The sequence below is a fragment of the Streptomyces xanthophaeus genome (assembly GCF_000725805.1).
GTDB lineage: Bacteria > Actinomycetota > Actinomycetes > Streptomycetales > Streptomycetaceae > Streptomyces > Streptomyces xanthophaeus.
This window is the reverse complement of the sequence record NZ_JOFT01000010.1, coordinates 1-57,671: the sequence shown is the minus strand read 5'-3', so window position 1 is coordinate 57,671 and position 57,671 is coordinate 1. Positions and strand designations below refer to the sequence as shown.

At 72.2% G+C, this 57,671-nt stretch carries 49 protein-coding genes and 1 tRNA gene (1 of these 50 running past the window's edge); 20 read left to right on the top strand and 30 right to left on the bottom strand.

From position 1 onward, the window contains the following. Positions 1–794, top strand: partial view of a chaplin gene (locus tag IO30_RS47520; protein WP_031138813.1) — the 3' portion only. It extends 364 nt beyond the left edge of the window; only the last 794 of its 1,158 coding nucleotides appear in the window; its start codon lies off the left edge, out of view; the stop codon is at positions 792–794. Positions 795–974: 180 nt separating this feature from the next. Continuing rightward, positions 975–1,319, top strand: a complete 345-nt coding sequence (locus IO30_RS0102615; RefSeq protein WP_031138811.1) for a hypothetical protein — start codon at positions 975–977, stop codon at positions 1,317–1,319. A 69-nt stretch (positions 1,320–1,388) separates the two neighbouring features. Here IO30_RS0102615 and IO30_RS0102610 read toward each other — a convergent pair whose 3' ends face one another. Together IO30_RS0102610 and IO30_RS0102605 are read right to left on the bottom strand one after the other, a co-directional pair. Further along, complete coding sequence (locus IO30_RS0102610; protein WP_031138809.1) at positions 1,389–1,628, bottom strand: chaplin; 240 nt, start codon at positions 1,626–1,628, stop codon at positions 1,389–1,391. A 144-nt stretch (positions 1,629–1,772) separates the two neighbouring features. Then, entirely contained in the window at positions 1,773–2,234 is a 462-nt protein-coding gene (locus IO30_RS0102605) for a hypothetical protein (protein WP_031138807.1), read from the bottom strand. A gap of 269 nt (positions 2,235–2,503) precedes the next feature. On the opposite strand from IO30_RS0102605, the gene IO30_RS0102600 reads away from it, so the two are divergent. Continuing rightward, positions 2,504–2,917, top strand: a complete 414-nt coding sequence (locus IO30_RS0102600; protein ID WP_031138805.1) for a rodlin — start codon at positions 2,504–2,506, stop codon at positions 2,915–2,917. Between the two features lie 123 nt (positions 2,918–3,040). Here the strand turns inward: IO30_RS0102600 and IO30_RS0102595 are convergent, their stop codons facing one another. Then, a complete protein-coding gene (locus IO30_RS0102595; RefSeq protein WP_031138804.1) occupies positions 3,041–3,682 on the bottom strand; it encodes a vitamin K epoxide reductase family protein in 642 nt (213 codons plus the stop codon). A gap of 192 nt (positions 3,683–3,874) precedes the next feature. Between IO30_RS0102595 and IO30_RS0102590 the strand changes: the two genes are divergently transcribed. Then, entirely contained in the window at positions 3,875–4,645 is a 771-nt protein-coding gene (locus IO30_RS0102590; protein WP_031138802.1) for a DUF6227 family protein, read from the top strand. 59 nt (positions 4,646–4,704) lie between these two features. On the opposite strand, the gene pfkB is transcribed toward IO30_RS0102590, so the two are convergent. From pfkB to IO30_RS0102575, 3 genes are all read right to left on the bottom strand, one after another. Further along, positions 4,705–5,688, bottom strand: coding sequence for a 1-phosphofructokinase (gene pfkB, locus IO30_RS0102585; RefSeq protein WP_037892878.1), 984 nt, complete (start codon positions 5,686–5,688; stop codon positions 4,705–4,707). Next, entirely contained in the window at positions 5,685–6,446 is a 762-nt protein-coding gene (locus IO30_RS0102580) for a DeoR/GlpR family DNA-binding transcription regulator (RefSeq protein ID WP_031138798.1), read from the bottom strand. Before IO30_RS0102580 ends, pfkB begins: the two co-directional genes overlap by 4 nt. 150 nt (positions 6,447–6,596) lie before the next feature. Next, the gene (locus IO30_RS0102575) at positions 6,597–8,165 is read right to left on the bottom strand and encodes an MFS transporter (protein WP_051901806.1); all 1,569 of its coding nucleotides are present in this window, start codon (positions 8,163–8,165) and stop codon (positions 6,597–6,599) included. Positions 8,166–8,228: 63 nt separating this feature from the next. Between IO30_RS0102575 and IO30_RS0102570 the strand changes: the two genes are divergently transcribed. Further along, on the top strand, positions 8,229–9,185 hold the full coding sequence (locus IO30_RS0102570) for a helix-turn-helix transcriptional regulator (protein ID WP_031138794.1): 957 nt from the start codon (positions 8,229–8,231) through the stop codon (positions 9,183–9,185). A gap of 62 nt (positions 9,186–9,247) precedes the next feature. On the opposite strand, the gene IO30_RS0102565 is transcribed toward IO30_RS0102570, so the two are convergent. From IO30_RS0102565 to IO30_RS0102550, 4 genes are all read right to left on the bottom strand, one after another. Then, entirely contained in the window at positions 9,248–10,231 is a 984-nt protein-coding gene (locus IO30_RS0102565; RefSeq protein WP_031138793.1) for a sigma-70 family RNA polymerase sigma factor, read from the bottom strand. Positions 10,232–10,695: 464 nt separating this feature from the next. Further along, a complete protein-coding gene (locus tag IO30_RS0102560) occupies positions 10,696–11,478 on the bottom strand; it encodes a dioxygenase family protein (RefSeq protein ID WP_031138791.1) in 783 nt (260 codons plus the stop codon). Between the two features lie 112 nt (positions 11,479–11,590). Next, the gene (locus tag IO30_RS0102555) at positions 11,591–13,123 is read right to left on the bottom strand and encodes an MFS transporter (protein ID WP_031138789.1); all 1,533 of its coding nucleotides are present in this window, start codon (positions 13,121–13,123) and stop codon (positions 11,591–11,593) included. 69 nt (positions 13,124–13,192) lie between these two features. Beyond that, positions 13,193–13,879 (bottom strand): TetR/AcrR family transcriptional regulator, encoded by a 687-nt coding sequence (locus tag IO30_RS0102550; protein WP_031138787.1) that lies wholly within the window; start codon positions 13,877–13,879, stop codon positions 13,193–13,195. Positions 13,880–14,134: 255 nt separating this feature from the next. Here IO30_RS0102550 and IO30_RS0102545 point away from each other — a divergent pair, with 255 nt between their 5' ends. Next, positions 14,135–15,412 carry a M6 family metalloprotease domain-containing protein gene (locus IO30_RS0102545; protein WP_031138785.1) on the top strand — a complete coding sequence of 426 codons (1,278 nt, stop codon included), beginning with the start codon at positions 14,135–14,137 and terminating at the stop codon, positions 15,410–15,412. 62 nt (positions 15,413–15,474) lie between these two features. Here IO30_RS0102545 and IO30_RS0102540 read toward each other — a convergent pair whose 3' ends face one another. Together IO30_RS0102540 and IO30_RS45150 are read right to left on the bottom strand one after the other, a co-directional pair. Next, positions 15,475–16,737: a helix-turn-helix domain-containing protein gene (locus IO30_RS0102540; protein WP_167347232.1), complete on the bottom strand. Its 1,263-nt coding sequence runs from the start codon at positions 16,735–16,737 to the stop codon at positions 15,475–15,477. A gap of 125 nt (positions 16,738–16,862) precedes the next feature. Continuing rightward, the gene (locus tag IO30_RS45150) at positions 16,863–17,015 is read right to left on the bottom strand and encodes a hypothetical protein (protein WP_157853059.1); all 153 of its coding nucleotides are present in this window, start codon (positions 17,013–17,015) and stop codon (positions 16,863–16,865) included. Positions 17,016–17,200: 185 nt separating this feature from the next. Between IO30_RS45150 and IO30_RS41625 the strand changes: the two genes are divergently transcribed. Next, positions 17,201–17,824: a hypothetical protein gene (locus tag IO30_RS41625; protein ID WP_031138781.1), complete on the top strand. Its 624-nt coding sequence runs from the start codon at positions 17,201–17,203 to the stop codon at positions 17,822–17,824. A gap of 106 nt (positions 17,825–17,930) precedes the next feature. Here IO30_RS41625 and IO30_RS0102525 read toward each other — a convergent pair whose 3' ends face one another. The 11 genes from IO30_RS0102525 to IO30_RS0102475 form a co-directional block, all read right to left on the bottom strand. Then, positions 17,931–19,202, bottom strand: a complete 1,272-nt coding sequence (locus IO30_RS0102525; RefSeq protein WP_234321773.1) for an MFS transporter — start codon at positions 19,200–19,202, stop codon at positions 17,931–17,933. Positions 19,203–19,235: 33 nt separating this feature from the next. Next, positions 19,236–20,519 carry a homoserine dehydrogenase gene (locus IO30_RS0102520; RefSeq protein WP_031138777.1) on the bottom strand — a complete coding sequence of 428 codons (1,284 nt, stop codon included), beginning with the start codon at positions 20,517–20,519 and terminating at the stop codon, positions 19,236–19,238. A gap of 106 nt (positions 20,520–20,625) precedes the next feature. Beyond that, positions 20,626–23,037 (bottom strand): amino acid adenylation domain-containing protein, encoded by a 2,412-nt coding sequence (locus IO30_RS0102515; protein WP_107066826.1) that lies wholly within the window; start codon positions 23,035–23,037, stop codon positions 20,626–20,628. After that, on the bottom strand, positions 23,034–23,831 hold the full coding sequence (locus IO30_RS44240; protein WP_031138773.1) for a hypothetical protein: 798 nt from the start codon (positions 23,829–23,831) through the stop codon (positions 23,034–23,036). Before IO30_RS44240 ends, IO30_RS0102515 begins: the two co-directional genes overlap by 4 nt. Beyond that, positions 23,828–24,841: an NAD-dependent epimerase/dehydratase family protein gene (locus tag IO30_RS0102505; protein ID WP_031138771.1), complete on the bottom strand. Its 1,014-nt coding sequence runs from the start codon at positions 24,839–24,841 to the stop codon at positions 23,828–23,830. Before IO30_RS0102505 ends, IO30_RS44240 begins: the two co-directional genes overlap by 4 nt. 4 nt (positions 24,842–24,845) lie before the next feature. Continuing rightward, positions 24,846–26,177: a cytochrome P450 family protein gene (locus IO30_RS0102500; protein WP_078904145.1), complete on the bottom strand. Its 1,332-nt coding sequence runs from the start codon at positions 26,175–26,177 to the stop codon at positions 24,846–24,848. Between the two features lie 20 nt (positions 26,178–26,197). Beyond that, positions 26,198–27,469 carry an MFS transporter gene (locus IO30_RS0102495; RefSeq protein ID WP_031138767.1) on the bottom strand — a complete coding sequence of 424 codons (1,272 nt, stop codon included), beginning with the start codon at positions 27,467–27,469 and terminating at the stop codon, positions 26,198–26,200. Further along, the gene (locus IO30_RS39980) at positions 27,456–31,205 is read right to left on the bottom strand and encodes a type I polyketide synthase (protein ID WP_078904507.1); all 3,750 of its coding nucleotides are present in this window, start codon (positions 31,203–31,205) and stop codon (positions 27,456–27,458) included. Before IO30_RS39980 ends, IO30_RS0102495 begins: the two co-directional genes overlap by 14 nt. A 32-nt stretch (positions 31,206–31,237) precedes the next feature. Continuing rightward, positions 31,238–34,666: a non-ribosomal peptide synthetase gene (locus tag IO30_RS0102485; protein ID WP_031138763.1), complete on the bottom strand. Its 3,429-nt coding sequence runs from the start codon at positions 34,664–34,666 to the stop codon at positions 31,238–31,240. A gap of 65 nt (positions 34,667–34,731) precedes the next feature. After that, the gene (locus tag IO30_RS0102480) at positions 34,732–36,390 is read right to left on the bottom strand and encodes a condensation domain-containing protein (protein WP_031138761.1); all 1,659 of its coding nucleotides are present in this window, start codon (positions 36,388–36,390) and stop codon (positions 34,732–34,734) included. 30 nt (positions 36,391–36,420) lie between these two features. Then, positions 36,421–37,620, bottom strand: coding sequence for a cytochrome P450 (locus IO30_RS0102475; RefSeq protein ID WP_051859483.1), 1,200 nt, complete (start codon positions 37,618–37,620; stop codon positions 36,421–36,423). Positions 37,621–38,252: 632 nt separating this feature from the next. On the opposite strand from IO30_RS0102475, the gene IO30_RS45145 reads away from it, so the two are divergent. From IO30_RS45145 to IO30_RS0102430, 9 genes are all read left to right on the top strand, one after another. Continuing rightward, positions 38,253–38,429, top strand: coding sequence for a hypothetical protein (locus tag IO30_RS45145; RefSeq protein ID WP_157853058.1), 177 nt, complete (start codon positions 38,253–38,255; stop codon positions 38,427–38,429). Positions 38,430–38,645: 216 nt separating this feature from the next. Further along, entirely contained in the window at positions 38,646–39,107 is a 462-nt protein-coding gene (locus IO30_RS0102465) for a hypothetical protein (protein ID WP_031138759.1), read from the top strand. A 39-nt stretch (positions 39,108–39,146) separates the two neighbouring features. Then, a complete protein-coding gene (gene fdxA, locus IO30_RS0102460; RefSeq protein ID WP_031138758.1) occupies positions 39,147–39,470 on the top strand; it encodes a ferredoxin in 324 nt (107 codons plus the stop codon). A 14-nt stretch (positions 39,471–39,484) separates the two neighbouring features. Beyond that, complete coding sequence (locus IO30_RS0102455) at positions 39,485–40,255, top strand: thioesterase II family protein (protein WP_037892873.1); 771 nt, start codon at positions 39,485–39,487, stop codon at positions 40,253–40,255. Positions 40,256–40,265: 10 nt separating this feature from the next. Then, complete coding sequence (locus IO30_RS0102450; protein WP_031138756.1) at positions 40,266–41,426, top strand: epoxide hydrolase family protein; 1,161 nt, start codon at positions 40,266–40,268, stop codon at positions 41,424–41,426. Between the two features lie 232 nt (positions 41,427–41,658). Next, positions 41,659–42,129, top strand: a complete 471-nt coding sequence (locus IO30_RS0102445; RefSeq protein WP_031138755.1) for a hypothetical protein — start codon at positions 41,659–41,661, stop codon at positions 42,127–42,129. A gap of 10 nt (positions 42,130–42,139) precedes the next feature. Further along, entirely contained in the window at positions 42,140–43,579 is a 1,440-nt protein-coding gene (locus tag IO30_RS0102440) for a hypothetical protein (protein WP_031138754.1), read from the top strand. A 38-nt stretch (positions 43,580–43,617) separates the two neighbouring features. Next, the gene (locus IO30_RS0102435) at positions 43,618–44,109 is read left to right on the top strand and encodes a hypothetical protein (RefSeq protein WP_031138753.1); all 492 of its coding nucleotides are present in this window, start codon (positions 43,618–43,620) and stop codon (positions 44,107–44,109) included. A gap of 603 nt (positions 44,110–44,712) precedes the next feature. Next, positions 44,713–44,788: transfer RNA gene (locus IO30_RS0102430), tRNA-Arg, on the top strand. A gap of 47 nt (positions 44,789–44,835) precedes the next feature. On the opposite strand, the gene IO30_RS0102425 is transcribed toward IO30_RS0102430, so the two are convergent. From IO30_RS0102425 to IO30_RS42790, 6 genes are all read right to left on the bottom strand, one after another. Then, a complete protein-coding gene (locus tag IO30_RS0102425) occupies positions 44,836–46,071 on the bottom strand; it encodes a sensor histidine kinase (RefSeq protein WP_037892869.1) in 1,236 nt (411 codons plus the stop codon). Continuing rightward, positions 46,071–46,745 (bottom strand): hypothetical protein, encoded by a 675-nt coding sequence (locus tag IO30_RS0102420; RefSeq protein WP_051859484.1) that lies wholly within the window; start codon positions 46,743–46,745, stop codon positions 46,071–46,073. Before IO30_RS0102420 ends, IO30_RS0102425 begins: the two co-directional genes overlap by 1 nt. A 4-nt stretch (positions 46,746–46,749) precedes the next feature. Next, a complete protein-coding gene (locus IO30_RS0102415; RefSeq protein ID WP_031138749.1) occupies positions 46,750–47,397 on the bottom strand; it encodes a sortase domain-containing protein in 648 nt (215 codons plus the stop codon). A gap of 262 nt (positions 47,398–47,659) precedes the next feature. Continuing rightward, entirely contained in the window at positions 47,660–47,860 is a 201-nt protein-coding gene (locus IO30_RS0102410; protein WP_234321774.1) for a hypothetical protein, read from the bottom strand. Positions 47,861–47,971: 111 nt separating this feature from the next. Beyond that, positions 47,972–49,861, bottom strand: a complete 1,890-nt coding sequence (locus IO30_RS0102405; protein ID WP_373316491.1) for an MFS transporter — start codon at positions 49,859–49,861, stop codon at positions 47,972–47,974. A 111-nt stretch (positions 49,862–49,972) separates the two neighbouring features. Continuing rightward, the gene (locus tag IO30_RS42790; RefSeq protein WP_245234064.1) at positions 49,973–51,721 is read right to left on the bottom strand and encodes a D-alanyl-D-alanine carboxypeptidase family protein; all 1,749 of its coding nucleotides are present in this window, start codon (positions 51,719–51,721) and stop codon (positions 49,973–49,975) included. 1,090 nt (positions 51,722–52,811) lie between these two features. Here IO30_RS42790 and IO30_RS0102395 point away from each other — a divergent pair. From IO30_RS0102395 to IO30_RS0102385, 3 genes are all read left to right on the top strand, one after another. After that, positions 52,812–53,546 carry a GOLPH3/VPS74 family protein gene (locus IO30_RS0102395; protein ID WP_031138741.1) on the top strand — a complete coding sequence of 245 codons (735 nt, stop codon included), beginning with the start codon at positions 52,812–52,814 and terminating at the stop codon, positions 53,544–53,546. Between the two features lie 263 nt (positions 53,547–53,809). Next, positions 53,810–54,694: a helix-turn-helix domain-containing protein gene (locus IO30_RS0102390; RefSeq protein WP_031138739.1), complete on the top strand. Its 885-nt coding sequence runs from the start codon at positions 53,810–53,812 to the stop codon at positions 54,692–54,694. A 202-nt stretch (positions 54,695–54,896) separates the two neighbouring features. Continuing rightward, positions 54,897–55,106, top strand: coding sequence for a DUF397 domain-containing protein (locus IO30_RS0102385; protein ID WP_031138737.1), 210 nt, complete (start codon positions 54,897–54,899; stop codon positions 55,104–55,106). Between the two features lie 156 nt (positions 55,107–55,262). Here the strand turns inward: IO30_RS0102385 and IO30_RS0102380 are convergent, their stop codons facing one another. Next, positions 55,263–56,144 carry a hypothetical protein gene (locus tag IO30_RS0102380; RefSeq protein ID WP_031138735.1) on the bottom strand — a complete coding sequence of 294 codons (882 nt, stop codon included), beginning with the start codon at positions 56,142–56,144 and terminating at the stop codon, positions 55,263–55,265. Positions 56,145–56,240: 96 nt separating this feature from the next. Between IO30_RS0102380 and IO30_RS0102375 the strand changes: the two genes are divergently transcribed. Next, on the top strand, positions 56,241–57,464 hold the full coding sequence (locus IO30_RS0102375) for an aminotransferase-like domain-containing protein (protein ID WP_051901800.1): 1,224 nt from the start codon (positions 56,241–56,243) through the stop codon (positions 57,462–57,464). The last annotated feature ends 207 nt before the right edge of the window (positions 57,465–57,671 follow it).

The following is a 57,671-nucleotide window of genomic DNA, read 5'->3' as shown; positions in this document are numbered from 1 at the left end:
TGCCGCAGCAGCGCCGGGAGGAGCCGCGCCACGAGGACGCCCGCCCGTACCAGCCCCGCCACGCGGCCCCGCGCCACGAGGAACAGCGGCACGAGGAACAGCGCCACGAAGGGCCGCGCCCCGAGGACGGCTACGGCGACTCCGGCGAGGAGCAGGGCGAGGAGGAGTGCGACGACCACCCCACGCCCCCGGCGCACCACGCGCCTCCGGCCCCGCCGCGTCCCCAGCCGGAGCCGGAGGCCGAGCACCCCGCGCCCCTGCCCGCGCCGGAGCCCGCACCCGAGCCGCTCCCGGTCCCGCTGCCCGCGCCGGAGCCCGTCCAGGAGGCCCCGGCCCCGCTGCCCGCGCCGGAGCCCGCTCCGGAACCCGTCCCGCAGCCGCTCCCGGCCCCCGCCCCGGTCGAGGAGGCTCCGGTCACCCTCCCGGCGCCGGCCCCGGTGGAGGAGCCCGGCCCGCGGCCGCCGCACGGCAGCCAGCCCGTGGAGCAGCCCGCCCCGGCACCCCTGCCCGCGCCCGCCCCCGTTCCGGCTCCGGAGGCCGTACGGCCCGCGGACCAGCCCCCGGCCGCCCCCGGCGGGGACGTCCCCGTGCACCTGCCGCCGGCCCCGGCCCCCGTACCGGCCCCGGCGGCCCCCGCACCGGAGCCCGCCCCCGCGGAGGCACCGGCACCGGCGCACGTGAGCGCACCGGTGCTGGCCGAGACCGGCGCGGGTCAGCCCGCGGCCGCAGCGGCCCTCGCCTCGGCCCTGATCCTGGGCGGCGCCATTCTGTACCGGCGTTCCCGGATCTCCTGACCGGCAATACGGGTAATCAGAAGAAATATCGGCCGGAGAATCCTTTGTCGGATTCTCCGGCCGCTGTCATGTACCCGCGCGATCGCGTTTCCGTATCGGCCGGTGGTCGTTACCCAAGGCGAAAGCGGCGCGACGGTCGCCGCTGACGCCTCTGCCCACGAAAAGAAGAGGATTTCGATAATGAAGCTCTCGAAGGTCGCCGCTGTCCTGGCCGGCTCGGTCGCCGCCCTCGGCGCCTCCGCCCCCGCCTTCGCCTCCGACGCACAGGCCGTGCCGATGAGCCTGACCAGCGGGGTGACGTCCGTGACGGAGGCCGTGAACCCCGTCTCCGAGGGCTCTCCGCAGATCATCGGCAACGCGCTGGCCGAGCAGGGTGCCGGAGTCGAGAAGGTCCTGGGCACGGTCCAGAAGGTCAACGAGGTCCGCAACTCCGTACCGAGCACCCTGCTCGGGCTGGCGAACGGCGCCACCCAGTCGCAGCCGGAGCTGCTCGGCGGGGTGCACCTCAACGGCGGCGGCCGCTGAGCGGCTCCGGACACGACTGTGGGCGCCACCGGCGAGGCCGGGGCGCCCACAGTCGTTGGTGCGCTGACGTCAGTCGTTGACGCAGACGTTGCCGAACGCGGGGTTCAGCGCGCCGATGACGTTGACGGAGTTGCCGCAGACGTTCACCGGGATGTGGACCGGGACCTGGCCCAGGTTGCCCGAGAGGACACCGGGGGAACCCACGGCCGCGCCCTCGGCCGACGAGTCGGCGACGGCGGAGCCGGCGGCACCGGCCGCAGCGAGACCAGCGGTGGCCAGGACCAGGGCGGCCTTCTTGGCAGAGTTCATGGGAAGTGCACCTTCTGTTCGATGTTCTGCCCCGATTCGGGGCGCACACCGAGCGAAACGGTCCGCCTTCCCAGACGACACGGTTCCGCACACGATCAGACCTGTTCAGCTCAATAGTCGTAACCACTGTGCGGTTCCCGACCGTTAGGGGAGGCCGCCGGTCCCGGCCGGGAGGCCGGGAAGGTCGGAGAGCCCCGGCAGGTCGGCGAGGTCCGGGATCTCGGGGATGTCGGGGATCTCCGGGACCAGCTCCACCGGCGCCGCCGGATCCGGCAGCGCGGGCGGTTCGAGCGGCGGGAGCGCGGGCAGCTCGACGCCCGGGATCTGGGGGAGGACCACTCCCGGGATCTCCGGCAGCTTGATCTCGGGGAGCGTGATCTCCGGGATCTTGATGTCGGGCAGGGTGACGCCGGCGGGCAGCAGGGCCTTGATGGCGTCGAGGATGCCCTTCACGAGGTCGTCGACGGGGCCGGCGGCAGCCCGCGGAGCCACCGCGCGGTCCCCGTCGTCGAGGGCGCTCGCCGGGGCGGCCGCGCCGAAGAATATGGCGGCGGCGAGGGCCGAGGGGACGAGGATGCGGGCGCGGGACGGCTTCGTGCGGTGCATGGGTGTTCCTTCTCGTGTCGCACGGAAGCGGAACTAAACGATCCGCTTTCTCACCCACCGTGCGAACACCTCTCACGGAGCGCAACCGGAGCGCGTGCGCTGCGGGCTGCGTACGGGCTTCGCGCAGGCGTCCGGAGGCCTCTCACCCGGGCCGGGGAAAAGCGCCGCGCGCACGGGCCGTTTGAGTGAAGGAGCGGAACCAACCCCCTGGCAGGGCAGTTGACCAGGGCGCTCCATCAGCGGGCACTCGTGCGACACGAAGGATCAAGATGTTCAAGAAGTTCATGACCGCCGCCGCCGTCTCCGCCATTGCGGTCGGCGCGGGCGCTGCTGCTGCTGCCCCGGCCATGGCCATCGGCAACGACAACGGGATCAACACCGTCAACGGCAACGGCGCCCAGCAGATCTACGGCAACCAGAAGACCCACGGCGACCAGAGCCCCCAGCTCGGCCTCGTCCAGGGCACCCTGAACAAGCCCTGCATCGGCCTGCCGGCCAAGGTCAACGTCCAGTCCGTGGCGGCACTCATCGCCAACATCGGCGTCCAGGACATCAACGTCCTGTCGAACCCGCAGAACCAGCAGTGCGCCGAGAACTCCACCCAGGCCAAGGGTGACGAGCCGCTCTCGCACATCCTCAGCAACATCCCGGTCCTCTCGGGCAACGCCTCCGTCGGCAGCTGATCTCCGCTCCCGAGTCCTGACGAACGGCTCGGGCCCCTGAAAAGGCCCGTGGAGCGAAGTGACGAGGGCCCCGGCAGCCTCCAGCTGCCGGGGCCCTCGCGCGTGCCCGTGCGCCCGCGGCTCTCAGGAGGTCCAGAAGTCCCACCACCGGGTCAGGATCAGCATCCCGATCACCCCGGTGTGCAGCACGGGCGGGACCCAGGCGAACTCGGCGAAGAACTCCCGCAGCGGACCCGGTGCGGGCAGGACGCCCGCACGGACGTTGTGCGCGGTGACCGCCCAGAACATCAGCAGGGTCGCGACCCAGGCGAGGCAGCACCACAGGCACAGCGCGTTGATCTCGTAGAGCGACTGGACCATCAGCCAGGTGCAGAATCCGACGCCGAAGAGCGTGCCCCCCTGAAGGCCCAGCCAGAACCAGCCACGGTAGCGCGCGCCCGCCAGCACGCCCGCGCCGACGCACACCACGACGGCGTACGCGGCCAGACCCAGCATGGGGTTGGGGAAGCCGAAGGCCGCCGCCTGCTCGCTCTGCATCACGCTGCCGCAGGAGACGACGGGGTTCAGACTGCAGGCGGGCTTGAAGTCCGGGTCCTCCAGCAGGAGGAACTTGTCGAGGGTGATCACCCAGGAGGCCAGCAGCCCGGCGGCCCCGGTGAGGACCAGCAGCCAGGCCAACCCCCGTGAAGCGGGGCGCTGTTCGCCCTCATGTCTGCTGCCGGGCCGCCCCTGTTGGCGGGGGACGCCCACTGTATTCGTTGCCATGCCGCCCATACTCCCGCGCTCCCCCACAGAGGGGGCCGAACCGTGCGCATCCCTGCCCAAGTTGACCTGAAGGGGTGGCGGGAACCCCCGTTGCTTCCCGGACGTTTTACCGAACCCCGGACGTGATGTCAGAACCAGGGGCTACGTTGTGCTCCCGCGAAGTAACAAGCTGCGACGGCCTGGAGACCCACCTTGAGCGATCCGTACGAGACAACCGAGGCCCACCTCGATCGACTCCTGGGCCGCGCCCTCAACTCCTTCGACCTGCCGGACCGGTTGGTCGAGCGCCTCGCCACGGCGCTCGCCCACAGCTCTTCGCTCCACACCACCCACCACAGCCCGGCGACGGGACTGTGGCGCGAGACCCACCAGCACACCTACCTGCTGTCCGACGGCGGTTCGGTGTCGCTGTGGGAGCTGTCCTACCGCCAGGAGGGGGACCGGACCGTGCGGCACGAGGTCTTCGTGAGCAAGGCCGAGACCTGCCTGGCCGTGGCCCGGCTGTTCGGCGAGGTCCCGGCCGAATCCGTCCTGGACCCGGCGCCGCTCCCCGGCGACGAGGAGCTCGACGACGACGCGGCGGCGCTCAGCGCGCTGTTCATGCCCCCGGCCCCGGCGCAGCGGCGCCGGGAGTACGCGGTGGAGCAGTCCGCCGATCACGCCCGCCGGGTGCTGCGCCGCGCGGAGAACGAGGACCGGCCGGGCGAGCGGACCGCGGAGCTGCTCCGGTCGGCGTACGCGCACCAGATCACCCAGGCCTTCGGCGGGCGGCAGTCCCTGACGGACGGGCGCAACGCGGGCTTCAGCCTGTACGAGCACGCCTTCGTCCTGCTGGACGGGGCGGAGGTCAGCCTGTGGGAGGTCGAGCACACGGCCACGCCGGACGGGCGGCACATGTGCGAGGTCTACGAGAGCGAGGCCGCCGCACGGGAGGCCATGGAACTGCGCGCGCGGGTGCGCTGATCCCCCGGGCTCACGAACGGTCCAACGGTGCGCCCTCGTAGGAGATATGGGCGGGGGCGTTATCGATTGCTCGCCGACGACCTGGCAGTCGTTGCGGCGCCGCCTGAGGGACGGAGCACGAGGTCCAGGGGTAGGTCTTCGGTGACGCGGACCTCGTCGGGGCGCAGTTGGGCGGGGGTCGGCATGGAGCTGCCGGGGAGCTGGACCGCGGCGGCTCCGTGGGCCAGGGCCGAGGCGAGGGCCTGGGGGCCGGAGCCTCCCGCGATCAGGAAGCCGGCCAGGGCCGCGTCGCCCGCGCCGACGTCGCTGCGGACCGCTCGCGCGGGCGCGGTGCCGTAGAAGGTGCCCTCGGCGCAGACCAGCAGCTGGCCGTCCGCGCCGAGGGAGGCCAGTACGGCGCCCGCGCCCAGCGAGCAGAGTTCTTCCGCGGCCTTCACCGCGTCGGCCAGGGTGTCCAGGGGGCGGCCCACGGCTTCGGCGAGCTCCGTCGCGTTGGGCTTGACCACCTCCGGCCCCTCGGTCAGCGCGGCCAGCAGTGCGGGGCCGGAGGTGTCCAGGGCCACGCGGGCTCCGGCTTCGTGGGCGCGGGCGACCAGGTCGGCGTACCAGCGCGGGTCGAGGCCGGGGGGCAGGCTGCCGCAGCAGGCGATCCAGTCGGGGTGGCCGGCGCAGGTGCGGACCGTGTCGAGCAGGAGGGCCGACTCCTGCGGCGAGATCTCGGGGCCGGGTGCGTTGATCTTGGTGAGGGTGCCGTCCGGTTCCACGAGCGCGACGTTCGAGCGGGTCCGGCCGGAGATCGAGACCGCCGTGACGTCCACGCCCTGGGCGCCGAGGAGTTCGGCGAGCAGGGTGCCCGCCGCGCCGCCCAGCGGCAGGAGCGCCGTCGTACGGACGCCCGCGGCGGCCACCGCGCGGGAGACGTTGACGCCCTTGCCCCCGGGGTCGAGCCGGTCGGCCCCTGCGCGCACGACCTGGCCGCGGTCCAGCGAGGGGACCTCGTAGGTCCGGTCGAGGGAGGGGTTGGGGGTGACGGTGAGGATCATACGAGCACGACTTCCGTACCGGCGGCCTCGATCGCCGCCTTGTGAGCGGGGGCGAGCCCCGTGTCGGTGATGAGCAGGTCGACCTCCGTGAAGGAGGCGAAGCAGGCGAAGTGTTCCTGTCCGTCCTTCGCGGAGTCGGCGAGCAGGACGACCCGGCGGGCCGCTGCGATCGCGGCCCGTTTGACGGCCGCTTCCGCGAGGTCGGGGGTGGTCAGGCCGCGCCCGGCGGCGAAGCCGTTCGTCGCGAGGAAGAGGACGTCGGCGCGGATCTCGGCGTAGGCCCGCAGGGCCCAGGCGTCGACGGCGGCGCGGGTGCGGTGGCGGACGCGGCCGCCGACCAGGTGGAGGTCGATGCCGGTGTGGCCGGCCAGCCGGGCGGCGACGGGCAGCGCGTGGGTGACCACGGTGAGGGCGGTGTCGAGGGGGATCGCCGCCGCGAGGCGGGCCACGGTGCTGCCCGCGTCGAGGACGACGCTGCCGCCGTCGGGGAGTTCGGCCAGGGCGGCGGCCGCGATGCGGCCCTTCTCGTCGGCGGCGGTGGCCTCGCGCTCGGTGAGGTCGGGCTCGAAGTCCAGACGGCCGGCCGGTATGGCCCCGCCGTGCACCCGGCGGACCAGCCCGGCCCGGTCGAGCGCGGTGAGGTCGCGGCGCACGGTCTCGGCCGTGACCTGGAAGCGGCCGGCGAGGGAGAGCACATCGACCCGGCCCGCCTCGCGGGCCAGGCGCAGGATCTCCTGCTGGCGCTCCGGTGCGTACATGGGGTCAGGTCCGCTCACTCGGTCAGGGGATCGGGATGCCCGAATCTGTGGGTTGTTCCCTACGGTACGCCGCTTCCATCCTAAAACAAAACAAACGGGCATGTCCGCCAACAAAAGCGGACATGCCCGTGAAGAGGTGACGATCCGGAGCTAGCCGGCCGGGACCTTCTCGGGGGCGAGGCCGGGGGCCTCCGTGCCGCCTTCCCGCTGCTCGGCGGGGATCTGGCGGCGCGGCAGCATGAACATCACCGCGAAGATCACGACGAGTACGGCCACGCACCACCACAGCGCGCCGCGGAAGGCCTCTACATAGGGCGCCCCGAAGTCCATGTCGTTCTCGATCAGCCCGAAGAAGACCACGGAGGTGAGGCCGAGACCCAGGGCGTTGCCCATCTGGCCGGTGGTGTTGATCAGGCCGGAGGCGGAGCCGGCGTGCTCGCGCGGCACCTCGGAGAGCACGGTGTCGGTGAGCGGGGCCACGATCAGGCCCATGCCGATCCCCATGACCACCAGGGGGAGGGCCATCTGCCAGGAGGCGATCCCCATGCCGTAGTGCTGCGACTCCCAGATGTAGATGAGCAGACCGGCGGCCATGGTCAGGGCGCCCGCCTGGAGCACCTTGCGGCCGAAGCGCGGGACGAGCTTCTGGACCGAGATGCCCGCGGCGGCCGAGACGGCGATGGAGAACGGGATGCCGGTGGTGCCCGCGCGCAGGGGGCTCCAGCCGAGGCCCATCTGCATGTACAGCGTCCAGACCAGGAAGAAGATGCCGGTCGCGATGCCGAAGGTCAGCTGGACGGCGATGCCGCCCGCGAAGCTCTTGACCTTGAAGAGGGAGAGCTCCACGAGCGGGGAGCCGTCCTTCTTGATCTTGTACTTCTCGTACACGATGAAGGCGGCGAAGACGAACGGCGCCGCGCCCATGCACAGGAAGCCCCACAGCGGCCAGTCGTTCTCGCGGCCCTGGGTGAGCGGGAAGATCAGCATGACCAGGGCGAGGGTGGCGAGGACGACGCCGACCAGGTCCAGGCGCAGGGCCTGCGGGGCCTTGGACTCGGTGATGAACTTGCGGCCCAGGATCACGCCCGCGATGCCGACCGGCAGGTTGATCAGGAAGATCGGGCGCCATTCCAGGCCGAAGAGGTTCCACTCGGTGAGCAGGGCGCCGAGCATCGGGCCGGAGACCGCACCGAGGCCCACGATCGCGCCGAACATGCCGAACACCTTGCCGCGCTCGTGCGGCGGGAAGGTCACGTGGATGATCGCCAGCACCTGCGGGACCATCATGGCCGCCATGGCGCCCTGGAGGAGGCGGGCGGCGACGAGCATGCCCGGGTTGGCGGCGATGCCGCAGAGCAGGGAGGCCGCGGTGAATCCGGCGATGCCGACCAGGAAGAGGCGCTTGCGGCCGTAGATGTCACCGAGACGGCCGCCGGTGATCAGACCGGCGGCGAACGCGAGGGCGTAGCCGGCGGTGATCCACTGGATCGCGCTCGTCGATGCGCCGAGGTTCTCGCGCATGCTGGGTATCGCTATGTTGACGATCGTGACGTCGACCAGGTCCATGAAGGCCGCGGTCATCACGATGGCGAGCGCCAGCCAGCGGCGGCGGTCGGCGGTCGAGCTGCTGCTCGTTACGTCGTCGAGTGGGGCGTTCCGCTCTTCTCGTACGGGCCCGTTCTCTCTTTCGGGCGATGTCTTGGACGTCTCGGTGCTCATGGAGAGAAACCTAGACGTCATCTAGGTCGGTCCGTGTCCTATTTCGCTGGCAACCTTGAACTCATGACCGACACCCCGGCACGGCTCCTCTCCCTGCTGTCGCTCCTCCAGACGCCCCGCGAATGGCCGGGGAGCGAGCTGGCGGGACGGCTGGGGGTCAGCGCCCGCACCATCCGGCGCGACATCGACCGGCTCCGGGAGTACGGGTACCCGGTGGAGGCGACGCTGGGCGCGGAGGGCGGGTACCGGCTGGTGGCGGGGGCCGCGATGCCGCCGCTGCTGCTCGACGACGAGGAGGCGGTGGCGATCGCCGTGGGCCTGCGGGCCGGTGCCGGGCATGCGATCGAGGGGGTCGAGGAGGCTTCCGTGCGGGCACTGGCGAAGCTGGAGCAAGTGCTGCCCGCGCGGCTGCGACGCCGGGTGAGCGCGCTCCAGTCGGCCACGGTGGCGCTGAGCCGAGGGGACGGGGCGAGCGTGGATCCGCGGACGCTGACGACGATGGCCGCGGCGGTGGCGGGGCCGGAGCGGCTGCGGTTCGCCTACCGGGCGCGGGACGGGGCCGGCACGAAGCGGCTGGTGGAACCGTACCGGCTGGTCAGCACGGGGAGCCGGTGGTACCTGATGGCCTACGACCTGGAGCGGGAGGACTGGCGCACCTTCCGGGTGGACCGGGTGAGCGAGCCCTTCGCCACGGGTGCCCGGTTCGCCCCGCGGCCGCTGCCGATGGATGCGCAGGCCTTCGTCCGCAAGGGACTGCGGGGCGGCGACACCTACCCGGTGGACGTCACCTTCGCGGCGGGGGCGGCGGAACTGCCGCAGTGGCTGCGGGAGGAGGGCCACGAGCTGACGGAGGCCGGGGGCGGGGTCCGGGTCCGGTTCGAGAGCGGGGAGCCGCCGCAGTGGCTGGCGGTCCGGCTGGCCCTGACCGGGCCCGCCTTCACCGTCCACTCCCCCGAGGCCCTGTCGCAGGCGGCGGCCGCCCTCGGCGCCCGGCTCTCGGCGGCGCCGGGCACCCCGTGACACGGGGGAGCCCCGGCGCCTGGGGGGGATAGGCACCGGGGCTCGTACAGGGGCGGGGCCGGTCAGGCCACCGCGTCGAAGCCCGTGTCGCGGGCCATGCGCTTGAGCTCCAGCAGGGCGTGCTTCTCGATCTGGCGGATCCGCTCGCGGGTCAGGCCGTGCTGCTTGCCGACCTCCGTGAGGGTCCGCTCGCGGCCGTCGTCGATGCCGTAGCGCATCTTGATGATCGACGCCGTGCGCTGGTCGAGCTTGCCCAGCAGGTCCTCCAGCTCCTCGCTGCGCAGCAGCGACAGGACGGACTGCTCGGGGGAGATCGCGGAGGTGTCCTCCAGGAGGTCACCGAACTGCGTGTCGCCGTCGTCGTCCACCGACATGTTGAGGCTGACCGGGTCGCGCGCCCAGTCCAGGACGTCACCCACGCGCTTCTCGGTCGAATCCAGCTCGGCGGCGATCTCCGCGTGCTCCGGGTCCCGGCCGTTCATGCGGTTGAACTCGCGCTGGACGCGGCGGATCCGGCCGAGCTCCTCCACCAGGTGGACGGGGAGGCGGATGGTGCGGGACTGGTCGGCGATGGAACGGGTGATGGCCTGGCGGATCCACCACGTGGCGTACGTGGAGAACTTGAAGCCCTTCGCGTAGTCGAACTTCTCGACGGCGCGGACCAGGCCGGCATTGCCCTCCTGGATCAGGTCGAGGAGCGGCAGGCCGCTGCGCGGGTAGCGGCGGGCGACGGCCACGACGAGGCGGAGGTTGGAGCGGATGAAGACTTCCTTGGCCCGCTCGCCTTCGGCGGCCAGGGCCTCCAGCTCCTCGCGCGCGGGAGCCGGCGTCTCGCCATCGCGCGCTATGACGCCGTCGAGGATCTGCTGGGCGTAGACGCCCGCCTCGATGATCTGGGAGAGCTCCACTTCCTTGGCGGCGTCGAGCAGCGGGGTGCGCGCGATCTCGTCCAGGTACATGCCGACCAGGTCGCGGTCTGCGATCTCCCCGCCCACAGCGCGGGCGCTGCTCGTGGACTGACGACGGGCGACGGCGCGGGTTGCCATGCGTGCTCCCTTGCGATGAGTTCGGTCGCGGTGCGGCTGCGGGACGGCCACCGTGGCGGGTGGTGCGTCCTCGGACACTCTCCCGAGTGCCCGCTTCCGAAGGAAACAACGACTGGAATCGGGACAGAATTCCCACGTTGGCCCCTCTTTTCCGAGATCTTGCAGTATCCTGCCCCACCGCGAGCCGGGTCAGGATGCCGCAGGAACCCGAAGAGGTGCAGGTCAGGGCTGGGACCGGACGCCGTCCGGCCGCTCAGCCCGGACGCCGGGCCACTCCCCTCGGTGAGACCGCCGTCACATGTGACATCGCGATCTTCACCTGGTGCGACGCCCGCCCTCGGCTGCACTCCCACCCTGAAGACGGCCCCCGCCGGCTTCTGGTTGCCTGGACTGGCGATCGAATGACCGGATACCCGACAAACCGGCCATTGAATCCGAAATCCCGCTCCGCCCGCCCGCCGGAATCAGCCGAACTGCACGGAGCGCTTCGACAGGCCCATCCAGAAGCCGTCCACCGCGTCGCGCCGGTCCCCGAGGTCCCCGCACGCCTCGGCCGCGCCGAGGGTGACGAAGAGCGGGGCGAAGTGCTCCGTGCGCGGGTGGGCCAGACGCCCCGAGGGGGACTTCGTCTCGAAGTCGAGCAGGGAGTCCAGGTCCCCGGCCGCCAGTGCCTCGTGACCCCAGGCGTCGAACTCCGCCGACCAGGCGGGCACGCCCGCGTGCCGCAGCGCGGCCAGGTTGTGGGTGAAGAAGCCGCTGCCGACGATCAGGACCCCCTCGTCGCGCAGGGGCGCCAGCTTGCGGCCGACGTCCATCAGGCGGCGCGGGTCCAGGGTCGGCAGGGATATCTGGAGGACCGGCACGTCGGCCCCGGGGTACATCTCGACCAGCGGGACGTACGCGCCGTGGTCCAGGCCCCGGTCGGGGACGTCCTGGACCGGGGTGCCGGGGGCCTTCAGCAGCGACCGTACCGAGGCGGCGAGCCGCGGGGCGCCGGGCGCCCCGTAGCGCACCCGGTAGTAGTGCTCGGGGAATCCCCAGAAGTCGTGGACGAGCGGGACCGTCTCGGTGGCGCCCAGGGCGAGCGGGGCCTCCTCCCAGTGGGCGGAGACCATCAGGATCGCGGTGGGACGGGGCAGGGAAGCCGACCAGGCGGCCAGTTCGGCCGGCCACAGCGGGTCGTCGGCGAGCGGGGGCGCGCCGTGGCTGAGGTAGAGCGCCGGCATGCGGTCGGGGACGGCGGTCATGGGGCGCTCCTCGGTCGTGGGTGCGGAGCGGCCCTGACACGGACCGGCCCCGCCTCGTTCAAATTTGAACGAGGCGGGGCCGTCAGTCATTCCCGGGTACCGGGGCGGCCCGTCAGTGGGCGATCACCGGAACCTTGAATTCGGCCTCCTCCTCGGAGCCCTCGGCGAGCGGGCTGCCCGCACCCGGCTTGCCCGTGGTGATCAGGGTCAGGGCGATGACCGAGCTGGCGACCAGGATGCCGACCGCCCACCAGATCGCGGAGGCGTAGCCCTCGACCATGGCCTGGGCCTGGACGAGCTGCGCGGCAGCGCCGCCCGCGGCGGCCTCGGCCGCGTGGTCGGCGAGGTACGCGGTGGTCGCCGAGGCGGCGATGGTGTTCAGCAGCGCGGTGCCGATGGCGCCGCCGACCTGCTGGGAGGTGTTGACCATGGCGGAGGCGACTCCGGCGTCGGCCGGTTCCACCCCGTGCGTGGCCAGGGACATGGCCGGCATGAACGCCGTGCCCATGCCGAGGCCGAGCAGCAGCTGCGCGGGCAGGATCAGCGCCGGGTACGAGGACCCGACCTCGAGCTGGGTCAGCAGCAGCATGCCGGTGGCGGCGAGCAGGAAGCCCGGGCCCATCAGCAGGCGCGGCGGGACCCGGGTCATCAGCCGGGCGCCGATCTGGGTGGAGCCGGTGATCATGCCCACGATCATCGGGAGGAAGGCGAAGCCGGTCTTGACGGGCGAGAAGCCCTTCACGACCTGGAGGTAGTAGGTGAGGAAGAGGAACAGGCCGAACATCGAGATGACGGCCAGGCCGAGCGAGAGGTAGACACCGCCGCGGTTGCGCTCCAGCAGGACGCGCAGGGGCAGCAGCGGGGACTTCACCTTGGACTCGACGAAGACGAAGGCCGCCAGCAGCGCCGCCGAGGCGACGAACATGGCCACGGTCACGGAGTCCAGCCAGCCCGCCGACTCGGCGCGGGTGAACCCGTAGACCAGGGCGACGAGACCGAGCGTGGACAGGATCACGCCGGGGATGTCGAGCGGTGCGCGGTTGCGGGCGCCCGAGGGCTCGCGGATGACCAGCCAGGCACCCACGGCCGCGACGATCGCGAACGGGATGTTGACGAAGAAGGTCCAGCGCCAGTTGAGGTACTCGGTCAGGAAGCCGCCGAGGATCAGGCCGACGGCGCCGCCGCCGCCGGCGATCGCGCCGTAGATGCCGAACGCCTTGGCGCGCTCCTTGGCGTCGGTGAACATGACCGCGAGCAGCGACAGGGCCGCCGGTGCGAGCAGGGCGCCGAATGCACCCTGGAGGGCGCGGGCGCCCAGCATCATGGCCTCGCCGCTCGCGGCGCCGCCGAGCGCGGAGGCCAGGGCGAAGCCGATGAGTCCGACGACGAAGGCGTTCTTGCGGCCCCACTTGTCGGCGATGCGGCCGCCGAAGAGGAGCAGTCCGCCGAAGGCCAGCGCGTACGCGGTGATGACCCACTGGCGGTTGCCGTCCGAGATGCCCAGATCGGTCTGGGCGGAGGGGAGGGCGATGTTCACGATGGTGGCGTCGAGGACGACCATCAGCTGCGCCAGGGCTATGAAGACGAGCGCCTTCCAGCGGCTGGGATCGGCAGCCGACAAGGGTGTCGCGGCTGTTTTGGACATGGGGGTACCCACTTCACTGTGCGGAATGACTGAAGAACCGGGAAAAGATGCGTAAGTCGCCTGGCCGGGTCACGTGGTTCTGCACCTCAGCCCGTCGAGGGTGGCGGCCGAACCGGGCAGCACGGAACGGGCCGGGGCCCGCAATCCGTCCAGGAACAGCTGGAGATGGCGGTGGACGAAGCGGTCGGCATCGGGGCACGCGGTGCCCGGGAGGGGCCGGCTGAGCTGGGACAGCGCGAGCAACAGGTCACCGGCGCCGATGTCCGGGCGGATCACTCCCGCTTCCTGCCCGGTCGCCACCACGGACTCGATGACCGCTCCCAAGGAGCGCTGCGCCTCGGCGAGTTCGGGGTGGTCGCGGTCGAAGCCGTCGCCGAGCATCGGGCACAGGGCACCGATGCGCTCGTCCGCCGCGGTGTGCGTGAAGCGGCACAGCGCGGCGAAGGCGTCGGGCTCCTCGGCGAGAGCCGCCTCGGCCGTGGCCGTGACCCGGCCCATGACGAAGAGCACCACGTGATGGACGAGGGCGGTGCGGTCGGGGAAGTGCCGGTAGAGGGTCGCGTTGCCGATTCCGGCCCGGCGGGCGACCTCGTCGAAGGGGGCGCCGGGGCCGAACTCGACGAAGACGTCCCGGGCCGCCACCAGGATGCGCTCGCGGTTGCGGACGGCGTCCGCCCGCGGGCGCGGCACGCGGTCCGGTCCCAGGTCCACGGGATGCGCCGGGGCCGCCGCGGCGGTGCTGGTCGAGCTCTTCATTCCCGGGCCTCCCTGGTGATCCGTACGGGCCCGCTCAAACGGGGAACCGGTCCCCACTTCGCGGGACTCACGTACAAACGGGGATCGGCTCCCCGGTTATTTCACTCCTCCGTGTGAGCTGGGCCACAAGGGCGGCGGGCGCCGGTCATCGTTTGGCCTCTCCCGACGCGCGGGCGCGCCGCCGCCGTCGGAGGGTGGGCGGACAGAGCGCAGACCGGGCCCGGCCGGCTGCCGCGGACTCGAGGGCGAATCTCCATGCCGCAGACCCGCCACCGGATACGCAAGTCCCGCCGCACCAGCGCGTACATCGGCATCACCGCGCTGGCCCTCGGCGTCACGGCGACCGCGAGCACGGGGATAGCGAGCCGTGGCAACTCGGCGGCCGGGCCCGTGGCCACGACCGTCGAATCGGCCCTCGCGCCCTGCCGGATCGCCGGCACGATGGGCGTGCAGATGTCCGAGGGACTGCCGACCCCGCCCGGGTACTCCCGTTCGACCGGCGAGGTCCGGGCACTGAACCTGATGATCGACTTCCCCGACGCCAAGGGCGAGGGCACGGCCCTGGACCGGATGGCGGAGTTCTTCCCCCAGACCTCCGACTGGTTCCGGACCAGCTCCTACGGCCGGCTCAGCTACCGCCCCGAGGCGCCGATAAAGACCTGGCTGCGGATGCCCATGCCCTTCGCGGCGTACGGCATCGAGCGCGGGTCCCCGTACGAGCCCGGCTACCGGCAGCTCGTCGAGCACATCGCGAAGGCCGCCGATCCCGAGGTGGACTTCAGCCGGTACGACCTGATCAACATCCTGGTCACGCCGAACGCCGGACCGTCCGCCCTGGACACCGTCCTGTCGGTGACCTTCTCGGGCAACAGCGAGGCACCCGTCGCCGACGGGGTCCCCCTCGCCAACACGTCCTTCGTCTACAGCCGCCAGGACGACGGGTCGGGCACCTACCGGCAGACCGGCTACCGGGTGCTCCCCCACGAGAACGGGCACGTCTTCGGCCTGCCTGACCTGTACACCTCCGACGGCGGGGGCACCGTCGGGCACTGGGACATCATGAGCGAGGACTGGGGTGCCAACAACGACCTGCTGGGCTGGCACAAGTGGAAGCTGGGCTGGCTGGACAGTACGCAGATCAGCTGCGCGGCGAAGTCGGGCACCAGCGACCACGTCCTGTCACCGCTGGCGGTGGGCGGCGGCACGAAGCTGGCCTTCGTACCGCTGTCGGAGAGCGCCGGCTACGCGGTGGAGGTGCGCACCCAGGCCGGGAACGACGAGTCCGTCTGCAAGCCCGGCGTCCTCATCTACAAGGTGGACTCCGACGTGGACACCGGGCAGGGTCCGGTGACCGTGTCGGACAGTGCGGACGGGAGCGGCGGCTGCACCCGGCGGCCCAATGTCCACGCGGAGCTCTCGGACGCGCCGTTCCGGCCGGGCGAGACCTTCACCGACGAGAAGGCGGGCATCAGCGTCTCGGTGGTGGGCGAGCTGCGCAACGGCAGCTTCCAGGTCCGGATCATCCGCCCCTGACGGCTGCGGGCCCGGGCGCGGGCCGGGGCCGGGCGCGGGCCCGTACCCCGCCCGCCCGGAGGTCAGCCGCGGGTGACGCCGTTCGCCACGGCCAGGGACTCGGCGAGGGCGCGCCACGCCTCGGCGGCGACCTCGACGTTCCCGGACTCGCGCGCCTCCTTGGCGATGCGTTCCATGGCGCCCTGCGCCGCGGCCCGGTCCCCGGCGACGATGGCCATCTGGTTGCGCAGGATCTCCAGCGCGACCTGGTCGCGCCTGCCCATGCCCTCGGGCCGCTCCCCGAGGCGGTCGCTGAGGGCCCGGGCGTCGTCGAAACGGCCTTCGTGGAAGGCGAGCTGGCACTGCAGGAGCAGGACCTCCAGCTGGTGCAGGGGCATCCCGACCAGCGTCGCGGCCGAGGCGGCCTCGTCCAGGCACCGCCGGGCCCCGGCGGTGTCCCGCGGGTCCATCTGCAGGTACATCGACGCGGCGGCGAGCCTCAGCCGCATCCACAGCACCGGGTCCTCGTTGCTGGGCATGCTCCGCAGCGCCTGCTGGAGCAGTTCCGCGGTGCCCGCGCGGTCGCCCTGGCGCACGGCCACACCGGCGGCGGTCCACAGCACCTCCACCTGGAGGCGCGTGGAGATCATGTCGGCGAGGGGGCCTTCGGCGCCCTCGGAGAGGGAACGGGTCAGCTGGTCGGCGCGCCTGCGCGCGTCGGCCAGCTGACCCGTTTCCGCATCGATCGAGATGAGGGTGAGCGTCGCCTCGACGACGTCACGGAACGACAGTTTGTACTCCGTCGCCAGTTCGAGGCCGCGGCCCGCGGCGACGCGGGCGTCGGCCAGTTCGCCGGAGCCGCGCAGCTTGCGGGCGAGCCGTACCTGCGAGCGCGCCTGGATGTCGGGCAGGTCGATCTCGTCGCTGAGCGCGACGAGGTCGCGCAGCGCCCGCAGCTCGTCGTCCGCGCGCCCTTGCACCTGGTAGCAGCGGGCGAGCAGCCACAGCACCTGCCAGCGCAGGACGACGTCGCCCTCGCTGTCACGCCGCAGGGCGTCCTCCAGGATCACGGCCGTCTGCGGTGAGTCACCGACGGTGGCGACGGTGGCGAGCGCCTGGGCCAGCGGGCTGCTGACGGGGGCGAGGAACTCCGACGGGGAGACCCCGAGCCGGTCGCACAGCAGGGACAGCACCCGTTCCGTCGGGGGGCGGGCCCCCGATTCCAGCCTGGAGAGGTAGGCGGCCGAGATGTCGGTGCCCACGAGCTCGGCCTGCGACAGACCTCGGGCGACCCTCAGTTCACGCAGCCGACGACCGAACATCGGCTGTTCCGGGATGCGACGCACACGACCTGGCATACGTACCAGGCTGCCCTTCATTCGACAGACTTGTCAATTCGACGTTAAAACTTGCCATACATTGCATTTGCCTTGTCCAGACCAAGTGCCCCATCAGGCCCGGTCCGGGGGAATCAGGGCCAGCCGATCTCGTTCAGGGTGCCCGCCACGACGGAAACGGAGCCCTTGTCCCCACTGATGGACGGGGCCCAGTCGGCACCCGTCCCGAGGGCGACGGCCAGGAACATTCCCACCAGAACAGGTACGAATTTGACGAACAGCTTCACAGTTCTCTCCCCTTGGATCTTCTCGCGCCACCGCCGTGATCTCGGCCGCTTCCCGCCCCGTGGCATGTCGACACTCAACCACGCAGGCACTTCGATTGACAAGGTCTTGGCAAGTAATTGACAAGCTTCGGCAAGTCTCTCTAGGGTCTGGAGCGCAACCAACCGGAGGACCGGAGGAGCGGGACATGCAGATCAACATCGCCGGTGCGCCGCAGATCCGCCACGCGATCCAGAGCGCACGCTCCGAGGTGCTCCTCGCCCTTCCGGCCAACTGTTCCTTCGACGGCCAGGTCGACGTCGCGGCGGCACAGCGGCTGACCGCCGGCTCCGGGGTGAGCGTGCGGGTGTACGTCCCCTCGACGGCCCGCGGTACGAGCGCACTGCCGGAGCACCGGCTCGCCGCCCTCGCCAAGGAGGGCATGCAGATCCACTCGACGCCGGACACCACCCCGCGCATGGCCATCGTCGACCGCTCCGTCGTCGTCCTCGCCCGCAACCAGGAGGACTACAGCCACGGGGCCCTCATCGGCCGCGAACTGATCGTCACCCAGATGCTGGTCCGTTCCCTGACGGCGCCCGCACCGGCCGCACAGGACCCCGCACCGGCGCCCGACGCGGACTTCCACCCGCTCTCCCGCGAGGTGCTGCGCCAACTGGCACTCGGCACCACCGACGAGACGGCCGCCCGCCAGATCGGCATGGCCCTGCGCACCTACCGGCGGGTGGTGTCCCGGCTGATGGACTCCCTCGACGCGCGCAGCCGCTTCCAGGCCGGCTACCTCGCCGCGCAGCGCGACCTGCTCCTGTGACCCGGCACGTACGCGGCGCCCGCGCCCTCGCCGCCCGTGCCCGCGCCCGTGGCCGTGCCCTCGTGCGCGTCCTGGTCCGTGCCCTCGTGCGCGCCCTCGCCCCGGCTCAGTAGGCCGGGACCGGCTCCGGGGACGGGCCGCGGGCACCGCGGGCCCTGGCCCGGGCCGCGCCGACCTTCCCGTTGGTGGTCGTCGTCAGGCTGATGACCGTAGCGGCCGCCAGGAACACCGCGCCGATCAGGTACGGGGCCCGCAGCCCGGCCGTGACGGCCAGCCAGCCGCCGAGGAGCGCCCCCAGCGGCGCGGCGGCCACGGCCAGCAGGCGGCTCGCCGCCGTGACCCGGTCCGCCAGCGCGGCCGGCACGGCGCACTCGCGCACCGCGGCGGCCGGCACCATCGCCGCACCGATCGCGGCCGCGCGCAGCGCCAGGGCGGCGCCCGCCGCCGCCGGGTGCGCGGAGAGGCCGAGGCCCACCTGGGCCAGGGTGAGCAGGGCCGCCGTCAGGGCCAGTGCGCCGCCGGGGCCGATCCGCTCGGTGATCCAGGCCGACAGCACGCCGCCGAGGAGGCCGCCGGCCGCCTCGACCGCGAGCAGGACGCCGAACCCCACCGGCCCCAGGCCGAGTTCCTCCTGGGCGAAGAGCACGAGGACCGCCGTACCGGCGGCGAGGGCGAGGTTGCCGAGCGCGGGCCGCAGCGCCAGGCCCAGCAGCAGCGGATCGCGCACGAGGTACGCGGCGCCCTCCCGGGCCTCCCGCAGCCCCGGCCCCCTGGGCGTGCGGGCCCGGGGCGGACCCGGCGGCAGCGAGCGGACCAGCAGCGCGCCGCACAGCAGCGCCAGGGCGTCGGCGACCAGCGGCAGCGCCCGCCCCAGGGTGAACAGGGCCGCACCGGCCGGGAGTCCGGCGAGGCCGTGGGTGACGTCGCCGGCCCCGCGCAGCCGCATCTCGGCCCGCCGCGTCAGCTGCGCGTCCCCGCCGAGGAGCTCGGGCAGCCAGGCCGAGAGCGTGGTGCGGGACAGGATCTGCCCGGCGCCGAGCAGGAACGCCAGCCCGGCCAGGAGCGGGATGCCGATCCGCCCCGTCGCGGCGCAGCCGGCCGCCGCGAGCAACAGGGCGGCGCGCGCCGCGTCCGTCACCCACAGGGTGCGGCGGTGGTCCCGGCGGCCGACGAGGGCGTCGCCGAAGAGGCCGAACAGCAGCCAGGGCAGGAAGGCGGCGGCCGTGACGAGGGAGAGCAGGAACGGGTCGCGGGTCAGCCCGACGGCCAGCAGCGGCAGGGCGCTCAGGCAGAGGCCGTCACCGAAGGACGACACGCCCGAGGCGGCCCACACCCGCCGCAGCGGAAGGGGCACGGGCACGGGGGGCTTGCTGGTCACGCTGGACTCCCTTCCGCTTCCCCTCGGGGAGGCTCAGCGTCCTTCGATGCGGATGATGCCGGTCACGCCGTGGACCCGGGCCGATGCGCGCAGGGCGGCCACCGCCGCGGACAGGGCGGCGTCCGTGGACGGGTGCGTGGACATGGCCAGCCGGCAGCCGCCGTCGCGGCGTTCCTGGTGGAAGTGCTCGACGGACACGCCGTGTTCGCCGAGGACTCCGGCCACCTCGGCGAGGACTCCCGGGCCGTCCTCCACGTCGACGGCGAGGTGATAGCGGGTGACGACGTCCGCCATGGGGCTCACGGCCAGCCGGGCGTACGCGGCGGCCCCGGGCCCGGTGACGCCCGCCAGCTTGTTGCGGCAGACCGCGACGAGGTCGCCGAGGACCGAACTGGCGGTGGGCGCACCGCCCGCGCCGGCGCCGTAGAACATCAGCCGGCCCGCGGCGTCGGCCTCGACGAAGACGGCGTTGTACGCGCCGCGCACGGCGGCCAGCGGGTGGTCGAGCGGGATCATCGCCGGGTGGACGCGGACGGAGACGGAGGCGCCGTCGGCGCCGCGGTCGCAGATGGCGAGGAGTTTGACCACGCAGCCCATGGCTTTGGCGGCGGCGATGTCGGCCGCGGTGACGGCGGTGATGCCCTCGCGGTGCACGTCGTCCAGGCACACGCGGGTGTTGAAGGCGATCCCGGCGAGGATCGCGGCCTTGGCCGCGGCGTCGTGGCCCTCGACGTCGGCGGTGGGATCGGCCTCCGCGTAGCCGAGGGCGGTCGCCTCCTTGAGCGCCTGGGGGTAGTCGGCTCCGGCGGAGTCCATCTTGTCGAGGACGAAGTTGGTGGTGCCGTTGACGATGCCGAGGACCCGGTTGACGCGGTCCCCGGCCAGGGACTCGCGCAGCGGCCGCAGCAGCGGGATGGCGCCCGCGACGGCGGCCTCGTAGTACAGGTCGACGCCGTGCGAGGCAGCGGCGGCGTGCAGGTGCTCGCCCTCGGCGGCGATCAGCGCCTTGTTGGCGCTGACCACGGAGGCCCCGTGCCCGAAGGCGGTGGTGATCAGGTCGCGGGCGCGGTCGGTGCCGCCGATGACCTCGACGACCACGTCGACGTCCGGCCGCGTGACCAGGGCGTCCGCGTCGGTGGTGAGCAGGTGCTCGGGGATGCCGGGGCGGGGCAGATCGGCCCGGCGCACGGCGATCCCGGCGAGTTCGACCGGGGCGCCGATGCGTGCCTCGAGGTCGGCCGCGTGGGTCGCCATGTACCGGGCGACGTCGCTGCCCACCACTCCGCACCCCAGCAGCGCTACCTTCAGTGTCCGCATTGTCCGACTCTCCGTTCCCATGGCCATGTGTGTGCGTGTTCCGAGGGGTTCCGGACGGGCGGGGGCGGGTCGCGCCCCGCACCCGTCCGGAGGGTTCGAGCAGGACCTAGCCGGTGATCAGCCCGGCGATCGCCCGCACGCTCGAGTCTTCGAAGACGTCCTTCATGCGCACCCGGACGCCGCTCTGCCGGTGGAGCTCGTTGATCAGCCGGCTGGCGAGCAGGGAGTTGCCCCCGAGGGAGAAGAACTCCTGGTCGACACCGACGGCTTCGACCTGGAGGAGTTCGCTGAACAGCCCCGCGACGAGGATCTCCTCGAAGGTGGCGGGCGCCGGGCCGGCCTGCGCGAGGGGGGCCTGCGGCTTCGGCAGGGCCTTGCGGTCCAGCTTCTCGTTGGGTGTCAGCGGCAGCTGCTCCAGGACGACGAACGCGGTCGGCACCATGTAGTCGGGCAGTGCGGCCACGGCTCGCGCGGTTAGCTCGTCCAGGTCGGGGGTGGCCCCGGCGGCCGGGACCACGTACGCCACCAGGCGCTGGTCGCCGGGTACGTCCTCGCGGACCAGGCAGACCGCCTGGCTGAGCCGGGCGTCGCGCAGCAGCACCGACTCGATCTCCTCCAGCTCGACCCGGAAGCCCCGGATCTTCACCTGGTGGTCGAGGCGGCCGAAGAACTCGATGACGCCGTCCTCGCGCCAGCGGGCCGCGTCGCCGGAGCGGTACATGCGGGCGCCGGGCTCCCCGTACGGATCGTCGACGAAGCGCTCGGCGGTCAGCTCGGGCCGCCCCAGGTAGCCCTCGGCCAGCTGCACGCCCGCGAGGTAGAGCTCGCCGGTGGCGCCGGGCGGCAGCTGGCGGCGCTGCTCGTCGAGGACGTAGAGCCGGGTGTTCCAGACGGGGCGTCCGATCAGGACGGGTCCGGGCTCGGGGTTGCGAGGGCAGAGCATGGAGGTCACGTCCACGGCCGCCTCGGTGGGGCCGTACACGTTGAACAGATCGGCCTCCAGCACGGAGGCGAACCAGGCCTGGAGCTCGGCGGGCAGGGCCTCGCCGCCGCACACGACGCGGCGCAGGCTGACGCAGCGGGCCGCGTCCGGCTCCTGGAGGAAGACCTTCAGGCCCGAGGGGACGAAGTGGGCGACGGTGATGCCCTCGGCCACGATGGTCTCGGCGAGGTACGCCGGGTCGCGGTGCCCGTCCGGGTCGGCGACGACGATCGAGGCCCCGGCCAGCAGCGGCCAGAACACCTCGCGCACGGTCACGTCGAAGCCGGCGGGCGTCTTCTGCAGCAGGCGGTCGTCGGGTCCGAGCGGGATCTGGTGCTGCATGTGGTGCAGGCGGTTGGTGATCGCGCGGTGGGCGACGACGACGCCCTTGGGGCGTCCGGTCGAGCCCGAGGTGTACAGCACGTACGCCGGGGAGTCGGGGGTCAGCGGGGCCCGCCGGTCGGCGTCGGTGGGGGCGGCCGGGTCGGCCTGCGCGAGGCGGGCCTCGGTGCCGGCTCCGTCCAGGACGAGCAGCGGTGCGTCGACCTGGACGGCGCCGGTGAGCGCGCCGGTCGTCACCACGTGCGAGGCGGCCGCGTCGGAGAGGACCTGGGTGATGCGCTCGACCGGGTAGCCGGTGTCGACGGGCAGGTAGGCCGCGCCGGTCTTGACGATGGCCAGCGCGGCGACGACGTAGTCCACGGAACGGGGCAGGACCATGGCCACGATGTCCCCGGCGCCCGCGCCGTCGGCGATCAGCAGCCGGGCGATGCGGTTGGCGCGCGCGTCGAGTTCGGCGTAGGTCAGGCGTTCCTGGTGGCGGCTGACGGCCAGCCGGCCGGGGTGGGCGGCGGCGTTCGCCTGGACGAGCTCCGGGAGGGTCAGCTGCGGCACCTCGTGGCCGGTGTCGTTCCACACGTGCATGATGCGGTGGTACTCAGCCGGGGTGAGGAGGTCGACCTCGCCGATCGTGGTGTCCGGGCCGGCCTCCAGCAGGCGGCGGGCGAAGTGGCCGATGCGGCTGGTGTGTTCGGCGAGCTGTCCGGCGGTGAGGCGGCCGGCGGCGCCCCCGGCGGCGGCGCGCAGCCGCGCGCCCGCCGCGTCGAAGGCGAACACGAGGGCCAGGCGGTCGGGGTCCGTGACGGTGGCCGGGGTATCGGCGAAGGCCACCTCCGCGCTGACCGGCGGCGCGTCGGCCGCCCCGTGCGCGCCGCCGTCCCGCCCGTCCCGCTGGTCCTGCTCGTCCTGCTCGTCCTGCGCCCGGGCCGCGCGTACGCCGGCCAGCAGGGCGGCCACGGTGGTCGTGGGCCCGAGGCGCAGGCGCAGCGTCCGGGCGCCGACGGCCAGCACGAGGTCCTCGGCCGCCGTCATCCGGTACTGGTAGGCCGCGGCGGCCACGAGGGCGAGGTCCGTCCAGTGCGCCGAGGTGGCGGCGAGGAACTCCCCGACGCGGGCTCCCGTCGCGAGCTCCGCGTCCGGTGCGGCGGCGGTGGTGGTGAGGGTGGTCGGTCCCATTGCGATCTCCTGCACGCTCATGCGCCGCGCTCCTCGAGGAAGCGGTGCACGGCTTCGGCCACGTCCTGGTCGTCCAGCAGTCCCTCGGTGCCGAGGGGGAAGGTCTGCTCGCGGCGGGCGAGCGGGGCGCCCGGGCTGGACCCCCGGGAGGTCAGCGCGACGGCCGTGGCCCAGCCCGCCTCGGGGCTCAGCTCCTGGGCCCCGCACAGGTAGGACACGTACGAGCGGAACATCCCCATGAGGTCGTCGGCGGTCTCCTCGTCCAGCCCCAGCCGGTCGAAGGCCAGGCCCGCGGCGCTCTCGTAGAGCTTGACGACCTGGAGGGCCGTCGCGCGGAAGTCGCCGCCCGCCGTCCCGCAGACGGTCAGCGCCTCGGTGACGTAGCCCGCGCGCTCCTCCTCGGACAGCACCGACATCGCCCCGACGGCCTTCGTCAGGTCGCGGTACAGGCTCATCTCCTCGACCGGCTCCGGGTCGAAGAGCAGCAGCGCCGGGCGGCTGCCCTGCTGCCGGGCGATCTCGTCGGCGAGCGCCGCGGCGAAGACGCCGCCCACGCAGTAGCCCATGACGGTGTCCACGTGCCCGCCGGGGCCCCCGGGCAGCTGCCGCCACCGGCCCAGGTAGCCCTCGGCGTCGAGGAGTTCCTTCTCCGCCTCGTCGGGCTGGCCGGTCAGCCATATCTCCCGGCCCGGCGGCAGCAGGGGTGCGAGGCGGCGGAAGCCCGCCTCGGGGCGTGCGGTCGAGTCGAAGTCGACGGCGAGGACCGTGCGGGCGCGGTCGCCCTCGCTGATCCGCCGCCAGGAGCCGGTGCTCATCGGAGGTCCTCCTTCAGCGCCTGCAGAAGTTCCGTTTCCTCGGCCGCGGTGAGTCCGGCCTTGCGCTCGCGGTCCAGCCCCAGGGCGCGTTCGTGGGCGAGGACGTCGGCGGCGACCTCCGCCAGGGGGCGGTGGCGCAGGCCCGCGCCGAGGGCCCGGGAGTGGTCGTGCGCCATGAATCCGTAGTCCTCCGGGGGTACCCACACGGGCAGGGACTTCTCCCCGCGCCACACCTGGACCCCGGCCGCCTCCAGTTGCGCGACGGGCACCGGGACCAGCTCGGTGTCCGGCGGGCCCACGGCCTCCACGACGTCGGCCAGCAGTTCGCCGAGCGGGCGGGTCGCGCCGACGCCGTTGTAGGTGCCGCTGGTGCCCTGCTCACCCGCGTCGACGATCCAGGCGGCCATGTCGCGGACGTCGACGTACTGCACGGGCTGTTCCAGGGTGTCCGGTACGACGACCCGGCCGCCCTGCGAGATCCGCGCGGGCCAGTAGCCGAACCGGTCCGAGACGTCCCCGGGTCCCACGATCAGGCCGGAGCGCACGATGAGGGCGCGGTCGCCCACGGCCTCGCGGACGGCGTTCTCACTGGCCACCTTGATGCCGCCGTACAGGTGGGGGTGCTTGATCCGCTCCTCGGCGTCGGCGCCGCTCGTGGCGGGCTCGTGCAGCGGGGCGTCCTCGTCCTGCCCGGTGGTGACCGCGTCGGCGTAGACGTTGATGGAGGACACGAAGGTCCAGTGGCCGGCCCGGGCGCCGAGGGCGGCGAGCGCGTCGCGCACCCACGGGTAGGACATGGTGGCGACGTCCACGACCGCGTCGAAGCGGGTGCCGGCCAGCGGGGCGAGGCCGTCCGGGGCGTCTCGGTCCACCGTGACGAGGGTGGCGCCCTCGGGGACCTTGCCGGAGGTGCCGCGGGCCGCGCAGAGGACTTCGTGGCCGCGCCGCACCCCTTCGGCGGCGACGGCGTGCGACAGGAAGGCGGTCCCGCCGAGTACGAGCATCTTCATCGGGTCACACGCTCCCGTGGGCCACGGGGCAGCCCGACGCGGCGGGGGCGCCGGCGCCGGTGTCGCGCGGCAGCTTGCGCTCGTACCGCACGGGCAGCGAGGCGAGGCCGCGGCTGACCGAGTTGTCGTACACCCACTCGGTGTCCGCCTCCGGGACGGCCAGGCTCAGGCCCGACAGGCGGCGCAGCAGGGTCGGGAAGACCACGTGCCCCTCCAGGCGGGAGAGCGGGGCTCCCGGGCAGTAGTGGGCGCCGTGGCCGAAGGTGAGGTGGCGGTTCGACTCGCGGGTGATGTCGAGGCGGTCCGGGTCCTGGAAGACCTTCGGGTCGCGGTTGGCGGCGGCGATCAGCAGGTGGACGAAGGCTTCCTTGCCGATCTCGGTGCCCTCGATCTCCATGTCCTGGGCGGCGACGCGCAGGGTGCCCCGGTAGCTCGGGGACTCGAAGCGCAGGAACTCCTCGACGGCCGACACCACCAGCTCGGGGCGGGACTTCAGCAGGTCGAACTGGTCGCGGTGGGTGAGCAGCGCGTGGGTGCCGTTGCCGATGAGGTTGGTGGTGGTCCGCTGCCCGGCGATGATCACCAGGGACATCGTCGAGGCGATCTCGTCGATGGTGAACTTGTCCTCTTCCTCGGCCGCGACCAGCAGCTGGCTCACGAGGTCTTCGCCCAGGTCGGAGCGGCGGTCCGCCAGCAGGTCGAGGATGTACTTCTCGAAGGCCGAACTGACCTGCTTGAGACGGGCGTTGCCTTCCTCGTCGGCGTACGGGGCGCCGCCGAGGACGTGCGACCACTCGTAGAGCATCTCGCGGTCCGCGACGTCCACCCGCAGGTACTCGAAGATCACCATGACGGGGAGGACCCGGGCGAACTCCATCAGGTCGACCTCGCCCGACTCGGGGAAGGCGTCGATGAGGTCGTCGGCGATCTCCTGGATCCGCGGGCGCAGGTTCTCCATGCGGCGGGGCACGAAGGACTTGCTGACCAGCTTGCGCAGCCGCGAGTGCTCGGGGGCGTCGGCGATGAGCATGTTGCGGGACTGCACGGGGCTGTTGTCGTACAGCTGGTCGCGGAACCACTTGGGGGTGTTCTCCAGCGACTTGGAGATGCGGGGGTCGCCGAAGGCCTTCAGCGCCATCTCGTAGTCGGAGACGATGTAGGCCTCGGCGCCCGGCGGGTGGTTGATGGCGCGGACCGGGCAGCTCTGCCGCAGGTTCGCGTACTGCGCGTTGCGGTCCTCCAGCGGGTGCGTGAAGAACTCCGGCGGCAGCGGCGGCTGCTGGGGCTGCTGCTCCGCGGCGGTGGCCGGGGCGGCTTCGACGATGTCCTGGGTCATGGTGATTCCTTTGCTGTCGTTCACGGGGACGCCTCGTCGAGCGAGGCCAACGTCCGGATGCTCCGGCTCAGGGTCGGCAGGGCCGCGAGCGTCGCGATGACGCCCACGACGGCGAACACCCAGGTGGGGCCCCAGGCATCGAAGATCGTGCCGATCGCGAGGACGCCGATCGGCGAGATGATCGTGGAGGTGAAGACGATGGCTCCCAGGACACGGCCCTGGAGCTCGTCGGGAACGGTCTTGGCCGCGTACGTGAGGAACAGTGCGTTGATCAGCGGCCCGCGGATGTACACACAGGCGACGACGATGCCGAGCGGGATGACCCCGGGGACCGTCATCAGCAAGGCGGCCGCCACCGGGCCGATCCAGTAGCCGGCGATGAAGATCGTCGACGGGCGGACCCGCTTGATGACCTGCGCCGCCAGCAGCGCACCCACCAGGGCGCCGGTGCCGGCCACCGACAGCGTCAGCCCGATGAAGGAGTCCGACGCGCCCCGGTCCTTGCCGGTGGCGATGACCGCCAGCGACATCCCGACCGTGTTGAAGGCCAGGTTGGACAGGGTGATGCTGATCATCAGGGGGCGCAGTACGGGGTCCCGCGTCAGGTACAGGAACCCCTCGAACAGGCCCTTCTTCCCGTCGGTGGGGGCCTCCGGCCGCGGGGTGCCCCTGACGAACAGCATCAAGACCGTGGAGAGCACGAAGGAGACGCACGCGCCGAGGAAGGGCAGCGCCCGGGCGAACCCGTAGAGCACGCCGCCGATGGAGGGGCCGGCCGTGATCGCGCCGAACCAGCGGATCTGGTTCTGCGCGGTGGCCTGGGCCAGCTGGTCCGGGCGGACCAGCTGCTTGATCATGGCCATGCCCGCGGGCATCGACAGGCCGTGGCAGCAGGCGGAGACGATGGCGACGACGAACGTGACGAACACGTTCACCGGCCCCGAGAAGATCAGTACGGCGAACAGCCCGAGCAGCGTGGCCCTGACCGCGTTGCAGCCGATGAGCAGCCGCTTGCGGTCCACCCGGTCCGCGAGGATGCCGCCCCAGAACGACATCAGGCCGTTCGCGAGCAGCTGCGCGGAGCCGACGGCGCCGGCGTAGGCCGCCGAGCCCGTCGTGGCCAGGACCAGCAGCGGGTAGGCGATGCCGGCCGCGTTCTCGCCGACCCCGGCGAAGGCCTCGCTGCTCCACAGCGACTGGAAGGACCGGTTGCGCAGGAGCGAGGTCCGCTCGGCCGGAGCCGGTTCCGGTGCGAGGGTCTTGGTCCCGCCCTGCGCGTCATCGTGCGTCATGACGGGCTCCGTCCGCCGTCGCGGCGTCCGCCGTCGCGGCGTCCGCCGTAGCGCCGTCCTCGGGGAGAGCCTCGACGAGGCGCGCCGCGAGCTCTTCCACGTACGGCTCGCGCAGCATCGACCAGTGGTCGCCGCCGACCGGACGGACCGTCAATGCGCCCGTGTACAGGCCGCTGACGCTGCGGCGCAGCAGCTCCGCCTCCCGCCGGTCCACCTCCACCTTGAGCACCACGGCGGGGCAGTCGACCGGGCGCGGCCGGTACCGGGCGAGCACCCGGAACTTGTCCGCCAGGAGCCCGCGCAGGGCGGGGTTGCGCCGGGCCTGCGCGCCGACCTGGCCGAGGCCGAGGGCCGCGCTCGCCATGAGGCGCAGGTGGCCCAGGACGAAGCCGGGGTCGGAGCCGATGGTGCGGCCCGCCCGGCCCGGCACGTACGCGTCGAGGCACACCAGCAGGTCGACGCTCTCGCCGCGGGCGGCGAGCTGGAGGGCCATCTCGTGCGCCACGACGGCGCCGAAGGACCAGCCGCCGACGGTGTAGGGCCCGGCGGGCTGGGCCCGCTGCATCGCCGCCACGTGGTGCGCGGCGACGTCCTCGACCGACATCCGCGAGGAGTTCGCGATCCTTGGTTCGAGGCCGTGGACCGGGCGGGGCGTGTCCAGGTGCGCGGCCAGGGCCCGGTAGCTGAGCGAGGACTCGGCGGCGTCGGCCACCAGGAACAGCGGCCTGCCGGTGCCCTCGCGCAGGACGACGGATCCGCCCGGCCCGGCCGCGGAGCCGGGGCCGGGGCCCGCGGCCGTCGCCGGACCGGCGGCGTACTGCTGCTCGGCCAGCTCCAGCAGGTGCCCGAAGGTGGCCTCGCGCAGGAACTCGGCCGCCGAGACCGCGACTGCGGCCTTCTCCCGCAGCTGGGTCACCAGGTTCAGCACCATCAGCGATTCGCCGCCGAGGGCGAAGAAGTCGTCGGCCGGGGACGCGGAGGGCACTCCGAGGGCCCGGCACCACAGCTGCTCCACCTGGGTGCGCAGCGGTGCCTGCCCGCCGTCCGCGGACCCGCCGCGCGCCGCCTTCTGCACCGGCCGGGGCGTTTCGGCCTGCGGGTCCCGGGCGGCGAAGGGGTGCCCGGGCAGGGAGCAGCGCAGCGGCCGCTCCCCCGGCTCCGCGAACGCCTCCTCGACGACGTCGAGGCCGCGCTCCCACAGCGTCCCCAGGGCCCGCAGCAGCCCGCGGTCCCCGTCCTCGGGCCTGCCGAGCATCGGCACGCTCGCGTACGCCGGGTCCCATTCCCCGCGGAAGCGCAGGGCGCCGAGCATCGTGCTGCCCGGGCCGAGCTCGATGAAGGTGTCGCAGTCCGAGCCGAGCAGGGTCTTCATGCCGTCGTCCAGCTGCACGGGCCGGCGTACCTGCGCCGCCCAGTACTCGGGGCCGCACACGGCCGCCGGGTCGGCCCAGTCACCGGTGACGTTGGATACGAGGCGCAGTGCGGGCAGTTGGGTGTGCGTGGCGCCGATCAGTTGCGTGAGCCGGTCCGCCACGGGGGCCTGGATGTCGCAGTGCGCGGCCCGGTCCACGTTGAGCGGGCGCAGGTCGAGGCCCCCCAGGGCGTCGCCCTCCAGCAGCTCCGCCATCTCCCGGGCGGGACCCGAGAGCACCACGCCGCCGCGGCTGACCATGGACACGGCCACCCTGCCGTCCAGCGGGACCCGGCGGGCCACCTCGTCCAGCGGTGCGTTGACGGCGAGCATCCGGCCCGGCTCGGTGGCGCGCAGGCCCTGCGCCCGCTCGTAGACCAGGGCTGCCGCGTCCGTCGGGGACCACACCCCGGCGAGGGCGGCGGCCGCGTACTCGCCGACGCTGTTGCCGAACAGGGCGGCGGGCTTGAGCCCCCACTCGTGGAGCTGGCGGCCCAGCGCGTAGCCGAGGGCGAAGAGGCCGACCTGCTGGTGGGCCCAGTCCTCGTACCAGCCGGCCGGCACCTCGCTGCCGGTGACCACGGGCGAGAGGTCCACCGCGTAGGTGTCGCGGACGAACGCCCCGATCTCGTCGAAGTGCGCGCGGAACTCGGGCAGCAGCCGGTGGGCCGCGGCGCCCGCGGCGTGCCGCAGCACCCCGTGGCCGGGGAAGAGGAAGGCGACCTGGGACAGGGCTCCGGGGGCGGGCGGCCGCGGCGCGTCGCGCAGCAGCTGCGCCGCCTGGGCCCGGTCCTGCACGACGAAGGCCTGGCGGTGGCGGAAGCCGCGCCGGTCGGCGAGCGTGCGGACGGCCTCGTCGAGCGCGGGCGCGTCGGCCGCCTCCAGGCGGCCGGCCACGTCCTCGCGGAGGCGGCCGAGCGCCTCGGGCGAGGCCGCGGACAGCGTGAGGACACGCGGCCCGGTCGCGGCCTGCGGACGCTCCCGCACGGGTGCGGCCTGCAGGACGACGTGGGCGTTGGTGCCGCCGACGCCGAAGGCGCTGACCGCGGCCGTGGGTGTGCCGCCCGCGGGCCACGGCCGGGTCTCGGTGCACACCTGGAACGGCGAGTCGTCCAGGTCCAGCAGGGGGTTGGGGCTGGTGAAGTGGAGGGTGGGGACCAGCTCGCGGTGTTCGAGCATCAGCACGGTCTTGATGAAGCCCGCCACGCCCGCGGCCGCACTGGTGTGGCCGATGTTGCTCTTGACCGCGCCCAGCCAGGTGGTGGCGTCCTCGGCGGCGGGGCCGAAGGCCTCAGCTAGCGCCGCCACCTCCACCGGGTCGCCCATCGGGGTCGCGGTGCCGTGGCACTCGACGTAGTGGATCTCCTGCGGGGAGACCTCGGAGACCTGGTGCGCGTACCGGATCACCTCGCTCTGCCCGGGGATGGACGGAGCGGTGAAACCGAGCTTGTCGGAGCCGTCGTTGTTGAGAGCCGAGCCGCGGATGACGGCCGCGATCCGGTCGCCGTCGCGCAGGGCGTCCCCGAGGCGCTTGAGGACGACGACGCCGACGCCCTCGCTGGGGATGGTGCCGGCGGCCTTCGCGTCGAAGGGACGGCAGTGGCCGTCGGGCGACAGGATGCTGCCCTGCTCGTGGACGTAGCCCCACTCGCCGGGCGGCGACACGGCGACGCCGCCCGCGAGCGCGGCGTCGCATTCGCCGCCGCGCAGCGCCTGCGCCGCCATGTGGATGGCGGTGAGCGAGGTGGAGCAGGCCGTCTGTACAGTGACCGCCGGTCCGCGCAGGCCGAGCTTGTACGACACGCGCGTCGCGACGAAGTCCTTCTCGTGGCTGACGACCCGGACCAGGGGGCTCATGTCGTCCGCGGAGTCCAGCAGGGTCCGGTCGGAACCGGCGTAGACGCCGATCCGCCCGGGGAAGCGGCCGGGGTCTATGCCCGCGTCGTCGATGGCGGTCGAGGCGCATTCGAGGAAGACCCTCTGCTGCGGATCGATGTGGCCCGCGTCGGCGCGGTTGTAGCGGAAGAACTGCCAGTCGAAGTTCCGGGAGCCCTCCAGGACCCCCTTGACCGGTACGAACTCGGGACGGCGTACGAGGTCCGGGTCCGCGCCCTGCGCGACGAGGTCCTCGACGTCGAAGCGGGTGATGCCCTCGACGCCGCCGCGCAGCATGTCCCAGAAGGCGCCCACGTCGGCCGCACCGGGGTACCGGCACGCCATGCCCACGACGGCTATCGCCCGGCTCAGGTCGGCGTCCGCGCCCGCGTCGGTCCCTGAATCCGTGTCCGGGTCCGTGTCCGGGTCCGTGTCCGTGTCCGTGTCCATGTACACCGCCTCCTCCTGCGTCGCCTGGCCGGTCACTTGTTCTGCGCCTTGTCCACGAGCAGCAGCACTCCGGCCGGGGTCGGCGTCAGCAGGAGGTCGCGCAGCCTGAGGGTCACGCCCAGCCGGTCCTTGACCAGCCGGATCAGCTGCACCGCGCCCAGGGAGGTGCCGCCGCTGACGAAGAAGTCGCTGTCGGCGCCGATCTCCTGCGCCTCGGCGTCCGAGCGGCTGCCGGTCCGGGCGATGGCCTCCGTGAAGAGCGCCGCGATGCGGGCCAGTGCGTCGTCGGCCGCCGACCGCGCGGCCTCGGTGGCGGCGGGGGCGGAGGGTCCGGCGGGTCCGGCGACCGCGGCGAGGGCCTTGCGGTCGACCTTCCCGTTCGGGGTCAGCGGGATGCTGTCGACGACCGTCCACAGCGTCGGCACCATGTAGGCGGGCAGCGTGCCCGACAGCAGGTCGCGCAGTTCGCCCGTGCCGGGCGCGGCGCCCGGCTGCGGGACGACGGCGGCGACGAGCCGCTTCTCGGCGCTGTTGTCTCCGGTGACGACGACCACCGAGTCCTTGACCTGCGGGTGCGCCTTCAAGGCGTCGCTGATCGCGGTGAGTTCGATGCGGTAGCCGCGCAGTTTGACCTGGTCGTCGGAGCGCCCGAGGTAGGCGAGGCGGCCGCGCGTGTCGAGCCGTACGACGTCGCCCGTGCGGTACAGCCGCTCCTGGACGTCGGCGCTGAAGTGCCCGAACCGGCGGGCGCTCTCGGCCTCGTCGCCCGCGTAGCCGTCGGCCAGCCCCTCGCCGCCGGTGTACAGCTCGCCGACCGCGCCGGGCGGGACCCGCCGCCCGCGCTCGTCGAGCACGTACACGCGGGTGCCCGGGACGGGCGTGCCGATCGGCAGGGGACCGTCGACCTCCTGCGGGCCGCGCACGGTGTGGGTCGTGGTGAAGGTGGTGTTCTCGGTCGGCCCGTAGCCGTTGGTGACGACCAGCCCGGGGTGGCGGGCGAGCGCCCGTGCCGTGTGGTCGTGGGGGACGACGTCACCGCCGGTCAGGAGCTGCTTGAGCTTGCCGAAGGAGTCGGGTGCGAACTCCTCGACCAGCCGGAAGAGGCCGGCGGTCAGCCAGGCGACCGTCACCTCCCGCTCCAGCAGGAAGGCGCCCAGCTCGCTCGGGGAGGGCAGTGAGGACGCCGGGTAGACCTCCAGCGTGGCACCGGTCAGCAGGGCGCCCCACAGTTCGAGGGTGGAGGCGTCGAAGGCCAGCGGGGACAGCCGCAGCATGCGCTCGCCCGGGCCCGTCCGTACGTAGCCGGCCTCGTGGACGAGGCGGATGACGGCGCGGTGCGGGATGCTGACGCCCTTGGGCTCGCCGGTGGATCCGGAGGTGAAGGCCACGTAGGCCTGCCGCGCCGGGTCCGCCTTGGGGAGCTGGAGGTCATCGCCGGCCGTGGGGTTCCAGGACGCGTCCCAGACCGGGGCGAGGGGGACGCCCGACAGGCCCTCGTGGCCGGCCGCCCCGGGGCCGACGAGGGCGGCGGCCGGTGCGGCCTTCGCCACGATCAGCCGGGTGTGCGCGGCGGGCAGGCTCAGGTCCACGCCCACGTAGGCGGCGCCCGCCGTCACGATGCCCAGGACCGCCACGGCCTCGGCGACCGAACGCTCCACGCCGACCAGCACCGTGTCGCCGGGGCGCACCCCGGCCTCGGCAAGCAGTCTCGCCTGCTCGGCTGCGGCCAGCGCCAGCTGCGCGTACGTCAGCTCCACGCCGCCCTCGCGGACCGCGACGGCGTCGGGGGTGCGGCGTACCGCCTCGCGGAACAGCTCGTCCATCGAGGTGACGGGGAACTCCTCGCGGACCTCGTTGAGGGCGTCGAGCCGGGCGCGGCGCGCGTCGGACAGGCAGCGCACCTCCTCCAGCAGGAGAGCGGGTCCGGCCGCGAGCTGTTCGGCCGCCGCGCGGAAGTCGGCGACGAACCCGTCGGCCTCGGCCTCGTTCCACACCGCCGTCGCGTACTCGACGTGTCCGGCCAGCGAGGGCTGCGCCTGGCCCACCAGCAGGGTGAGGTCGAACTGGGCTCCGCCGCCGTGGCCCTCCTCGATCCGGAGGTCCACGCTCCCTGCGGTGAGCCGCTGGGGGACGAGCTGGTCGTGCATGCCGAAGCAGACCTGGACCAGGGGGTGGCAGCCGATGCTGCGTTCCAGGCCGAGACGGGCGACGAGCTCCTCGAAGGGCAGCTGGCCGGCGTCGATGCTCAGGGTCAGGGAGCGCTGCACCGAGCGGAGGTAGTCCGCGGCGCTCGCGTCGTCGTCGATGTCGATGCGGACGGGTACGAGGTTGCCCGCGACCCCGACGAGGCCTTCGAGCTCGGCGCTGCCGCGGCCGAGCAGGGGTACGCCGACGAGCAGGCTGCGGGCGCCGGTGGTGCGGCCCAGCGTCAGGCCGAAGGCGCCGAGCAGCAGGGCGAAGGGGGTGATGCCCAGGTCACGGGCGCGTTCGGTGACCGCCGTGCTCACGGCGGGGCCCAGGTCGAGCGGGGTGCGGGCGCCCGCGGCGTCCTGGACGGGGGGCCGCTGGCGGTCGGCGGGCAGTTCGAGGACGGTGGGGGTACCGGCGAGGTGTCCGGCCCAGAAGCCGGCCTGCTCGTCCCACAGTCCGGCGGCGTGCTGGCCGTCCTGGCTGCGGATGAGGGCGCTCAGGGGGACGCCGGGACCGAAGGCGGTGGGTACCCCGCCCGTGAGTTCCTCGTAGCGGGCGAAGACCTCCTTGAGGACCAGGCCCACCGACCATCCGTCCAGCACCATGTGATGGGCTATCAGGACGACGGCGTGGCGTCCGGCGGGGTGCGAGAAGCGCAGGAAGCGCAGGGCCGGGGCGGCCGTCAGGTCGAAGGGGCGGCGGGACTCCCGTTCGGTGGTCAGCCGGACGTGGGCCTCGAAGTCCTCCGGGGCGCCGTCGTGGGTGAACTCGCTGATCTCCGGAGTGTGTTCGGCCCGGATCTCGCGGACCACGCCGTCGGCGCCCTCGGCGAAGACGGTGCGCAGCCCCTCGTTCCGCGCGACGGTCGCGCAGACCGCCGCACGGAAGGCCTCGGGGTCCAGCTCGCCCTGCACCGTGAAGGCGGTGAAGACCAGGTTGTAGGGGGAACCCCCGGTGATGCTCTCGATCAGCCACATTCCGCGCTGGGTGTGCGAGAGCCCGTTCGGGTCCTGCCCGGCCGGGGCGGCGGGCGCCGCCGGGGCGGACCCGTCCGCCGGCAGGGCCTCGGCCCGCAGCAGGGCGGCGGCCAGCGGCTCGGCGCCCAGCAGGTCCTTCACCGAGAGTTTCAGGCCCAGTTGTTCCTTGGCCATGGCGTCCAGGCGCAGGGCACGGAGGGAGTCTCCGCCGAGCTCGATGAAGCTCCGCGTTCCGAAACCCGTACTGTCCGCATCCGTACCGAGAACAGCGGAGGCAAGATCATCAAGCGTCATTGGTCACTTCTCCAAAGAGGGACGGGAAGGTGGCAGCGGCCCGCGGCGGGCGGGCCGCGGCCGGGTCAGCCCTGGCCGCCGGCCCGCGCGGCGCCGAGCAGCCGCTCACGTGCGCTCGCGCCGGAGCCCGCTGCGGCGGCAGCGGCCGGGGCACCGAGGAGCTCGGCGTGTCCGCGGACCGTTCCCGCCCGGAAGATGTCCATCGTCTTGACGGACCGGCCCGAGGCCTGGGTCATGCGCTCGACGAGGACGATCAGGAGCAGCGAGTCGCCGCCCACGTCGAAGAAGCTGACGTCGTCGGCGACCTCGTCGGTCTTGAGGACCTCCTGCCACAGGGAGCGCACGAGGGCGATCCGCGCCTCGGGGGTGGAGAGGTCTACTGCTTCGGTGGACGTGTCGGTCACGGTTTCCTCCAGGGAGTGGGACAGGGCAAGGGCACTTCGCCGCAGGTCGGCGAGGAAATCGGCCACGGCGTCGTCGCCGTACAGGGCCTTCGTGTAGTCCACGGAGAGCTCCAGCCGGTTGCGGCCGGACTCCCCGTCGAGGCACACGAAGAGGCCGAGGTCGTACTTCATGTGCAGCGACGGCAGCGGCTGCAGGCGGCCCAGCACGCCGGGCGCCAGCTCCATGTCCGCGGGGACCTCGGCCATGTTGACGAGGACCGCCGACAGCGGGGGCCAGATGACGTCGCGTTCCGGCTTGAGGGCCGCGGTCACCGCGTCCAGGGGCACGTCGGCGTCGATGAACGCCTCCATCGCCCCGAAGCGGGCGCTGCGCAGCAGCTCGCGCCAGGTGGTGGTGTCGTCGAGCGTCACGCGGATCATGACGGTGTTCATGAACATGCCGATCGCGTCGGCGACCGCCGGGTCGTCCCGGCCCGGCCAGCCGAAGGCGAAGAGGAAGTCCCGCTGGCTGCCGGTGCGCGCGAGCGTCCCGGCGAGCAGGGCGACCCCGGTCATGAACGGTGTGCAGCCCTCCTCCCCGGCGGCGGCCAGCAGGGCCTCGGTCAGCTCCTCGTCGAAGCGCGTGGCGAGGGAGCCACCGGCCAGGGAGGTGTCGTCGGTGTCCCGGCGGAACGGCACCTCGACCTCGATCGGCGCCCCGCGCAGCCGCTCGACGACGTCCGGAAGACGCTCGTCCAGCTCCCCGGGGCCCAGCATGGTGACGACCTCGCTGGGGTGCGGCGGGGAGCTGAGCGCGGGCTCGCACCCGGCCAGCAGCGCCCGGTACACCGTGGCGACCTCGGCCATCAGCAGGCTGCGCGACCAGCCGTCGCAGACGATGTGGTGCACGGTGAGGACGAGCAGCGCGGTGTCCCCGTCGAGGCGGATCACCTCGGCCCGTACGGGCGCCTCCTGCCCCAGCTCGAAGGGCGCGTAGCACAACACGTCGACCAGACGGGCCAGTTCCTCCTCGGACCAGCCTTCGGCCGCGGCGTCGATGAACCCGGCCTCGGCGGCCGGCCCGTCCGTGCGGTACTCGATCCTGCGGTGCTCCGCGTCCAGCCGGAAGCGGGAGCGCAGGGCCGGATGCCGGTCGAGGACCCGCTGGACGGCCGTCACGAGCAGGCCGTGGTCAAGGGGGCCCGTGAACTTCACGACGGTCGGGATGAGGCTGGTGGGGCGCAGCTGCTCGACCTGGTCGAGGACCCACAGCCCTTTCTGCGCCGGATTCGCCTCGTACCAGACCGGGGCGGACGGGCTGTGCGCGGGAAGTGCAGACAAGGCAGGACCTTTCGGGTGCACGCGGCATCCCTACTTGCGCAGGCGCGCCGTGATCGGCACGTGCTTGTAGCCGGATGCGAAATTCGAGATCAGCCGCTCGGGCTTGCCCGCCAGCTGGAAATCCTCGTAACGGCCCAGCAGCTCCTCGAAAAGAATGCTGATGGTGACGCGGGCGACGCTGTGGCCCACGCAGTAGTGCGGTCCGATTCCGAAGGCCAGGTGCTTGTTGGGCTTCCGCCGGATGTCGAAGGTGTGGCTGTTCTCGAATACCTCTTCGTCGCGGTTCGCCGCGCCCAGCCAGGCCACGACCGCATCTCCCGCGGCGATCTTCGTACCGCGCACCTCGGTGTCCCGGGTGGCATAGCGCAGAATGTGGTTGACCGGAGAGGCCCAGCGCAGCGCCTCCTCGTAGGCGGTGCCGTTGACCTCGGGATGGGCCGCCCAGTCGGCGAGCACATCGGTCTCCGTGAATTCGGCCATCACGAACGTCGGCGCGTGCGGCGTGGTGACGTTGGCCCCGAGGAGCAGGCTGTAGCAGTTCGCGACGATCTCGCTCGCGGACATGAGCCGGCCCTCGAAGCGCGTGGAGATCAGCACGCTCAGCAGGTCGTCGCCGAGGTTCTCCCGGCGGTGGCGCATGAGGTCCTGGAAGTACCCGAAGAGCTCCCGGTGGGCCGACTTGAGCGTGGCCTCCTTGCCGCCCTCGTCCTGGAACTCGGGGTCGTCGGCGGCGATGCACACAGTGGTCAGGCGGCTGAGCCAGGCCCAGTCCTCCTCCGGCAGGCCCATCATCGTGCCGGTGACCGACATCGGCAGCCCCAGCATGGCGGTGCCGAAGTCGAAGGCTCCGCCGTCACCGAGCGGGGCGAGCAGGTCGATGACCTTGGGCCGGATCATCTCGCGCTGGCGGTCCACGGCCTTGACGGCCAGTGCCTTCTTCAGGCGCGCCTGCCGCTCGGTGTGCCGCGGCGGGTCCGTGACGGCGAGCTGCTGCCCGCCGGCCGGGTCGTCGGTGCCGAGCAGGTCGAGGAGGGTGCCCCGCTCGGAGGTGAAGGTGTCGGTGTCGCGCAGGACCAGGTCCGTGTCGGCGTACTTCACGACGGACCAGAAACCGCGTTCCTCGTCCACCTGGTGCCAGCTGAGACCGTCGACCTGGCGCATCCGGCGCCATATCTCGTGCGTGTCGCCGTCGCTGTAAAGAGTCGGGTCGATGAGATCGGCCGATCCCATGTCAACCGGACATCCGGACGTACGAGTGTCGTGGATGGAGATGGCCGATTCCTTTCACTGAGGCGTCGCACAAGGGACAGCACGGAGCGAGTTCCCGGACGGCAGCAATCCGATGGACGGTGCGGTGCCGATCGGTGCACATCGGCCCACGGGGAAATTGAATTCAAGAAGTGGTCCGCCGCCGAACGACCGGCCGAAGCGGACCCGGAGCTCGCAGCATGATGGGGACTCTACGGCCGCCCCCGTACCCGCCGAGGGGGCTGGCAAGTAGATGCCACTCACCCCTCTCAGGGGCCCGGGAAAGGCCCGAAATCCCTTCCGGTGAGGCAGACTCGGCCACTCGGAACAGCCGGGGGCCGACGGCCCGCGGAGCATTCCGGGGACCATTGACATCCCACTCGGCACAACTCAATATTTCGCTCGGCGTCCCCGCCGGGCGCCCCCGGGCTCTCGTGCGGGAGCCCGCCCTTTCCCCTTCCCGACGGTTCGCAGCCCGTCGCCGTCACCGCCACCGTCGCCCTCCGGCCCGCCCGTCCGCCCGTCCACCGGTGCGGCGCGCCGCCCTGTCGGAGGCAGGCCCGTCCACGCCTTCCGCCGGCGGGTCACCACGTCGCTTCGATCGGAGATCGCCTGTGCACCACGACGACCAGACCGGGGACCGGACGGACACGTTCCGCAGCCCGATGCACCGCATGGAGACCTACGAACGCCCCTCCGCCCGGACGCCGCTGCGCCCCCACCACACCTCCGGGCACAGCCCCGAAGGCGAAGGGTGCGCGGGCAACGACCCGGCCTACCGCGGGCTCTGAGCACAGCACCGCGGACGGGCCCGCGCACACCGGTCCGCCGGCGCCCGCGCACCCGCACCCGCACCCGCACCCGCACCCGCACCCGCACCCGCAACGCACCCGCACCGCAGCCCCCGGCCCGGACACGGCGATCCCGTGCGGGGACCGGACACCGCGCCTCCTTCCACTACGCACCACTGCCGAGGAGAAACTGCCGTGGCTATCCAGGAAGAACTCTTGGGGACCACCACAACCGCCGTCGTCGACCCCCTCTCGCTGTACCGGATCGCGATGGGCCACACACCGAAGGGCGCAGCCCTGCGGGACTCCGTACGGTCGGGACGGGTTCGCCTCGTCACCCCCGCGGTGTCCTTCGCCGTGGCCTGCTCCATGCGCACCTGCTGGGACGAGGAGTGCGAGCAGGGCCACCAGCACGGCGCGGGCGTCCCGCTGCGCACCTTCCAGGAGCGCGGGGGCGTGGACATCGTCGACATGACCCCCACGGACACCCTCTCCGCCGGCCAGCTGTACGCGGGCTGCTCCGACCGCCGGGTCGTGGGACCCGAGGTCCTGGCCGCCTGCCACTCCGTCCTGCTCGCCCGGTCCCGGCGGCTGCCGCTGCTCTCCGCGGCGAGGGCCGCGTACTGCTACTCGGCCCTCGCCGACGCCGGAACGAGCTACCGCATCGACCTGATCTGACGCCACACCACCCAGGCACCCCGGACAAGGAACATCGAAGTGACCTACGTAATCGCCCAGCCCTGCGCGGACATCAAGGACAAGGCCTGCATCGACGAGTGCCCGGTCGACTGCATCTACGAGGGCCGCCGGGCCCTGTACATCCAGCCCGACGAATGCGTCGACTGCGGCGCCTGCGAGCCGGTCTGCCCGGTCGAGGCCATCTTCTACGAGGACGACACCCCCGGCGAGTGGGCTGCCTACCGCGAGGCCAACGCCGCGTTCTTCGCCGAACTGGGCTCCCCTGGCGGCGCGTCCAAGACGGGCGTGATCGACCACGACCACCCCCTCGTCGACGCCCTGCCCGTGCAGACGCACGCCTGACGGAGGAAACACCCATGCCCAGGCCCGACCCGTGGCTCAAGTACCTCAACCCGGCCGGCCCGTCCGGCGCACCGCACGCACCGCAGCTGGTGTGCTTCCCCCACTCGGGGGGAGCCGCGAGCGTCTACCGCCCGCTCGGCCTCGAACTCGCGGGCGACGCCGAGGTCGTGGCCGTGCAGTACCCCGGCCGCCAGGACCGCCACGACGAACCGGTCGTCACCGACCTGCACGAGCTGGCCGACCGCGCCGCCGCAGCCCTGCGCGCCGCACCCACCGAGGTGCCCCGGATCTTCTTCGGGCACAGCATGGGCGCCATCCTCGCCTACGAGGTCGCCCAACGGCTCGGCCCCGAAGGCCCCGTGGCCCTGATCGCCTCGGGCCGCCCCGCCCCCTCCCGGGTCCGCCTCACCACCTCCTACCTCCTGGACGACGAGGCCCTCGCCCACCAGGTGGTCTGGCTCGGCGGCACCGCCGCCGAACTCCTCGAACACCCCGAGATGCGCTCCCTGCTGCTGCCGCTCATCCGCGGCGACTACCGGGCCAGCGAGACCTACCGCCCCCGCGGCGACGCACCGCTCAGCTGCGCCCTCGTCGCCCTCGGCGGGGACGTGGACCCGGTGGCGCCGCTCGACGACCTGCGCGCCTGGGCCGGCCACACCACCGGCCCGTTCCGCCTGGAGACCCTCAGCGGCGACCACTTCTACCTGCAGCACAACTGGCCGGAAGTCGCCGCCCTCGTCCGCTCCCTGGCCCTCGCAACGGAATGCCGAGAAGCGGTGAATTAGGATGCCCCGCATGCTTCTTTCAGAGAACATCGATCCGTTCCGGATCAATATCCCCCAATCCGATCTGGACGATCTGAACGAACGCCTGGACCGGACCCGGTGGCCCGACGAAATCCCCGGAGCGGGCTGGGACTACGGGATCCCGGGGGATTACCTGAGAGAATTGGCCCAGTACTGGCGGCACGCCTACGACTGGCGGGCCGCCGAAGCCCGGCTGAACGCATGGCCGCAGTTCACCACCGAGATCGACGGGGCGAACATCCACTTCGCCCACGTACGGTCCCCCGAGCCCGACGCGACCCCGCTGCTCCTGACCCACGGCTGGCCGGGCTCGATCGTCGAGTTCACCGAGGTCGTCGGCCCGCTCACCGACCCGGCCGCACACGGCGGCGACCCCGCCGACGCCTTCCACGTCGTCCTGCCGAGCATCCCCGGCTTCGGACTGTCCGGCCCCACCCGGGAAAGAGGCTGGGAGTTCCGCCGGGTCGCCGCCGCATTCGCCGAGCTCATGGACCGGCTGGGATACCAGCGCTACGGCGTCCAGGGCGGCGACTGGGGCGCGGCGATCTCCCGCGAAATCGGACGCACCCGGCCCGAGGTCATCGGCGTACACCTGAACCTGATTCCGAATTCCTATATGACCCGGGAACCGGACGACCACGCCGACCTCTCCGGCCTGCCCCCGGAGCAGGCACAGCGCACCCGGGAATCCTGGGAGCGCTTCCAGGAATGGGCCCGCGACAAACAGGGATATGCGGACATCCAGTCCACCCGCCCCCAGACCCTCGCCTACGGGCTGACGGACTCCCCCGTGGGCCAGCTCGCCTGGATCTCCGAGAAGTTCCACGAGTGGACCGACGAGCCCGTCGACCGCGACCTCCTGCTCACGAACGTGATGCTGTACTGGCTCACGGGCACGGCCGGCTCCTCGGCCCGCATCTACTACGAGCGGGCCCACGCCGACTACTGGGGCTCACCCCCCGAACCCTCGCAGGCACCCACCGCCCTCGCCCACTTCCCGCGCGAGAACTTCGTCCTGCTGCGCCACCTCGCCGAGCAGACGAACAACATCGTCCAGTGGACCGACCACGACCGCGGCGGCCACTTCGCGGCCATGGAACAGCCCCGCCTCCTGGTCGACGACATCCGGACCTTCTTCCGCTCCCTCTGAGGGCCCGGCCGTGGCACCACCCAGGCGTCCCGCCGCTTATGGGGGCGCGATGAGATCGCCCCGGATCGCCCGTTGCGCGTGGCGCGCCGGGCTCGAAAGCATTGACGTGCTCAGGGGAGCCCGCACGATCAGAGCACGTGGGCTCAGGCCGCCCGTGTCGGGCAGGTCAGAGCCGGGAAAACCGGCTCATATTGCTCCTACCCCGCCTGTCAGAACATGATCAAATGGCGCCATGGTGTGGGATGAGTGGGAAAAGGCCAAGGGAGATGCGGCCGGCGAGCGCCAGGTGTCGATACGCCTCAACCAGGTGACCAGCGGACCTGGTGGCGGTCAGGCCGACCTGGTCGTACACCAGGATGACCTGGGCGAAGTGGGGCACGAGGCCTTCCTGCTGCATGGGCAGCTGCAGAAGCAGGCCGATATCGCCGGCGCCGGTGCCGATGGCTCAGGAAGCGGCTCCACGATGCAGGCCGCAGCATCCTTGAAGACGGCCGGCTTCTCACTCGGTGGCGAGCTGGAGACCACCGTGTCCGTGTGGACCTCTCAGGTGAAGACGGTCCTGCAGGCATGCGCCCACATCTCGAACCACCTGGACTACTCCAAGAAGGCCCACGCCGCGGACGACGAGGCCATCGCGGCCTCGCTCCGCAACCGCGACGGCTCGGCCGTGTCCGTCTCCCGTATCGACGAGTACCTCAAGTAGGGAGCACGGCATGGACTACTCGGACCTCATGGAACTCGACCTCACGAAGCTGGGATCCGCCGTTCAGGACTGGAAGCGCACGGCCGAAGCTCTGCAGATCCTGGGGGGACAGGCCCGCGACGGGGCAAAGGCCAAGGCCGAGAAGGCCCGATGGGAAGGCGTGAACGCCGGTGTGACCCGCACCTTCGTCGCCAAGACGGTCAAGGAGATAGAGGACCTCCACACGGAGGCCAAGAGCATCTTCAGCGTCCTCCAGGACGCCCACTCCGAACTGGTGGCCATCCAGCAGCAGGCGAAGAACGTGACCACCGACGCCAAGGATGCGGGCTTCAACGTCCGTGTGGGGCAAGGCGGAGCGGTGACGATCGAGGATGCCCTGGTTTGCGAGGTGGACGGCCCCGGCCGGCGCAAGCAGGACCTCATGCGCTGGTACGCCGACACCCTGAGCGGAGTGGTGAGCCATGCGGCCGAGGTCGATGCCGCTGCCGTACGCGCTTTGCGCGGCAGCCACGGCGCGGATCCGCACAACGCCGGCCATGCGACGTACACCTCCCTCGACCAGGAGATGCTCCCGCGAGCACTGAAACTGGCCGGGCTCGGCGAGGAAGCCGACACCACACAGCGGAAGGAGCTGCAGCGGCTCTGGCAGTCACTCGGGCCCGAGGCCCGGGCCCAGCTGTGGACCCAGCACCGGGACGACCTTCTTGCTGCCGGCCTGCTCCGGCCTCAGGTCAAGCAGGTCGCCGCGGACGACGGCGCCGGACCGTACGACGTCGAATCGCCAGGAATATCGGACTACTGGAAAGAGATCCAGGCCAACGGCATCTCGAACTCCGGCGACTTCATAGGCAAGACCGACGCGGCCCGACACATGGATCACTACCTCAACGGCAGCGGCAAGACGCTCGATCTGGACGTCGACCGCATGCTGGCCGACGACCCGGCGTTCCGGGACGAGGTGGCGCGGATCCGGGCCACAGAGCAGGACGAGTGGCGGCAGCAGGCACTGGATGCCTTCGAGAAGTCAGGCGGCAAGCCTGTCGCCATCCCCGTGGAATCCGGCAGCAGCGGATACGAGCACGAAAAGGGCCCGGACGGTACGAACAACTGGTACCTGGCCGTAGGCAGCGGCATGACCAATACGACCGGGGTGGTCACCGCCGTCCCCGGACCCGACGGAAAGCCGCAGGTCAGCATCGACTACCAGGTCAACGTGTGGGACCGGTACAACTGGGACCCGGGCAAGGCCACGCCGATCGGTCCGACCACCGTCACCGATGCCGACATGGCCCGCATGCACACGACAGGACTGGCCAGGGAGTTCGACATGCGAGGAAGCAGCTCGGTACAGCGGCACGACCTGTCGGCCGAAGGATCCTGGCCCGCACCCGAGGACACCGGGCGGGACGGCACCCGCACGGACATCGGCCGTAATTCGGCCGCCCGATGATCCGCGCGCGACGCCCGGGCCGCGCCCCGGTGCTTGCCATGGCAACGGTGCTGCTCGGCGCGCTCGCCGCCGGATGCTCCGGGGCGTCCGGCGGTAGTGGCAGGGAGGGCGGCCGCTCGGCGGACCCGGGGACGTCCGACTGGGTCGAGGGGGCCACCGCCGACTCCATCGCCCGGACCCTGCACGTGGAGGTCCCCTCGACAGCGACTCACACCGTGGCGGCGCACCGCAGGGGTTTCCAGGACGACGGGTTGATCCTGTCCTTCGTCCTGCCCGCGGAAGCCGTGGAGCCCTTCCTCACCCAGCTGAAGCCGGAGCAGCCCCTCAGACTGCGTGAGCAGCCCTTCGCCGCCGAGGCAACACCGGCCACGCCGTTCGCACACCTGGGACTTCCGGAACCGGATTCGCTTCCCAAGGTCCGGGAGGGGCAGGTGTGCGCTCCCTGCAAGGGCGACCTGAACTGGCTCAAGGTCGCGGTGGCGCAGATCGACGAACGGAGCAGCCGCGTCTACCTGAGAGGGGTCGACTGACGCCCAGCTGTCTGCAAAGACCGCGGTGTTGCAAGCACACGTCAACCCGGTCGCGCCCGCCACGTTCGCCGGGGCCAGCACTTCATCAGGGCGTCTGAACTGCTCGACTTCACGCCCGACCCTGCGGTGTCGCCTGCTTCTGCTTCGCCTGCTCCAGCCGGCGGGGGCGAGAACCGAACTACGGCTACTGGGGACTGCTCACCCCGGAGGAGCCGAAGGCGGTGTGCGCGTTGTCGCCACCCCAGCCGGTCGGGCTCCGCCAGATGACGCCCCTGCTGGGTCAAGCGGACGGAACGGACGCCCCGGCCGCCCCTCTTCGCGCCTGGAACCCCTTCGGCCTCCCCGCCCACCACCCCAGACCCTCAGAACCTCCAGGTCATGACCATGGCTTCGCATCAGCCCGACTCCCGCGGCAAATCCATGCGACCACTCCCAGCACGATCCGCTAGGCTGTCAGCGGTCAGTCGGCTACCAGGCGCGTGCCGGGGAAAGTGTCCGCGAGGACATCTCCACCCGGATGTGTGCACGTCGCCTGACCAGCATGTTTGTCGAGGCGGCGCGCGATCCCTCTGGGGTTTCCGGCAACGTTTGCGACAAGCCCCCGCCTTCGTAGCTCAGGGGATAGAGCACGGCTCTCCTAAAGCCGGTGTCGCAGGTTCGAATCCTGCCGAGGGCACCACAGCAAGGTCCCCGGCCGCATGCGGCCGGGGGCCTTCTGCGTGTCCGCTACGGGAGCGGGTCCGTGGGCCCGGGGAGCCTGACGCGGGCCTCGGCCCCTCCCGACGGGCGGTTGCGGAAGGTGAGCGTCGCCCCGAGCGCGCGGGCCTGGCCCCGGGCGATCGTCAGGCCCAGGCCGTGGCCCTTGTTCATGCCCTCCGTACGGAACCGCTGCGGGCCCGTGCTCAGCAGGTACTCCGGATAGCCCGGGCCCCCGTCGGTCACCGTCACCTCGGCGCCGTCCACCGTGACCGTCACCGGGGCCGCACCGTGCCGGTGGGCATTGGCGATCAGGTTGCCCAGGATGCGCTCCAGCCGACGCCGGTCCGTCTCCGCCCGGACCCGCGAGAGCACCACCAGCTCGGTCGCGGCCTGCGAGCCGCGGATCGTGCGCGCCGCCACCTCCGCCAGGTCGCACGAGTCAAGCTCCACCCGCTCGGTGCCCGTGTCCAGCCGGGAGATCTCCAGCAGGTCCTCGGTCAGCGCGCGCATCGCCTGCACCCGGTCCCGTACGAGCTCGGCCGGGCGCCCCGGCGGCAGGAGTTCCGCGGCCGCGTTCAGGCCGGTCAGCGGGGTGCGCAGCTCGTGCGCGACATCGGCCGTGAACCGCTGCTCCGATTCGAGCTTGTCCTGGAGCGTCGAAGCCATCGTGTCCAGGGCCTCGGAGACCGCCGCGACCTCGTCCTTGCTCCGCGAGGCGTACCGGACCCGCGCGTCCAGATCGCCCGCGCTGATCCGCCGGGCCACCTGCGCCGTCAGGTGCAGCCGCCGGGTGATCCGGGTGACGCCGAAGGCACCGATGAGCAGGGTCCCCCCGATGGCCAGCACCGACGAGCCCAGGATGGCGCGGTCCAGGTCCGCGATGATGCGTTCGCTGGAGCTGAAGTCGACCGAGGCGGCTATCGCGGTGTCGGCGTCGGCGGGCCCCGCCGCCCACATCGCCGACCGGCCGCGGTGCTCGCCGATGGCCGTACCACGCTTGCCGCTCACCGCCAGCGCGCGCAGCTCCGGCGGCAGGCCCACCGGGTCGATGCCCTCGCCGCGCGGCAGGCGCGCACCGGTCTCGTACGCCTTGATCGCCCGGTCCAGCTTGGCCAGAGCCTTCTCGCGCGCCGTGCCCACCGTCTGCTGGGTCATGGCGCCGTGCACGAGCCCGCCGAGGAGCGCGGCGAGCCCGCAGCACATGAGGGTGATGAAGACGGCCGCCTTCCAGGTCAGCGTCGCCGTCCAGGCGGGCAGCCGCATCAGCGCTGCTCCGGGGGACTGCGGACGGTCTCCATCAGGCGGGGCACCATGGACTGCTGCTCGGGGAACCACGTCCACACGTCACGGCTCTCGGTCCCCGGGAGGCTGGTGGTCGACTGGATGATCAGGTCCCGTTCCGTCAGCTGCACGTCGATGACGCGCGCGGTCGTGTCCATGATCCTCAGCAGCGGGCCGTCGTCGGCGGTGTAGACGCGGAGGTTCATGCGGTGCCCGGGCAGTTCCACGCCGAGGATCAGCTCGTCCCGGCCGTTGCCGGTCAGATCACGGTAGTGCGCGCGCCGTACGGGGCACCCGGCGGCCTCGGGATCCTCGCACGCCTCCAGCGCGGCCCGCAGCTCACCCCCCTCGCCCGGCTGTCCGGCGCCCGGCCCGAGGTCGGCCCTCAGCACGTCCAGCGGCCGTACCCCGCGCAGGGCGCCCTTCGGTACGGCCAGACCCGCGACCCGGGTGGGCCCGTCGGTGGCGCGCACCTCGTCGGGCTCCGGCGGGGCCGGGGACCGCTCGGGCCACAGCCGGTGCGGCCCCTGGGCGCGGGGCACGGGGCGGCCGTCGTCGGTGGCCAGCACGCCGCCTCCCGCTCCGCAGCCGGCCGGCAGGAGCAGGGCGGGCACGAGGAACAGGGCGGACAGGCGCCGGGCGGTCGTCGGAGTCACGCCGTCATTCCACCAGGTCGGCGTAGAAGATCACATTGTTGGTGCGGTGGCCGTCCTTGAGCGGGCCGCCGCAGGTCAGCAGGCGCAGCTCGGCGCGGTGGGTGTCCCCGTAGACCTTGTCCGTCGGGAAGTCCTTCTTGTTCACGTCCTCGATCTCGCGGATCTTGAACCTGGCCGTCCGGCCGTCCTCGCGCGGCACCTCGACGAGGTCTCCGAGCCCGACCTTCTTGACGTCCTTCATCAGGGCCGGCCCGTGCCTGGTGTCGAAGTGCGCGACGAGCACCGCGACGCCCCTCTCCCCCGGGGTCACGCCCTGGGTCCACCAGCCGGGGGCGTCCGCCTCGGTGTCGGCATCGGGCACGCCGAGCTCCCCGGAGGCCGGGTCCACGGCGAGGTCCACCATCTTCGCGGCGTCCACCCCGGCCGAGGCGATCTTCAGGCCGGTCGGCTCCGACCGCGGCAGCGACAGGTCGCCGCCGGTGGCGGGAGCGGGGGCCGCGGTACTGCCCACCTGCGGGTCGGCCGCGAGCTTCGCCCCGGCCCCGCCTGCGCCCGCGCCCCCGCCCCCGCAGCCCACGAGGGCGCCGGTCGCGGTGACGGCTACGGCGGAGGCGGCCACGGCGCGGCGGACTCGGACGAGGGTGCGGGACATGGGTACTCCGGGACGGGACGGGACGGGACGGGGTCGGACGGGTCGGACGGGTCGGACGGGTCGGACGGGTCGGACGGGGCATGAGCCCACCCGTGCGACGTTACGAGGGCCGTGTGTGCGTCGTCCCTCGGCCGTGTAACGGTTGCCCGGCCACTGCCCCACGAAGCCGTCAAGGCCCCGCCCGCGGGCAGACGAAAGCCCTCCCGGCCGAAGCCGGAAGGGCTGCCACCTGCGATGCCCGCCCAGCGGCGGGTCAGACGGGTCAGCTGAGTCCTCTGCTGCGTTCGCCGATCCGGTCACCCTGCGGAGTACCGGCCCTCTTGAGGGCCGCCTTCGTGTGCGCCCCGCCCTTGACCTTGCTCCGGAGCGGACCCGCGAAGCCGTGACCCGTGTTCGGCAGCTGGAGCTGTTCCTGCGCCTTCGCCATGGCCGCCCGGACGTCCTGCTTCTGCTCTTTGCTCATCCCGTCGTCAACTCCTTCGGGAAGCACCCAATCGGACTACTGGGATCGTATGCACATATACGGCACCACGCACCCGGACCGGACGTAAAGAATTCCGATCAAGGCGGCCGGTCAGCGGACCGGCGCAGCCGGCCGCAGCGGGGGCCCCAGGGCCTGGCGGATCAGCTCCTCCGGGCACGGCGTCCCCCGCGGCAGCTGGTACTTCGCCGCCACCCGGTACACCCCGGGCGCCGGCACCAGCAGCTCCGTCCACACGTCGCCCTCGTCGTCCGGGGCCGCCTTGAACAGGCACCCGGCCGTGTTCGCGAACTCCTTGCGCGACGAGCCCGCCGCCCCGTCCCCGTCCCCGCCCCGCGCCTTCGATGCAGATGTCTCCTGCGGCGGCGCCACGGCCTTGCCCGCCCCGTCCACCAGCCCCAGCCACGGCGAGTGCGGGATCTTCACCAGTACCCGCCCGGCCTGCCTGACGTCGATGACCAGCTGGTCCGCCCCGGCCCGCACCACCGTCGCCGGCCCGGACACCAGGTTCGTCGGCTCGTGGACCTTGAACAGCTGCCAGTTCTTGTCGCCCCACACCTGCTGGAGGTACGGCAGCCCCGCCCGCACCAGCTTCGCCTCGTCCTTGCCGCCCGAATCGGGTTTGTCGGCCGGCAGCACCACGTAGTGCACCGCCCAGCGGTCCAGCCAGGTCCGGTAGCTGTCGGCGGTGAGGGTGTCGTCGTAGAAGAGCGGGTTGCGCTCCAGGTCGGCCTGCCGGTTCCAGCCCCGCGCGAGGTTCACGTACGAGGGGAAGGCCGAGGACTCGCGGTGACTGCTCGCCGGGACCACCTCGACCCGCCCGCGGTCGGCGCCCGCCTTCTGCAGCTGGTCCACCAGCGGCGCCAGCTCCCGGCTCCAGGCGGCCAGCGGGGTCGTCCGCACGATGTCGGTGACGCTGTTCGTGGTGATCCAGGCGTTCAGCCCCACGAAGGCGAGCAGCACCGCGTACCAGCGGCGCGAGCGCGGCACCTCGTACGGGAGCGCCGCCAGCAGCACCGCCCCGCCGAAGAGCATCACCAGCCGGGTCACGTTGGAACCCACCTGCGAGTCGATCGCCCAGGTCAGGAAGGTGCCGAAGGCGTAGACGGCCGCGGCGATCCGGACCGTCTTCCACCGCTTCGGCACCAGGAAGAAGATCAGCAGCGCGAACATGAACGGCAGCCACGCCGACCCCAGCTTCATCGGCTGCGTCCCCGAGAACGGGAACAGCCACGCCGACAGCCCGACCACCACCACCGGGGCCAGACCCAGCGCGTACGCACCCGGACGCCGCCCGCTCAGGAACAGCGCGGCCGCGATCACCCCGAGGAACAGCCCCGCGACCGGACTGGAGGCCGTCGCGAGCCCGGCAAGCGGTGCCGCCACGGCGGCCTTGGCCCAGCGCCGCTCGGCCCACTTGCGCGGCCAGCAGAAGACGGCGGCCACCGCACCCAGCGCGAACATCACGCCCAGGCCGAAGGTCACCCGCCCCGACAGGGCGTTGCACAGCAGCCCGAACACCCCGGCCAGCGCCGGCCACAAGGGCTCGCGCACAGCACCCCGGCAGCGGGTCAGGACCAGCGCGAGCAGCCCCGCCGACACCGTCCCGGCGATCATCATCGTGGTCCGGACACCGAGCACGTGCATCAGGTACGGCGAGACCACGCTGTACGACACGGGGTGCATGCCCCCGTACCACGCCAGGTTGTACGCCGAATCGGGATGACGGCCGACGAACTCGGCCCAGGCGTCCTGCGCGGCCAGGTCACCGCCGCTGTTCGCGAAGCTGAAGAACCAGACGACGTGCAGCACCGCGGCCAGGACGGTGGCCACGGCCACCGGATGCCGCAGCGCCCACCGCCCGCCCCGGGTCCGTATGCCGCCCGGGTCCTCGGGCACACCGCCGGAGCCCTCGGCGGACACCGCCGGGCTCCGTGTCCCGCCACGGACCTGACTGCGGCCCTGCTGCTCAGCGGTGGTCACTGCCGCACTCCCCAACACCTGGTTCCGCACACGCGTCCCGCATGCCAGGACGCGCGCCGGCGCCCCGGGGTTGCCCGGGGCGCCGGTTCCACGCTCTCACCTCACCGGAGGTCAGCCGACGCGCGTCAGCTTGCTCCCGATGCCCGGCGCGGCCAGATCGCTCTGCAACGCCACCGGCACCTTCACCTGACTGGCCCCTTCGCCGACCGTCAGCAGGCCGATCTCGGTGCCCGCCTTCGCGGTCTGCGGGATGACGGCGCCGCCGTCCGCCAGCTTGACGTCCACCGTCAGCCCGGCCCAGCCGACCGCCTGCACGTCGGCGGTGGCGACGACCGGCGTACGGCCGCCGAGACCGTCGTCCACGTACCCGACGACCTCGCCCTTCTTCACCACGGGCGCGCCCTCCAGGGCCTTCTGCGTGGCGAGCATCAGCTGCTTGCTCGCCGCGATCACGCTGTCGATGATCGGCGGCTTGTGCTGGCCGAGGACGGCCCCGACGATCAGCTGGTTGGTGTTGCCGATCTTCTTCTGCGCGGCGAAGAGGAGGTTGCCGCCGGCCTTCGTCGTCGTACCGGTCTTGATGCCGAGCGAGCCGTCCGCCGGGACCAGGCCATTCCAGTTCCGCCAGGTCTTGCCCGACGGGTCCGTCCAGTTCGGCTTCTTCGTGATCTCGAGCAGGGTCTCGATCTCGACCAGCTTCAGCCCCAGCTTCACCTGGTCCTCGGCGGTGCTCACCGTGGTCGCGTCCAGACCCGAGGGGTCCGTGTACGTGGTGTTCTTCATGCCGAGTTCCTTGGCGGTGTCGTTCATCTTCTTGACGAACGCCTCCTGGGAACCGGCGTCCCAGCGCGCGAGCAGCCGCGCGATGTTGTTGGCCGACGGAATCATGAGCGCGGCGATCGCGTCGTACTCCGAGATCTTCTGGCCCTCCTGGACCGTGTCCAGCGTGGACTCGTTGTCGGTCGAGTTGTTCTTCTTGCCCTCGGTCTCGGCCGTCTTGTCGATGTCGATCATCTGGCCCTGCTCACCCTTCTTGATGGGGTGGTCGCGCAGGATGATGTACGCCGTCATCGACTTGGTGACGCTGGCGATCGGTACGGGCTTCTGCTCGCCGGACTGGCCGAGCGTGCCGAGACCGGCCGCGGCCATGTACGCCTGGCCCTCGGAGGGCCAGGGCAGGTTGGGCTTGGAGCCGCCGAAGGAGTACGAGGACTTCGCGGTCATCACGAGCTCGGGCTCGGGCAGCGGGCGCACCAGCTGCACGACGGCGAGGACGATCGCCAGGAGCGCGACGAGCGGCGCGTAGATCTTGAACCGCCGCACCGCGGTACGCATCGGGCTCGGCGGCGGGGGCGGGTTGTTGGTGAGGTCCGCCAGCATGTCGAGCGGCGGCTTGGGCGGCAGCGGCTGCTGGGTGGTCCGCTCAGGGGAGTCGAACACCGACCTCGGCGCCGACGCCGCCGCGGGCTTGGCGGGCGCGGGCGCGGGGGCCTGCTTGGCCGGGGCGGGGGCCGGGGCGGGCTTGGCGGGGGCCGCCGGAGCCGGGGCCTGGGCGGCCTGCTTCCGGTCCGCGGGGTGCACCCCGGGCCCGGTGGGGGCCGTCTTCGGCTTCTGCCCGGCATCGGGCCTCGCCGGGACGTCGTCGGTGCGCAGCGGCACGAAGGTGCTGGCCTTGGGCGGCGCGGCATCCGGCTTCACCGCGCGGAAGACGGCGGTGCGCTCGCTGTCGGCGGGCTCCTCGGAGCCGCCCTTCGGCGCGGCCGGGGCGCTACCGGGCTTCACGGCACGGAAGACCGCGGTGCGCTCACTGTCGGCAGGCTTCGCGGCGTCCCCCGAAGCGGAACCCTCGGAAGCAGGCACGACCGGGGGCTTCACGGCACGGAAGACCGCCGTCCGCTCACTGTCGGCAGCCCCATCCGGATCCACCGCATCCGCCGAAGCGGAACCAGCAGACGCGGGACGCTCGGCTCGGTCAGCCCGGTCGTCCGACTCGGCCGACTCGGACGCGGGCTTCTGCACCACGGCATCAGGCTTCACGGCACGGAAGACCGCGGTCCGCTCACTGTCGGCAGGCTTCGCGGCATCCGCCGAAGCGGAACCCTCGGAAGCAGGCACGACCGGGGGCTTCACGGCACGGAAGACCGCCGTCCGCTCACTGTCGGCAGGCCCATCCGGATCCACCGCATCCGCCGAAGCGGAACCAGCAGGCGCGGGACGCTCGGCCGGCTCGGCCGGCTCGGCCTCGGCAGGCTTCCGGTCCACGGCATCGGACTTCACGGCACGGAAGACCGCAGTCCGCTCACTGTCGGCAGGCTTCGCCGCGCCATCCGAAACGGAACCCTCGGAAGCAGGCGCGGCCGGAGACTTGGCGGCATCCGCCTCGGCCCCGGTCGTCGCGACCCAGGCCGCCACCGCCTCGCGCAGCGGATCCCGCTTCCCGGAGCCGGCGTCGGCCTCGGAGTCGGCATCAACCGCGGCTTCCGCCTCGGAATCGGAGCCGGAATCGGAGTCGGCATCAACCGCGGCTGCGCCTTCGGCTTCCGCCTCGGTCCCGCTCTCCGCCTCCGTCTCGGCTTCGGTCTCGGCTTCGGTCTCCGATCCGGCCTCGGCGCGCGAACCGCCGCCGGAACCGGCAGCGGTCCTGGAACCGTCCTCCGGATCCCTCGGCCGGAACACCGACAGCCTCGGATCATGCTCCGCGGAGGACTCCGCCGCCCCCGGCGCTCCTGCATCAACCGACTTCTCGGGGGACTCGCCCGCCACCAGTTCCTCCTCGATCGCCGCCACGTCCGGCTGTCCGAATGTCTAACAGTGTCCCGTCTAGGGGGCATCGCCCCCGTGCTAGACGAGAACGACATAGCTGCGAGTTCCCCCGCAAAGCGGTCAGGCGCTCTCGACAGATGAATGTGAGAGGCGTCACCCTGTCACTCATCCACGCGGGGAGGCATGGATGGGCAGGAGCCGCAGAACAATTCCGGAGGAGCTTCTGCTGCTCGCCTTGGACCCGGCCACGGGTACCACGGCGCAGCCGCAGTCGCTCGACCTCGGCCTGGCCGGGGCACAGCTAGTGGAGCTGGCTCTGGCAGGACGGATAGCCCCTGATGGGGATCGTATCGCCGTGGTGATGCCACGGCCGACAGGAGATCCGACTCTGGACTCCGCACTGGAACTGCTGCGCAGGCGCGGCAGCCCGGTACGGGCCGTCCACTGGATCGGTGGACCCCGACTGGGGCTCCGCCAGATTTACCTCGCTCATCTGGAGCGTTGCGGCATGGTCCATGCCGTGGCGGGACAGATGTGCGGTGTGCTGCCGACGACTCGCTACCAGGCGACCGACACGGCGATCAGCCGGGAGATCCGTGCCCGGCTCGACAGTGCGATCCGCACCGGCGTACCGCCGGACCCGCGGACCGCGGCGCTTGCCGCACTGGCCCACGCGGTCGGACTCGGCAAGCACCTGTACCCCGGCAACGAGGGGCGGTCGTCCAGGTCCCGGCTTCGGGACCTGATCCGGCACGACCCGATGGGCGGACTCGTGGCGCACGCCGTGATGGACGTCCAGAACGGTGTGGCCGCACAGCCACGCCGCGACCGCGCACCGGCACCGCCGGCCCGGGCCGTGGCGAGCGGGGTTCCGCTCCAGCCGCGCCGGACGGGTGCCATGGCCCGCGCGGCCGCGCACTGATCCACCAGCACCACCGCACCACCGCACCATCAGGCTCGGATCCACAGTTCCATCGCAACGCCATCGCCGTGACCGACGTCGTAATTGACCCGGTTCGGGAGCCGCCAGCGCGCGGGGTGGTGCGGCCGGTCCGCCGGTCGCGCCGCCCCGCGCGTCTGTTTTTCCCGGCCGTTCCCCAGCGCCGTCGCACGCTTCGGTGGCAGTCTGCTCACCAGCAGACACGCAGAGAGACAGCAACAGAAGAAGGCGGAGGTGCCGTTCACGTGGCGTCCAATGTCAATCCCACCGTCCGACGCCGCCGACTGGGCATGGAGTTGCGCAAGCTGCGCGAGGACAAGGGCATGACGGCCGAACAGGTGGCCGAGCGCCTCCTGGTCTCCCAGTCGAAGATCAGCCGACTGGAGAACGGCCGCCGCTCGATCAGCCAGCGCGACGTCCGCGATCTGTGCGACGTGTACGAGGTCGAGGACCGGCGGCTCGTCGACTCCCTCATGCAGATGGCCAAGGACTCCCGCCAGCAGGGCTGGTGGCACGCCTTCGGCGACATCCCGTACAGCGTCTACATCGGCCTGGAGACGGACGCCGCGAGCCTGCGCACGTACGAGCCCCTGGTGATCCCCGGGCTGCTCCAGACCACCGAGTACGCCCAGTCCCTCGTCCGCGGGGCGTGGCCGGAGACCGCCCCGGCAGACGTGGACAAGCGGGTCCAGGTCCGGATGCACCGGCAGAAGCGGCTCTCCGAAGCGGACAACAACAATCCGGAACTGGGGCCTCTGCGCCTGTGGGCGGTCATCGACGAAGCCGCGCTGCGCCGCCAGGTGGGCGACGCGCAGTTGATGATCCGGCAGCTCCAGTACTTGATAGAGCAGTCGGAACAGCCGCACGTCACCGTGCAGGTCATGCCCTTCGCGCTCGGCGCGCACCCCGGGGTCAACGGCCAGTACGCGATTCTGGAATTCCCGGACGCCTCCGACTCGACCGTGGTCTACATCGAAGGCGTGACGAGCGACCTGTACCTGGAGAAGGCCAACGACGTGCAGAAGTACAGCGTGATGTACGAACACCTTCGCGCTCAGGCGCTCAATGTCGACCAGACCCGGAACTTCATCTCCGACATCATCGACGCCTATGCGGGCAAGACGGCATAAAGAGGGAGGGTCCGGACCGGTCAGCAAGAGGGGCGCCGCACGGTACACCGTCAGTCCCCGGCCACATAAGACCTGAATGGAATATGCCACTCGGTCGGGTGAATGGCCCCGTCTCCGGTCCGGAGCTGCGGGTAGCGTCGATCAGGTCAGCCGGAAAAATGGCCGACACGACACGGAACTACTCGCTGAACCGGAGAGAAACATGGCTATTCGCCAGGGCGCCACGGTCAACTGGGTCAAGTCCTCCTACTCTGCCAACGGCGCCTGCGTCGAGGTCAAGTCCCCCGTCACGGAAGCCATCGCGGTGCGCGACTCGAAGGTGCAGGACGGTCCGTCCCTCACCTTCGCGCCCGGCTCCTGGACCTCGTTCGTCACCGACGTCACCGAGGGCCGGCTGGGACGCCTCGCCTGAACGTCACGGCGTGCATCCCGGCCTTCCCCACCGCACCACTGACTGGAGCCCTCTCGACCGACCCGCCGTCTTGGCCGAGGGGGCTCGGCCATGCCCGACGGCCGACGGCTACCGCAGCGCCTGCACCAGTGGCAGCGCCAGCGCCAGCGCCAGCGGCTACCGCAGCTGGTCGACGTAGCGATCGGTACCCGGCACCGTCGGAATGAACGGGGCCACCAGCTCCACCCGTCCCAGCCCCGCTTCGGCCACCTCCAGGTCCAGCCCCTGGAAGCGGTCCCAGCAGCCCCGCGGATCCTCCTCCAGGAACCACAGCAGCGTGAGGCGGGTGCCGACCCCCTCGACCTGCTTGACGTACGTCATCCGGTCGCCTGGAAGCGGTGTCGGCCGGAAGACCGTCACCATCGCGGCGGGCGAACCCTGCAGCCGCGCGGGCAGGGCGCGCGAACGCAGCCATTCGAGCAGCTCGGCCCGCTGCTCGGGGCCGTCGGCGTCGACGACCTGCACGACGAGGCCCGCGTACGGATGGTCGAGCGCGTGGAAGTCCCGCGGGCCGGCGGCCCCGTCGCGGTAGACCGTGGCCGCGTGGTCCTGGAAGGCCGTGAAGACGTGAGTGCGGTCGCGGTAGACGCGGCCGTCGCGGTTGAGGCGCTTGTTGATGCCGACGGTCCACTTCATGTGCTCGTCGTAGCGGCCCTCGGTCACCCAGTACGTCGATATGTAGCACCCGGCCGTGACCGGCTGGGCGACGGCCGACTTCTCGGGGTAGCGCAGTTCCTGGAGTTCGCGGGTGGCCACCCAGCGACGGCCCGCGTACATCCAGGGCATGGCCATGGCGCCCGCGTAGTAGTGGTCGTCCTCGTACCAGCGGTTGTACGCGTACTCGTGGCCCGGGTGCGGCTCGACCATGGTGATCAGCGCATGGCCTGGCCGGACCCCGTACGGGCCCACAGCCGCGAGTCCCGCGTAGTCGTCGACGCGGGTGTCCTGCGGCCCGCCGTCCTCGTGCCGAACATGTCCCTGCTCCGGTGTCGTCGTCATGGCACCGGTCTAGCTGATGTGACGTCAGATCGGGAGGGGCGGAACGCGGTTCACCATCCGATACATACATGCCGTCTGCATCTTTCTCCGGCTACGATGCGCGCACCCGTCTCCCGGAGGTGCCCCGTGCCCGCAGCCGCCCCCACTCCGCCGCCCGCGTTCGCCACCCGCGCCACCTCGACCGAAGGCTCTCCCGTACGCGAGATCCTCGCCCTCACCGAACGCCCCGGGACCATCTCCTTCGCCGGCGGCCTGCCCGCACCCGAACTCTTCGACGCCGAGGGCCTGCGCACCGCGTACGACACCGCCCTCACCACCACCCCGCGGCGGGCGCTCCAGTACTCCACCACGGAAGGCGCCCCGGAACTGCGCGAAGCGGTCGCCGCCCGGGCCACCGCCCGCGGCCTGCCGACCGGCCCGGACGACGTACTGATCACCTCGGGCTCCCAGCAGGCCCTCACCCTCGTCACCACGACCCTGATCGAACCCGGTGACGTGGTCCTGGTCGAGAACCCCACCTACCTCGCCGCCCTGCAGTGCTTCGGACTCGCCGGGGCCCGCGTGGTCCCCGTACCGTGCGACGAGGAAGGCATCCTCCCGGACGCCCTGGACGCGATCGTCGCCCGGGAACGCCCCAAGCTCCTCTACACCGTCCCCACCTTCCAGAACCCCACAGGCCGCACCCTGCCCGGCACCCGCCGCGCGGCCGTCGCACGGACCGCGGCACGCCTCGGACTGTGGCTGGTGGAGGACGACCCGTACGGAGACCTCCGCTACGAGGGCGCCCACGTGCCCTGGCTCGCCGCACACCCCGGCGCCGAGGAGGACCGTACGGCCCTCCTCGGCAGCTTCTCCAAGATCATGGCCCCGGGCCTGCGACTGGGCTGGCTACGGGCCCCTGCGGCGCTGCGCCGCCACGCGGTAGTCGCGAAGCAGGCGGCCGACCTGCACACCTCGACGGTGGACCAACTCGCCGCCGCGCACTACCTCGGCACGGCCGACCTCGACGCCCACATAGCCAAGGTCCGCACCGCCTACCGCGACCGCCGCGACGCCCTCCTGACCGGCCTCGGCGACGCCCTCCCGGCCGGCTCCACCTGGAACCGTCCCGAGGGCGGCATGTTCGTCTGGGCCCGCCTCCCCGAGGGCTGCGACGCCACGGCCCTGCTGAGCGCGGCCATATCCCGCCAGGTGGCCTTCGTCCCCGGATCCCCCTTCTTCGCCGCCCACCCGGACCCCCGCACCCTGCGCCTCTCCTTCACGACACACACCCCGCAGGAGATCAAGGAGGGCCTACGCCGCCTGGGCACGGCGATCTGAGCCCGGCGCAGCGGCGAGAGGAGCGGGAGGAGCGGGAGGAGCCGCGGGTGGGGGCTGGGGGGCGGGGGCTTCGGGGGGGGCTTGTGCCTGCTGGGCGGTATCAGAGATGTCTTGGGGGATTCCCGTCAGTCCCACGGTCCTTCCGTGCCGGGCCGGGCCCTCAAGGGCGCTCCCTGCGGTCGCGTCGCTTCGCGATGGCCTTCGGCC

Coding starts and splice junctions, on each gene's coding strand:
- IO30_RS0102615 (WP_031138811.1), top strand. CDS start 975: ATGAAGCTCTCGAAGGTCGCCGCTGTCCTGGCCGGCTCGGTCGCCGCC.
- IO30_RS0102450 (WP_031138756.1), top strand. CDS start 40,266: ATGCTTCTTTCAGAGAACATCGATCCGTTCCGGATCAATATCCCCCAA.
- IO30_RS0102440 (WP_031138754.1), top strand. CDS start 42,140: ATGGACTACTCGGACCTCATGGAACTCGACCTCACGAAGCTGGGATCC.
- IO30_RS0102395 (WP_031138741.1), top strand. CDS start 52,812: ATGGGCAGGAGCCGCAGAACAATTCCGGAGGAGCTTCTGCTGCTCGCC.
- IO30_RS0102610 (WP_031138809.1), bottom strand. CDS start 1,628: ATGAACTCTGCCAAGAAGGCCGCCCTGGTCCTGGCCACCGCTGGTCTC.
- IO30_RS0102485 (WP_031138763.1), bottom strand. CDS start 34,666: ATGACGCTTGATGATCTTGCCTCCGCTGTTCTCGGTACGGATGCGGAC.
- IO30_RS39980 (WP_078904507.1), bottom strand. CDS start 31,205: ATGGACACGGACACGGACACGGACCCGGACACGGACCCGGACACGGAT.
- IO30_RS0102425 (WP_037892869.1), bottom strand. CDS start 46,071: ATGCGGCTGCCCGCCTGGACGGCGACGCTGACCTGGAAGGCGGCCGTC.
- IO30_RS41625 (WP_031138781.1), top strand. CDS start 17,201: ATGCAGATCAACATCGCCGGTGCGCCGCAGATCCGCCACGCGATCCAG.
- IO30_RS0102565 (WP_031138793.1), bottom strand. CDS start 10,231: ATGGCAACCCGCGCCGTCGCCCGTCGTCAGTCCACGAGCAGCGCCCGC.
- IO30_RS0102475 (WP_051859483.1), bottom strand. CDS start 37,620: ATGGGATCGGCCGATCTCATCGACCCGACTCTTTACAGCGACGGCGAC.
- IO30_RS0102515 (WP_107066826.1), bottom strand. CDS start 23,037: ATGAGCGTGCAGGAGATCGCAATGGGACCGACCACCCTCACCACCACC.
- IO30_RS0102545 (WP_031138785.1), top strand. CDS start 14,135: ATGCCGCAGACCCGCCACCGGATACGCAAGTCCCGCCGCACCAGCGCG.
- IO30_RS0102375 (WP_051901800.1), top strand. CDS start 56,241: ATGCGCGCACCCGTCTCCCGGAGGTGCCCCGTGCCCGCAGCCGCCCCC.
- IO30_RS0102415 (WP_031138749.1), bottom strand. CDS start 47,397: ATGTCCCGCACCCTCGTCCGAGTCCGCCGCGCCGTGGCCGCCTCCGCC.
- IO30_RS0102495 (WP_031138767.1), bottom strand. CDS start 27,469: ATGACGCACGATGACGCGCAGGGCGGGACCAAGACCCTCGCACCGGAA.
- IO30_RS0102560 (WP_031138791.1), bottom strand. CDS start 11,478: ATGACCGCCGTCCCCGACCGCATGCCGGCGCTCTACCTCAGCCACGGC.
- IO30_RS0102435 (WP_031138753.1), top strand. CDS start 43,618: ATGGCAACGGTGCTGCTCGGCGCGCTCGCCGCCGGATGCTCCGGGGCG.
- IO30_RS0102380 (WP_031138735.1), bottom strand. CDS start 56,144: ATGACGACGACACCGGAGCAGGGACATGTTCGGCACGAGGACGGCGGG.
- IO30_RS0102555 (WP_031138789.1), bottom strand. CDS start 13,123: ATGTCCAAAACAGCCGCGACACCCTTGTCGGCTGCCGATCCCAGCCGC.
- IO30_RS0102385 (WP_031138737.1), top strand. CDS start 54,897: ATGGCTATTCGCCAGGGCGCCACGGTCAACTGGGTCAAGTCCTCCTAC.
- IO30_RS44240 (WP_031138773.1), bottom strand. CDS start 23,831: ATGAGCACCGGCTCCTGGCGGCGGATCAGCGAGGGCGACCGCGCCCGC.
- IO30_RS0102455 (WP_037892873.1), top strand. CDS start 39,485: ATGCCCAGGCCCGACCCGTGGCTCAAGTACCTCAACCCGGCCGGCCCG.
- IO30_RS0102580 (WP_031138798.1), bottom strand. CDS start 6,446: ATGTACGCACCGGAGCGCCAGCAGGAGATCCTGCGCCTGGCCCGCGAG.
- IO30_RS0102500 (WP_078904145.1), bottom strand. CDS start 26,177: ATGACCCAGGACATCGTCGAAGCCGCCCCGGCCACCGCCGCGGAGCAG.
- IO30_RS0102605 (WP_031138807.1), bottom strand. CDS start 2,234: ATGCACCGCACGAAGCCGTCCCGCGCCCGCATCCTCGTCCCCTCGGCC.
- IO30_RS0102520 (WP_031138777.1), bottom strand. CDS start 20,519: ATGCGGACACTGAAGGTAGCGCTGCTGGGGTGCGGAGTGGTGGGCAGC.
- IO30_RS0102445 (WP_031138755.1), top strand. CDS start 41,659: ATGGTGTGGGATGAGTGGGAAAAGGCCAAGGGAGATGCGGCCGGCGAG.
- IO30_RS0102550 (WP_031138787.1), bottom strand. CDS start 13,879: ATGAAGAGCTCGACCAGCACCGCCGCGGCGGCCCCGGCGCATCCCGTG.
- IO30_RS0102595 (WP_031138804.1), bottom strand. CDS start 3,682: ATGGCAACGAATACAGTGGGCGTCCCCCGCCAACAGGGGCGGCCCGGC.
- IO30_RS0102570 (WP_031138794.1), top strand. CDS start 8,229: ATGACCGACACCCCGGCACGGCTCCTCTCCCTGCTGTCGCTCCTCCAG.
- IO30_RS0102505 (WP_031138771.1), bottom strand. CDS start 24,841: ATGAAGATGCTCGTACTCGGCGGGACCGCCTTCCTGTCGCACGCCGTC.
- pfkB (WP_037892878.1), bottom strand. CDS start 5,688: ATGATCCTCACCGTCACCCCCAACCCCTCCCTCGACCGGACCTACGAG.
- IO30_RS0102410 (WP_234321774.1), bottom strand. CDS start 47,860: ATGAGCAAAGAGCAGAAGCAGGACGTCCGGGCGGCCATGGCGAAGGCG.
- IO30_RS0102575 (WP_051901806.1), bottom strand. CDS start 8,165: ATGAGCACCGAGACGTCCAAGACATCGCCCGAAAGAGAGAACGGGCCC.
- IO30_RS0102600 (WP_031138805.1), top strand. CDS start 2,504: ATGTTCAAGAAGTTCATGACCGCCGCCGCCGTCTCCGCCATTGCGGTC.